Below are 54614 nucleotides of genomic sequence, written 5' to 3'. Positions count from 1 at the left end.
CGTCTTTGACCACTGGCTCGTGAACGGCACGAGAATCGACGAGGGAAGACTGAACTTAACAATCGCTGGCAACACGACGGTTAGTGCAGTATTCAGGCGGCTCAGCTACAGGCTTACGGCCGTGTCCAACGCTAGCTGGGGCCTCCTAGCAGTGAACGATAGCTCCGTCCAACTGCCCTTCGAGGCAGAGGTTCCCTGCGGCGCAACAGTCAGGCTGGCACTGCTCCCCGGATCCAATGAGACCCACAGCTTCACGCCTATTGGCTTCCTCTTCAACGGGACCCCTGCGGGGACGGAGACAGAGATCCACGTCCAGGGCAACATGAGCATTGGAGCGGTGTATAAGGTCGAGACACACGTCCTCCTCATCGAGACTAACGCGCCAGGCGTCAAGGTCCTCGTGGACGGCCAAGAAGTCACGCTGCCTGCCCAGATCCAGAGGGCTAGGCCCTTCACTGTGACCATCCAGGCGCTCCCGTTCATCAAGGTAAACGACACGTTTGCGTGGGGAAGCCCAGAGTTCCAGGCGCAGGACTACATAAGGGGCGTGCTCTCCTGGGTCACATTCGCCACGGGCCAAACGGCTATACACGTCGAGGAGGCAGAGAAGACTATCAGGGTCTACTACCACCCACTCTACAGCACCGGCGGCGAGGCCTACGTCACCCCGCTCTTCGGCAAGACCTACGTAGAGGGCAACACAATAATCGCCGAGCCCGACAAATACTATGTCTATGGCGTCGACATCGTCCTGCCACCCAACTGGACCAAGGCCAGGGTCACAATCGAGGCCAGCAATGGGTTATATGCCGCGCTAGCATACCCCTACAGCCAAGAGACTTATTATGTATACAATGTCTCTGTTGCGAGGGTCAGCGTCCAGCGCGGGGTATGCAGTACCCTCACCGTGGTGTTCGAGGTCGTCAGGAACCCGCCCTCTGTTCGCGTCCTCTCCTACTACTGTAACGGTGGCGTGGCCGACCCCAGCCAATACTACACGCAGGGCCCATGGAACTATGGCGAGGGAAACAAGCAGTACCTAGGTCGTCTCCTCGTGGTGCATGGCGGTGGCTCCAATGTCCGTATCAAGGTGGAGGTCAATGGCTAGGCGAGTTAATTATTCATACATGTTCTCCCAACCATGGCTGATGAGGCAAGGCAGGCTCCTAGCAGTCTTCCTTCTGCTATTCCTGTTACTGGTAGTCCAGCGTGTAGTTGTAGCCTGGCCGGCTGAGGCCATCGCCTATCAATATGTTGGTTCTTCAGATAATGGCAATCCCGTTCCACTGAGTAAAAGCGGAGGTGGCGGCGTGGATCTTGATGGTGGCTACGGCGCAGTGATCGAGGCCGAGGTTGCCTCGGCTACCGGCGCGTCGTGGTAGATGGCACAGGGCAACATAGCGCGCGTCAAAAATAGGTGGAAAGAATACTTCTACCTCGGCTTCTATACATGCGGCGTACTAAAACTAGCAGAAAAGCGCGCGCCACTTTTTTCAAAACAGGCTGGTAATCATAGTAGGACTTGTAGACACTTTGCCCTCGCACAAAAAATATAAAACCCAGAACAAAACATAATGAAGCGAGTATTAGAGACTTAAACCTCGGGTCGCCGGGGTAGCTCAGCCTGGGAGAGCATCCGGCTGAAGAACCTCGCACAGACACCGGAGGGTCCCGGGTTCAAGTCCCGGCCCCGGCACCATTCTTGGAAAGGTGCTTCCAAAGGTTATACGATCTAGTAGAGGATTGGATTCTAGCCGAGAATGCATGTTTTACCGTGTAGCTATGCTTGCTTTTTCGGCTAGGATCTTTCTGAGCACTTGTTGTATTATTTTGCATGCTTCTTGGAGTTCTGGGTATGCCAGGGAGTAGTAGATGTTTGTTCCTTTTCTCTCTGCCTTTACTACTCCTTTTTCTTTGAGGAAGAGTAGGTGTCTCGAGACGAGGGGCTGGGGCTCGCCTAGCGTGTTCACGATGTCTGTGACGTTTTTGGGACCGGTTGAGAGGATGCTGAGTATTTTGAGTCTGAGGGGATGTGCTAGGGATTTGCAGAGTTCTGCCTGTGCTTCAACGAGTTTCTCGTCTATTTCACACATGATTTTTCACATATAGCATAAATATACTCATATATATCAATTTTTTACATAAATCCACAAATAGGCCGCTGGCGACAGGTGGAGACTAAGGTATAAATACCTCTTATGAGGGAGAAGCTGGGTAATATGTTGAGGGCGAGGATTCTTAGGAGTCTGGGGCTTTACATTGTCAACAAGGACCCAGAGGTTTTCTGGCTAGATGTAGATGTTGCCGGTTTGCAGAAGTTGAGGCACCCTGAGAAATACAAGGGCTATTTTCTTACCTTGAAGAGGTGGCTGTCAGAGTATAATCTCGTAGATCCCGACGAGGCTTTAGAGGAAGCTGTGTTTGTATATTCGCGTAGAGAGGGCGAGGGTAAGACTATCGTTTTGATGTTTTATTCTATGCGTAGGGGCAAAGTGTACAAGGTCGTGTTGGCCCCCTTGAAGCCAGGCGTCCTGAAGACCTTGGACGGTTTACTTGAGAGGGCGGGCTGGAGGAGAAAGTTCTTGTTGGACATGAAGCCCGCCCGGCATCTTTCCTTGACAACGTGAGGGCGAGTTTTTGGAAAACGCGTGCTTTCTTGTTGCTTCATTGTTTATGAGATAATTTTGCCTGACAATGTGTGGTGCGGGGGCCGGGATTCGAACCCGGGCAGGCCAACGCCAGCGGATCTTGAGTCCGCCCCCTTTAACCTGGCTCGGGCACCCCCGCCTCTAGAAATCTAAATAGTCCGTGGGCTATAAGATTTTCGTCTCTATGTTTTGCTAGAGTTTGCGTGCTAGGACCACGTAGCCTGTGTGTACGACGCCTAGTGTTTCTGGGCGTAGCTCTTCTGGTATTGGCTTGTATTTTCTGAGCTGTATTTCTGTGGGTTCTATTTGTTTGAAGCCTGTTTTTCTCAGGGATACTACTGTTTTTTCGAGCTGTGGCATGGTGGGTATGAAGACTGCTATTGTTCCTCCGTGTGTCAACGCGTTTTTTGCATGTTCTGTCACGGTCCAGGGGTCGGGCATGTCTAGGATGACCGCGTCGACTTCTTCCTCGTCTATGCCGTTTCTTATGTCTTTGTTTTTTGCTTCTACGTGCTGGAGCACCCCGAGGTTCTCTAGGTTTTTAAGGGCCTTCTCGTAGAAGTCTTTCCTGATCTCGTAGGTGTAGACTCTTCCGCTGGGTTTTACGTACCATGCGAGTATAGCTGTCATGTATCCTGTCCCGGTGCCTGCTTCTACGACTCGGGAGCCTGGGCCTATTCCTGCGGCTATGAGGATGTAGGCGGCGTCCTTTGGATAGATGACCTGGGTGTGCTTGGGGATTGTTTCGAGCCTGTCGACGAAGTTTGCTCTTGAGATTGTTAATTTTTCTCCGACGTTTGTTTCTACTTCGTCGCCGTACTTGAGGCCTATAAGGCTGGAGAGGTTAATGCTACCGTATGTCGTGTGGAACATTTTTCCCTCTTCCACCTTGACGACGTATCTATGCTTATCGCTGTGGTAGAGTATTATCCAGTCTCCCTGCTTAACGACGCTGGACACAGTCTTGTTCCCGGTTTCTGCCCTTTTATTTTTTCTTTTCTGGGGACGTTTCTTTCCACGCAATCTTTAAATAAATAGAGTTAGGGTTGTGTTAGGATACATATGGTAGATGCACGGCTCGTACCAGCTAGGCTATTAATAGAAGAGGTGGCCAAATACCTAAAAGAAAACGTCAGCGAGATTAAGCCCCCAGAGTGGAGCCTCTACGCAAAGACCGGGCCTACCCGCGAGAGGCCCCCTGACGATCCAGATTGGTGGTACAAGAGGTGTGCTGCTCTTCTGAGGAAAGTCTACCTCAATGGTCCAGTTGGCCTTGAAAGGCTTCGAACGGCGTATGGCGGGAGGACAAAAAACACTGTCAAGAGGAAACATTTCAAGAAGAGTGGAGGCTCCTCGATAAGGAAGGCTTTACAGCAACTTGAAAGCGCTGGATTGATAGCGAAGACTCCGAAAGGTCGCGTGGTCACCCCGAAGGGTAGGTCTCTGCTAGACAAGATCGCTCTAGAGACATTTAAAAAACTGGTTCAAGAGAGACCTGAGCTCGAAAAGTACTTGGCGAAGCCGCAGGCGAGCCCTGCTCCTCAATCGCAGTAGGTAAGCTAGGCTTTTCAGAAACTTTAAAGTATATCTTGTCCCAAATGTTACATGGTGTTAGGCATGAGTTATGAAGATGAGGTTGACGAGTTAGAGGAGATTAAGAGAAGGAAACTGGCGGAGTACCAGCGTCGCCTTGAGGCTGAAAAGGAGGCGGCTGCCAGGAAGGCCGAAGAAGAAGCCTTGAGGCAGGAACTTTTACGCAGAATATTGACGCCTGAGGCCAGGGCCAGGCTGACAAACCTTAAGCTTGTAAAGCCTGAACTTGTCGAGACACTTGAGGTTCAACTTATACAATTGGCGCAGACGGGCAGGGTAAAGCTTCCCATAGATGACGAGACGCTGAAAGAGATACTTGCACAGCTTTCAAGCACTAGGAGGGATATCCGGGTAAAATTCAGCTTTTAGCTACACCTAAAATTTATAAATCCATTTTCCTAAATGTTGGCAGTAAGTGGTGGAAATGGCGCACTTTAAACCTCTAGGTAAAAAGCTCCGCCTAGCGGCCGCGACGCGTAGCAACCAGCAGATACCCATATGGATCATTGGCAAGACTCTGGGGAAGGTTCGCAGAAAGCCTAGAAGAAACTGGCGTAGAAGCAGGATGCAGCTATAGGGGTGGTAGCTCATGTCCAGCAAGTTGCCTGAGGGGGAGCATACACGTAGCTATGTGATAAATCTTAGAAGTGTTTATAGCGCTCCCAGGAAAAAGAGAAGTAAGGTCGCGATAAGGAAGATTAGGGAGTTCGTTGCCAGGCACCTTAGATACTCTGGAGCAATAAAAATTGACCCTAGGCTTAACGAGCTCCTATGGTCTAGGAGCATCGAGAAGCCGCCTAGAAAAGTCAAACTAGATGTGAAGTTTACTGTTGAAGATGGGGAAATCTCAGAGGTCACCGTTCTACCGCAGGGAATTGGAGAAGAAGAGGCCGAATAATGAATGGTTAATGTAGAAGCTCTTTCTCTTTTTGGCACCCCAAATATAGGTGTATATATTTTCGTCAATGATAATTTTTCCCTGATACCATCGGACGCGCCTGAGAAGCTTGACCACAAGATTCGCGAAAACCTGCAAGTAGACGTCTACAGGCTAACGATTGCTGGAACCAGGCTCCTCGGAATACTCGTAGCGGGAAACAACAATGGGATTCTCTTGCCAAGGATCATTACGGATACCGAACTTGAGTTGCTAAGGAAGAACGTGGACCTTAATCTAGCTGTCCTGGAGGACGTCAGGGAGACTGGTATTGGAAACCTTGTCTTGGTCAACAACAATGGGTGTGTCGTGAGCAAGGTTCTCCCCAAACAGGCACTAGGAACCATACAGGATGTGCTAGGAGTAGAATGCATACAGATGAATATTGGGGATGTGCCCTTTGTGGGAAGCCTGGCTGTTGCTACTAATCGGGCTGTTGCTGTTCCGCCGCTGGCTACAGATGAAGAAATATCTACTATTGAGAATGTTCTAAAGGTAAAGGCCGGCATATTGACGATAAATAGGGGAAAGATGTTTCTGAAAACCGGTCTAGTAGCAAACGTAAAAGGCGCACTGGTGGGTGAAGACACTACTGGACACGAACTGATGCAACTGCAGAGGATCCTCTTCGCCTAAAATTGTTCTCCTTTTCGGAGTACATACTTATAGAACGGGTCTTTTTCGGCTTCTTCTAGTTTTCCAGCCTTAATCGACACAGCTAATTTGTTTCCAAAAATCTTTTTCATTGTTCCCAGCGACAGTTCTCTTGGGTTTATTGGTAAGGGGACACCTACAAGGGAGCGGGCCTTAGCGCCTATGACTAGACAGTCTACCTTTTCCCATTGTTTCAATGATGAGCCCTCTAGGAAGACTGTTATCGGATAGCTCCCAAGGGGCCTTGCTACAGATGGGTTTCCAACCCTTTCGACATAACAGTTTCTAATTATGGTTTTGCTTGGGTAGACCCTTCGGATCATTTCTTGGTCAAAATGTTCGCGAACCCACTTTTTGAATGCCTTTATGTATTTCTTGTTTTTCTCAGCTATCCTTGTTCCTATACTCCACATTGGGGTACCAGGTAAAGGCAACACTTCTCTTATGTTTACTCTTCTAACGAGGAGGTTTTCTTCTAGGATTCTGAGAAGAAATTCCTTGTTTAGCCTAAATGTTTTTGCGGTCTCGCCTGGAAGCCCCAGGACAAAGTTTATGCCTGGCAATAGTTCTGGCGAGCCGTTCCATCCCCTATTCTTCCCGACCTCATTTACAAGTCTTACTGCCTCGATTACCCCATCGGCATCGTTGCCAAGGTTGTTTGCCTTTGCTACGTCTGGATCTGCACTCTCTAGGCCAAAAGCAGCGACATCCCCTGGGGTATGATATTTTACGATTTTTCTTAGGGCTTCCTTGGCCTTTTCCTTGTGCAGGTATATTGTTGCAGGATTAACATTGTCTATGTGAAGCATCTCTGCGTCAGGCGCGGCAAGCCTTACATGTCTCATGAGCTCTTCTATCTTCTCGGGGTCTGGCTCAGGAAACTCGACTTCGTTTACTCCTCGGCCCTTGTATACAAGGAAATCTGCTTGCCGGCCCAGCCTGAACCCCTTTACGCCGAGCTCATACAGGGCCCTGACTTCTAGCGCTATATCGCGCGGCTCTCGGAACACGACCCTGCCGAACCTCGGCTCAATACAAAAGCTACATCCACCCGTTACCCATCGTGGACAAGACCTATATGTCTCAATCTCTGCTGTAAGATTGTATCCCAGGTTCGGGTGCTGTAGAACGATTCTCGCCCCCCTCACCGCGAACTGGTTCACTAGGGTATAGTCCCTAGAAATAGCGTATTTGTCTACCTTTTCTAGGCTTTTTTCCCTCATGTAGTCATATATGACTAGCCAGGGGTCTCCGGGGGCTACAAGGTCATATGCGTCGAGGAACTCTTCACGTGGGACAGCCCTTTCTCCCCCAGACTTGCCGAAACCAAAACGGACAAGCGGTCCAAGAAGTATCTTTTTGGGTCTTGATACCTGTCGTGGTATACGGAGAATTTCCTCTAATGTTATAGGGGTGCCACCTAGGTATTTTCCAGGCACAGTGATGCCGCCGAAGACGACTAGCAGGTCGCTCTTCTCTACTGTGCTGAAGAATTTTTCCTTTAGGCGTCGGGCCTCGTCAATAGTGAAATAGTGGATTGTCGCAGTTTTCTCGACGCTCCAGATTGCACCAGCGATGTAGCGAGGATATATGTCTATATATGGTGGTACACCCAGCCCCGCAGGCTCATCGTTATAGCCGTCGAGAAGCACAACTTTAGTCATTCATCTCCCGTCGAAGTTATCTTCTTTTATTGTAGCCTGCCCCGCCAACCCAGCCAATCTTTTTAATTTCTATCCCATCTCTGAAATAAACCCCGCGACCTTCTTCTACTTTCCCAATAACAGTAAATCCAAGCTTGGCGACAGTTGACTCTTCTTCGGCGGGTATGGTAAAAATGAAGTTGTATTCTTCGCCTGAATTGTAGAGAACCTCGTCCAGTATTCTCTCCTTTGGGATGCATTCCTCGGCGAGCGGGTGTAGAGGTATATGATCAATTATCAGTTTGACGCCTGAGGCTTCGGACAGGTAGTGTAGCGACAAAGCCAAGCCGTCACTGTTATCTATGGCGGCATGCACATTTTCTTTTAGGGCTAGCCACTCTGCCGGCTTAGGCAATTGCCCCCAACCGTATTCCTCTAGCATTTCCCTTGTGATGCTACAATTAACACTGTTTTGTCTATAGTAATAGTATAGTATTGCTGAGAGCCCCACTCTGCCCGAAACTGCCAGCAAGTCGCCCGGCTTTGCACCCCACCTGTTAGCAATTTTTCCCTTGGCGAAGCCAAAGACTACTATATCGGCTCTGAGGCTTCCAGTCTCCGCTATGTCTGTGTCTCCTCCAAGGATACGTAAATCATACCTCTTAGCCACGTCGATTATTCCATTGTAGAATTCCCTGCAGGACTCAATAGACATTGTGGCTGGAGCCCTAATAGCTGTGAGGATCCCTCTGGGAACAGCTCCTTTCACCAAAACATCGCTTAGAGAACCAGTGGCAGCGCGTCTACCAGCTATCCGTAGAGGTACAAAGGGGTAAAGGTGAATAGTGTTCTCAAAAGAATCCACATTGATAACTATTTTTATCTCGTTGTGCTCAAAAAAGGCGGCATCGTTCTTTTGGATCCCCAGTTGACTTGTAACCCAGTCTATGATGATATCCTCGCGTAAAACATTCATTGCTGTTTTTCCCATTTCTTAAAGGTCTCGTACAGGATAAAAGCAACTGTCAAAAGGAAAAGGGTGTAGATCAGCCACATCATATATGTTTGATAGGCTGTTAATCCGTCTCCAGGCGGTTGCTCCCAGTTAAGTATGTATGCAAGGGTTTTATATGAAAAGTAAGAGACCACGATAATCGCTATTATTGTGAGTAGGCCAAGCAGAGCCTTGGGCACGGAATATTTTTCTTGCCTGCTCATTGGGCATCTCCACATCGAAGCAACCAGACAAGTTATTAAGCTTTATCAGATTGTTTCTAGTGAAACACTAAAAATGTATAGAGACCATCAGAAAAGAGAAGCAGAGATACTTGAGGTAAAGAACTATATTCCATACAAGAGAACACGCAGTGGACAAATCCAGCTAGCATTAGCAGTAAAAGAGACCTTCGAAGACAAAAAAATTCTCTTAGCCAGGTATCCGACTGGAATCGGTAAAACAGTCTCTGTGATTGCTGGCGCGCTGGCGGCAGGTGCTCCCAAGATAATCTACCTCGCCCGGTCCAGGTCACAGTTTCAGGCCCCGGTTCGAGAAGTTAAAAGGCTGGAAGCTGTAGGCATCAATGTTCCCACAGTGGTATTAATGAATAAACAGAAGTACTGTCTCTTGAAGGGTGCTTCTAGGCTGGCTTATCAAGAGTTTCTCCATTTCTGCTGGTATAAGAGGAAGACGGGGGCATGCCCCTATTCTACAGACATAAAAACAAAGATGGAGTTGCCGGAAATTTTGACTCCTAAGACTTCCCGCGAGCTGGGACTTGGATCCGGTGTTTGCCCCTTCGAGGTTACTTGGAGTAATTTGAAAAACGCTAGACTCATTGTTGCTTCCTATCCGTATATTTTCAGCAGTGATCTGAGGAAGCGTTTAGAGGAGGCTCTCGGGGGTAGCCTCGGAAACTCTATACTGATAATTGACGAGGCCCATAATCTTCCAGGCTTTATAGTTGATGCCGAGAGCTATCACCTCTCGGAGAATGATCTGAAGAGGACTCTCTCGCTTGTTCGAAACTCTAAAGCGTCAGCAGAAATAATTAGTGAGCTTGCCCATGCTCTGAATTATTTGAGACGGTACAGGCACAAGGTGGGACCAACTTTTAGCATTTCAATAGACGAAGTCTTGCAAAATATGCCTTCCCCAGAGTCCCTCTCAAGATACCTTTTTGGCTCCGACCAACCGGCTGAGACCTCAACATTTATTTGGCGTGTCTACACCTTCCTGCAGGCCCTGAGAGGCGCTTCACATGAATACATAGCTTCTGTTACAGCTGGCGATGAAGGTGTCTCTTTGAGGTTGACTCTTGTAAACCCGCGTAGGGTTGGTTCTCAGGTCTTCTCTTCAGTGAGAAGCGCAGTACTGATGTCAGGTACACTGCCCCCACGTGAATATCTCCAGGTAATGCTCGACATACCTAGCGACCGTATACTAGAGACCAGCTACCCAAACATTTGGGGGAGCAATGTCGAGGTAGTCATTGTGGAAGGACTCACGTCTAGATACACAGCTAGAACCGAGGAACTATACAGGAGGTATGCGAAGGCCATCGATCTGATTTTTAGCTATCCAGGCGTCAAAAAAACGGTTGCTGTCTTTCCCTCATATTCTTTCATGCTGAATATTGTCCCCTATATCCAGTCCAGGCCCCTCGTCTTCGAGCGCCGGGACACTTCCCTAAAATCCATGATCGAAAAGGTGCTTGAAAACGAGAAGATCCTAGTCTGCGTAGTTGCAAGGGGAAAGTTTGTCGAAGGAGTCGAATACACCGTCCGCGGAAAATCCCTTATCGACACAATAATTATAGCTGGTCTACCCGTACCCGAGCCAACACTTGAAAATGAAAAAATGTATGAACTGCTTTCGGAAAAGCTTGGAAGCAGAGACCTGGCGTGGAAATATGTGTACCTTTATCCAGCATATATGCAGGTTGTCCAGAGCATTGGTAGAGGAATAAGGAGCGAGAAAGACAGAGTCAAGGTCTACGTTTTGGATGAACGCATGAAGGGAGAGGGAGAAGCATACCTATCAAGCTTTGACTTTATGGTTAAAATGGGAAAGCTCCCACTGTAGCTATACAAACTCTACGTTTGCGTGCCTCTTCTTCATGTCTTCTTCTCCGACGCCAAGGATATTCATCAATGCATAGATTACACCGTCGAAGAATATCATCACGCTGTCTTCGAAGAGTGTTCCCAGTGGCGCCAGGGGCTCGTACATTCCTAGAACCTGCCTAGCGAAGTAGTCTGTCTCCGTCGCGACCTTTGTTCTTCCGGGAATAACGACCACGTGGTCGCTTATTTTGCCTAGGGGCGACTCGGCAAAAGATGTTACAGCTACAACTTGTGCCTTTGCTCTTTTGGCGGCAGAGGCCACAGATAGAACGATCTGTGTGCTACCGGATCCGCTCACAGCTACTAGGACGTCTCCCTCAGAGATTGACGGCGTGATTGTCTCGCCGACGACGTAGACATTGAAGCCTAGATGCATAAGCCTCATCGCGAATGCCTTGCCTACAAGGCCGCTTCTACCTGCACCCACCACGAGGATTTTACGTTTATTTGCAAGCGCTGATGTAAGGATTTTCAGAAACCTTGTCACGGACTCTTTGTCTATCTCGTTTGAAACTTTCTCGACATACGACGCTATACTAACCATGGCCTTTACTACGTCTTCTGACACGTTTCAATAGGCTACCACAACAATAATAATGTTTCTGTAATACTTGAATGCGTTAATCCCCTGTAGCTACTTGCAAAAAAATGATGCTCAGTGGCGGGCCCGCCGGGATTTGAACCCGGGACCTGCGACTCCGGAGGCCGCCGCGCTTCCTGACTGCGCTACGGGCCCATTGATTATCAATAGGACACTAAACAAAAATATTTATTTGTTGTAAGCGTGGGCTGATAAAATACGCTGACACCAGCGCCATGTTTAAGGTTTTCTCCCGTGGTTCAATAAAAAATTTTTTAAACCAGAACACTTGATTACATCATGGTGTTGAATATGTCCGAAAAGAGTGGTGAAATCAAGTTAGACCACATTGACAGAAAGATACTAGAAATATTACAGGACAACGCGAAAACTCCCTATGCACAGATTGCTAGCCAGCTAGGAATAAGCGAGGCAACGGTACACCTCCGCATAAAGAAGCTTTCATCTATAGGCGTAATCAAGAGGTTCCAAGCCATTGTTGACCCAGAAAAAGTTGGCAGAAAGGTTACGGCCATCATAGGCGTGGTGGCGTCTCCACAGAAGTACTCTCAAGTCTTAAAAGAACTCGAAAAAATGCCAGAAATCGTCGAGATATACGATGTCGCCGGAGAATACTCTACGCTTCTCAAGGTCAGGGCAAAAAGCAAGGAAGACCTGGCACGCATCCTGGACGACATTGGCAAGATCGATGGAGTCGAAAGCACCAAGACAATGTATGTTTTAAGAGTTATAAAGGAAGACCCGAGAGTCCAAGTAGATTAGACAGCCTTCGCCGGAAATCTGGAGACGATTAAAACAATCTTTTTAAGTTTTTGAGTTTATCTAACCTCTGGGGGCCGTAGTCCAGCCTGGAAGGATGCCTGGCACCAATGGATGCAGGAATCGGGATCTCGAGACGAGAGCCCAGGTGGTCCGGGGTTCAAATCCCCGCGGCCCCACCAACTTATTTTCCAAAAAACCTGAGAGAAAGAAAGATTTTTATTTGGGGCAATAAGGAGCATCTAGGTGTCTTGATGCCAACTTGGCGATACTCAGTGGAGCTTGACCCCGAGAAAACTGTTAAGGCGTCTTTGCGAGACGTGAGCATGTCCTATAAATTCACTGTGGAGACTCTTCGCTTGATTAAGGGGAAAAGTATTGGAGAAGCAAAAAAGATCCTAGAGGAAATAATCAACATGAAGAGGGCTGTTCCGCTTAGGCGCTATAAAAAGAAGGTAGGCCATAAGTCGACTGTTTCTGGTCCCGGGCGCTATCCAGTGAAAGTTGCTAAGAACCTGTTGAAGTTGCTGGATAACTTGGAAAACAATGCGGAGTTTAAGGGGCTAAATGTTGAAAATGTACGCATTGTTCATGCGGCTGCACATAAGGGAATGAAGATACGGAATTATCTCCCAAGGGCTTTTGGGCGTGCAACGCCTTATTATGATCAGCTTGTTCATGTAGAAGTTATAGGTGAAGAAGTAAGCTAGGTGGTCAAATGTCCAGCCTTGCACGTAAATATGTAAATCAAGGCCTCCAATACATGATGCTTAACGAGTACCTGCAACGTCAGCTTGCACGTGCAAACTATGTGCATGCACAGTTCTTTAAGACCCCGATAGGCACCAAAGTCATTGTATATGCTGGTATTCCTGGACTCGTTATCGGAAGAAAAGGAGCCAACATAAAGGCACTCTCTGACGTTCTAGAAAAAGAATATGGACTGGAGAACCCACAGATAGACGTCGTCGAGGTTCCCAATCAGGATCTCAATGCGAAAATAATGGCATACCGCGTTGCACGTGCACTTGTAAGAGGAGTCAGGTTCCGTAGAGCGGCGATGATAGCCCTAAACAGGATAATGGCGGCGGGTGCAAGGGGCGCCGAAATAATTATCAGCGGGAAGCTTACCAGCGAGCGACACCGCACGGAAAGATTCACTAGGGGATATGTTCCAAAGAGCGGAGAGCCTGGCGAGGAACTCGTAGATGAAGCTGTGGTCCACGTCCTCTTGAAGCTTGGAATGTATGGTGTAAAAGTCAGGATCATGAAGCCTGCAAGGATGCCTGACATGATACTTGTACGTTCACAGGTACCTCAGGGTGGTGAGGCATGAGTAGTATAGAGGATATCCGTAAAATGACAAGGGAAGAACGCGAGAAAAGACTGCAGGAGCTTAGAGCTGAGCTTGCACGTCTAAAGGCGCAGGCCCATAGAGGTTCTCTTGAGAATCCTTCATCCATAAGGAAGATTAAACGCGAGATTGCACGCATATTGACTGTGATGAACGAGGAAAAGCTGGGGATAAGTAAGAGCCAGGTAGCCGCTACCGCCGAGAAGCAATGAAAATAACTCCTAGAAACATTTTGAGACATGAATTGATTGGTCTCGAAGCAGAAGTTGTTGATTCTACTAATCCTTTCCAGATTGGGATCAGAGGATTTATACTAGATGAGACCTACAAGACACTTGTTATCGGCTATCCAGGTAGGCGAAAGCGCCGAGTTTTCAAGAGCCAAGTTAAGTTGCGTGTCTGGCTTCCAGATGGGCAAGTCGTGAAGATAGATGGTAGATACTTGTTGGGGCGGCCAGAGGAAAGATTAAAGAAGAAGCTATATGAGTGGTGATGTGTTCTCTATAAAAACGTTTTTATATAGCTGGTCATCCTTTTATCTCCGCGTCTGGTGATATCCTGATGGCAAAGAAGAAGGGCGTTGGAATCCCTGGAGTCCAGCCTCCTCAAAACAAGTGCGATGACCCACTGTGTCCATGGCATGGCCAGCTTCCAGTGAGGGGACAGGTTCTCAGGCTAAGAGTCGAGAAGATGAGAATGCAGAATGTAGCTGTAGCTGTTCACGAATACCTGCACTACAACGAGAAGTATAAGAGGTATGAGGTTAGAAGGAAAAAGAAACATGTACGTGTGCCGCCCTGCATCTCCGTTAAGCCTGGAGACGAAGTAATAGTCGCCGAGACCAGGCCCCTAGCAAAATCGGTTTCATTTGTCGTGATTGGTAAAGCTTAGAGGTGGTATAGGTGGCGAAAAGAGGACCGAAAGCTGTCGGTGTCTCGTATAGGCTCGGACTTACACCTGGAGTATTCATGGAAAGCCTCGTCAAGGTTGCAGACAACTCTGGAGCTACGCTCGCAAAGGTGATTGGTGTCCCACACTACAAGGCCGTTTGGCGCAGGATTCCGGGAGCTGCGGTCGGCGACATAATTGTCGTGTCGATCAGGGCCGGTAAACCAGAGCTGAGAAAACAGGTTATGAGGGCAATCGTTATACGCCAGAGAAGACCATACAGGAGGCCCGACGGAACCTGGGTCGCCTTCGAAGACAACGCCGTCGTAATTATTACTCCCGAGGGAGAACCCAAAGGAACAGAAATCCGTGGACCCCTCGCCAAGGAGGCCGCCGAGCGCTGGCCAAAACTCAGCGCAATGGCCTCGATAATTGTCTAGCTAGGCGCCCCTTTTTGCTCGAAGTCAAAGTCGAATTTTTACTAAAGGAGCTGGCAAGAAAACTATTTCTAGACAAGAATGTTTCTCTAGAAGACCTTGCTAGAACCACAGGTCTATCTGTGGAATTCATAAAGACAACCTTGGAAGGTCTAGGTGTAAGGACTGAGAACAACATTGTCACAGAGGAGCTACCATGGCTTATAATCAAGTCCTGGATGTCGAACTATGATATAGCTTCCCTCGCCCTGAGTTCTGGATGGAGCACTTTCGAGGAACTATGTTCACGTATAGCCGAGCTGAATGGCTTCCAGGTACATAGGAACTACCGTTTCTCACTTGGGGGTAAGAGACACGAGATAGATGTTCTCGCATACAGAGAAAACATGCTACTAGCTATAGACTGTAAGCTATGGAAAAGAGCGCCCAGATCTGCCCTTAAAAGGGCTGCACAGGCACAACTCGCCCGCACCTCTTCACTAGCAAAAATCCTGTCCTCTGGAACGCCCTTCCCGTGGAGACTCGCCAACCCAACATATATTTTTCCGCTGGTGACCAACCTCTACGATACTGGAGCAATAATTGAAGAAGGAGTACTGATTGTCGGCCTCCGAGAATTCAAAAACATCCTCGATAATGCTAGCTACCTGGCACTCGTCGACATTGGATGCAAACCTCTAAGGATAGAGCCTCCAGGCCTATTATGAGGAGAAAAAATGGCGGGCCGGCCGGGATTCGAACCCGGGGCCTACGGGTTAAGAGCCTCGACCATTTTTATCGACCGCCGCTCTACCTAGCTGAGCTACCGGCCCTATCAAGCTAGCATTCCATAGTATCAACAGTGGTAATAAATTTTTTTCTTTCCATGTCTAAGAAAATGTTGTTGACGTATGGAGGAGACTGATTGGAGCTTGTTAAGAATGAAGTCTACAAGTGAGTGTAGGAACATGCTCTCCTATTCATGGGGATACTTGTTTTACGAGGATCCCCCTCTGTCTGTAGATAGGGCCATCGAGGCGATTAATGATTCACGTTTTGGCAAGAATATTATCTTGGTAGGAGACGTCGTTTCTGTCAACTTTTTTAGGAGGGGATGGGGCGACATATTCGTCGTGGATTCTAAGACTAGGAGAAACATTTCTATACGCCAGGAAGACGCGTATGGAACATTTTTGAAGTGTAAGAATCCGGCCGGAACTATTTCTAGGGAATGTTTTGAAGTTTTCAAGACTGCTTTCAAGCTGTTAGAAGAGAAAAAGACCCCCATTTTCGTTCAGGTTGATGGCGAAGAAGACCTACTTTCACTTGTAGCACTATACTTATGTCCTGCGGGAGCATCATGGATTATTTACGGACACTTTAAGGGCTTTATCTGCGCTATCCCCTGTACTCCATATTTTAAGAATGTCGCTAAGAGGCTCATCGAGGGGTGCTTCGAGAAGCGCTAAACTAACATATTCAACGTTTTTTCTCAGAGTCGATGAATACACTCCCACGGCCCTGGCAAACTCCTCGATCGTTATGTTTCCTATTTGTTGCTTAAGCAACAAGTAGGCAAGCGCGGATACTACATTGCGTCTCGACCGTCCAAGAAACTGTAGGCGAAGCATATTGACGTATTTCTCCAACAAGAGCCTGGTCTTCAACTCGCCCACACCATAAACACGAGCCAATCTACTGCTAATGTCTTCAATAACGCTTCCCCACGTCTCAGTTCTGTAATTTGACCTGTGCATCTCACTTAGAATCTTGAGAGCCCGCCCAACAGTTACACGTGAATTAGCTTCTCTAAATGCCTTCACCACTTTCAACAAAGAGATGGACCTATCATATTCACGTAGTTTGAGGTACACGAGAACTACTAAAAGAGCGATTCTGTCCCTTTTTATACGCTTAGACAAGAAGACAAATTCTCTAAGTATATCGTTCCGCAGCTGTTCATTGATGTTTAGTATCAAAGAAACACTGGCAAGCTTTCTTCGAGCTCTGATAAACAATGATTCCTCTCTAGTGTAAAAGCTACGATAAGGAAACTTTTTTACATGCTTTATATTGATTCCTTGCTTCTCTTCGATAGCTATGCTTTCAACAACGTAGCCACACTCTGAACAAACATATTCTCCTGTCAGCGGGTTCAAGACCACGATTCCATTGCATATCGGGCATCTCATATGAAGCTTGGTTGTTAAATGCCTTAAGAATACTGTAGACATCAATGGCTGGGGGGAGGGGGTAGGGGGTAACAAAAATGGTGCGGCCGCCGGGATTTGAACCCGGGTTCTGCGGCTTGGGAGGCCGCCATCCTACCAGACTAGACTACGGCCGCCTCAACTCTATGATAAATGGGACAAATTAAAAAATCTTTCCAGTGCTCATGCCTTCCACGCTTCATCATTTAAATCAATCTTCAGACTGGTGTTCCAAGTCATTGCTAAGCTATAAATGTAGAAAGATTTTTTAGTGTTTGTGGCGAAAAATATATTATGAGCGCGGAACACTCTGCCGCAGTAGCCTATGTTCTGATAAATTGTGACATAGGTAAGGAGAAGGAAGTTCTAGAAGAGTTAAAGAAAATACCTGGCGTTATAGAGGCACACCTACTCTACGGCGTCTACGACATCATAGTTAAGGCAACGGGCAAAAATAACACAGAAATCAGAGAAATGATACTTACAAAAATAAGGAGAATACCAGGAGTAAAGCGCACCTTAACAATGCCTGTCGTCGAGTAACAGCCAAAGACAGCTATTTGTCCTGAAGCGGAACCAGGATAATTTTTCCTTCGTGAAATAATATCCCAACCTTGTCCTCGATCCTAAATATCCCTTCACTCTTTTTGACATCTACCTCGTATACCTTGTAGTCCTTATCCATTACGTATACTTTTTCATTTTCAACCGCAACAATAATGCCCCTCTGAATCTCTGAGGCTCTTGCAACTGTAGACGTCTGCGAAATGAAACTCTTTAAAAGCACTACACTCTCCACAACATAACTGTCAAGGTCTAACAGGAAGACTCTCTTTGAGTCGATATCCTTTACCAGGTAGTAACGATCCCTATACTTTATAACGTCGCCCTTGGTAAAGCCGGGAAGCAACAGTCTAAAGGTGACCTGGAACTTTTCTTGCCCACTAGAATCAACGCCTACCTTTTTCCCAGTCTCCAACGTATCAAAGTACATCTTATGCGATAAGTTATTTACAAACTCTTTAGCTGCACTTATAGTAGAAAAATAAAGGTCAAACCCGCCAGACTCTTCCTTAACTTGCCACGGAGACAAATCAGCCCCTTTACCTTTCATCGACGCTGTTTGCTCGAGAAGACCCAATAGTATGTTTTTTTCTCTCTGTGTTAATTCCCTGTTGCTTGCTCTAACTTGGACTATCGCCCTCTTGGCTTTTGAGACTCTTCCCAGACATGCATCACAAATAGTGTATTCCATTTTTACAGGAATTTCGTATTCCTCTTGGTAGAATTGCTGTATCTCTGGGTGCACTTTGCCAGTGACTGTGAGCTGCATAGAGCCTTGTCTCGGGTAAATCTTTATGTCAATGTCTCTTATTTCACCCCTAAGCTTCACGATGTGTTTCAGATCCTTCCTTATTTGGTCTAGTAGTTCTTCCTCTGTATCACTCCATGAACCTTTATAACCTAGCCTGCCACACTTCTTGCAAATCTTTAGAGTCAACTCAGCCTTTTTTTGCTCCACCATCGGGTGATGCTTGACGTAGCAGTCTGGGCAAAGACCGTCAATAAGCCTCTCAGTCCTCCTGCCACATATAGGACACACAAAGACACGCTCTGACATTTCCCCCTCATCCCTCACAGTATCTCCGACTTAAAGACCTGCACATAGGGAATACCGGCAACAAACATTGCTGCTTGTCTCGCTAGTGGAAATATTTCCTCAACAATTTTTAAACTTACCTCACCTATAACGGTTACCGAGTCTGCCTCCGAGATGTATTTTTTCAGCAACGGGCTGTCAGCATCAATAAGACTGCCCCCGAAAAATTCCTCAGTAACTTTGAACTTCACCTTGCCGTGACGGAACTCTTTCCCCAGAAGCTCAACGTCGCAAATAGCAAGCATCCTGTATCCTCCACTCGAATGAAGCTTATAGTAGACCTTTACGCGTTCCTTCCCCAGTGGCTCCACTTTTTATTCCTGTAGTCTTTCTACGCAAACAAAACACTTAAACCTCACGCTTCATACAAAAGATGAATGATGAAGGTTGGTATTTAGGAGCCTAAAGCAATGAACTGTGACATCAAGACTGACAGCTTTTGTCTATTCTCTAAGGATAGTGTTCAGCTCGCCGCGGACAACAATCCCCTTCCCTTTAACAATGTCAAAGACAAATAACTGGGGCGGCACCGGTCTCCACCTCATTTTTCGAACATACAGTGTCCTGTAAAATGCGTTCTTAATCCTCTCAATACCAAGCACAAAGACTCCCGTAGCAAGGAACTCTTCTACACCATACCTACTAAGAGCGGTGCTACCAGTAGGTATCTCAGACACTATAAGCGTCGTAGCACCGATACGTTTCTCCAGGTTAATGATAAGGCTCTTGATGTATTCACGGGTCCATGCTACGTCGCCCTCATTGACAATTAGGGGTGCAACGGGATCTATAACTAGTCGCTGCGCGCCTATCAACCTAGCCTCTCTAAGTATGCCGTCAACGATTGACATAACGACTGTATCGACCGGCTTGTTCCTCATCTTCTCCACAAAGTCAGGCATCAATGTAAGTATTCTCAGCTTCCTAGCCTTGATGAATTGCTCAAAGTCCCATCCAAAATCGTAGACACCGTTCATAAAGTCGTCATACTCCTCGTCTACGAGGACATAAATGCCTGGCTCGTTAGACCGGAGACCCTCCATTAGAAAAGTCAAACTGAAAAGCGTCTTGCCGGTTCCTGTCTCGCCTGTAACCAAGTATGATCTTCCACGCAGGATACCCTTTATCCGTTCGTCTAAGCCCTCGATGCCTAGCTTGGCAAGCTGGTATCCCCACTTCCTTGTTTCGTATTCCCGCGTCTTCACCTGTGGGGTTTCTTCGCTTACCTCTTCGGGGACCGGAATCTCCTCTGGAACTGGCGAAGGCAACTTGGCCCTAGGATTTTTCTTGACACTACTCATAGCTACCCCAGCTCTATGGAACGTACACTCTAAAAAGTTTAGCGCGTAGGAATCCTTTTTATCCACGTTCTTTAAGGTGTCCACACGATAACAACTAAAATCTATAAGCTAATACAGGTTCATAGTACTATGGACAGAATACCTGGAGAGGAAAATGTTGTACATAAAGTCCCCAGAAAAAACACTCTAAGGATTGGCGTTTTGTACCCATCCTTTCCCCAAGTTGCATTAGACTCGCTTTCGTTCCAAATGCTTTACTACTGGCTAAACTCTCACGATGAAATCTACGCCGAACAAGTAATGCTTGATTTTGATGGAAATCCTATCCCCCACACACTAGAAACCGAGACATCTCTAAAAAAGCTGGACTATATAGTTGTTACCGTACACTACGAGCTAGACCTTGTCAATATCCTGCGCATTCTCTTAGATGCGGGAGTCGAGCCTTACAGTTCAAAGCGGGAAAAACCCATAATAATAGCGGGAGGTCCCCCCATAATAGCTAACCCACTCCCTGTTTCCCCTTTCATAGACGTTTTGGTAGTCGGAGAAATAGAATCAACGCTTCCAACACTTATCAACCAGATATACACCTATGGAACAGAAAAGGAGAGACTTCTAGAATCTCTAGAGCCTTCAAAGGGCTTCTTTGTACCCTCTTTTTATACAGGAGAGAAAGTAGTTCTTAACTATGCACACAGCTTGCCCAGAGAATTCCACCCCTCAATACAGCTTCAACTCTCAGATACACGTGCAAAGTGGAAAAACAGGACAGCCGTCGAAGCTTCGAGGGGGTGTTTCAGGCTATGCGCTTTTTGCCTTGAGGGACACATTTTCTATGGCGTGCGGGAACGCCCGCTAGACCAAATAAGAGACATCGTCACGGAGGGGCACGCATATAACCACTCGAGGCACGTTAAACTTGTAAGCCTCTCATTCTTTGACCACAAAGGGGCAGACTCTATTCTCGAATGGCTGATTTCTCATGGCTACAGCTTCTCCATTCCATCTATTCGAGCAGAGACACTCAACGAGAAGAGGCTAGAATACATCAAACAGGGGGGACAAAAAACATTAACCATAGCCCCCGAGACAGGGTCGCTCAAGCTCTCAGCATTAATAAGGAAAAGGCTAAGCATTGAACACGCAACAGACATCTCGCTTACAGCCAAAAAGCTCGGTTTCACGGGCCTCAAAGTCTACTTAATGATAGGCCTCCCTGGCGAAACCGAGGACGACATAGACCAGACAGCACAATACATCCAGAAACTTGCGGAAACCACGGGATTCAAGGGCGAAAGACAACTAAAAATAACTATTAGCCCCTTTGTCCCCAAGCCCCACACATTCCTGCAATATGCACCATTTATTGGCATACAAGAGGCAAGAAGAAGAATAAATCTACTTAGGAAAAAACTTGGAGGACTTGCAGATATAAGGACTTATGACCCGAGACTAGCCCAAATACAGACAATCATTTCTCGCGGAGACCTAGACCTTTCAAGAACACTTATCGAGTGGGCTCTCAACGATGGAGGGCTCGGCGGATGGAGAAAAGCTGTGAGGCTGACAAGGCTCAATGTAAACCGATACCTGGAGCCAGTTTACAAGGACCCCCCATGGAGTTTTATTGAGTTCCCAAATTTGCCACGCAGTTTGAAATTCTTTTCCAGTACTCGCGGATAACGTATACACGGGTAGGCGCATAGCCTTCAGATACTATGCTTCTAAGTAAAGTTTTACGGCTCGAAATGAGAGGGACCATGTTCCCATCGTCTATGATGTATAGTTGACTGGGGTCTTTGAGTGGAGAAACTTTTCCCTCGTAAACAAGTATGTATTGCTCTGGGACGCCACACTTGCTGGATAAATATTCTTCTAAGTCATGTTTCACTAGATGCTCAAATATTTCACTGGACGGCTCATCGTTTCCAGGTAGATACTCCAATATAAGCTTTGGAGGAATTCTCTCAATAAACTGCCTAGACAAATATCCTACTTTCTCATTGTTGCTCCTCATAGAATCTTTGAGCATCGAAAGCAAAGAAACATCGTCAAATAGGCACCAGGATAATTTATCTCTCAGTATTTCCTTCGGTGGTTCAACTAGACCTTCTTCTAGCATTAACTTGTAGATTCTCTGTAGGAGAGCCTCAAATCCACTTACAGTCTTATGATAATAAACTGTTTTAAATAACTGGAACCTTGAAATCAGCAGACTTTCCAGTGCCGTCTCGGAGCCCCTAGCAAATGCCACTATCCACTTTGCCCCACTCTTAACAAGCCTGACCGAGCGGATAACACGTCCCACGTCTATTTTCCCATAAGCTACACCTGTATGTAACGCGTCACGCAACATGTAGTCGATCCTGTCCGAGTCAACCTCTGAACAAACAAGGGGGCTTAACTTGTCCTTTCCCCTCAAAATTTCTACAACTCTATCGGCGAAATCCCCAAGTTTCTCTTTCAAAAAATTCTCGATAAGAAAAACTGTGACCTCCTCGTGGTTAACTGACAAAGTATGAGAAAACGGCATATGTCCAATGTCATGTAGCAACGCAGCCAGCCTCAGTGCCTGAAGATCAGCCTCGTCTACTACACCTGCGTTGAGCGCCATAAGGGACGCCACATGCATGGTGCCGATTGAATGAGAAAACCTCGTGTGTGTTGCTCCGGGAAAAACTAGATCGGCGGGACCAAGTTGTTTTATTCTTCTCAGTCTCTGAAAAATACAGTCGCTAATAGCGAGTAGCTCTATCGGTGTAACGTCTATAAAGCCGTGAACCTCGTCGTATATCTCCTTCTCGAATGTTAGAGGTGGAACCCGTCGTGTCATTGCCTAGCAATCTATTTATCGGAGTTCTGAATAATATTTTTGGTGACACCATAATGAGTTACGAGTTTGACGACTGGTTCAAGAGAATAAGGAAAATGATGGAAGAATTTGACAAAATGTTCGAAGAAATGCTACGCGAGCCGATGTACTTCAGCGGAGAGGGAAAAAGCGGAAAAGTCATTGGACCCTACTACTACGGCTTCAGCGTAGAGATAGGGCCTGACGGCGTCCCAAAGGTAAGAGAATGGGGAAACATTAGACCCGGACACGTGAGGCCAGTAATCAGAGACACTATTGAGCCATTCACAGACGTGTTCGACGAGGGAGACCACTATAGGATAATTGTAGATGTGCCCGGAGTTGAAAAGGACAAAATAAACATCGAGGCCACCGAGCGGTCCCTCACCATAACTGCGAGCAATGACCGGAAATACTACAAGGAAGTATCGTTTGCTGAACCTGTGAACCCCGACACGGCAAAGGCACAGTACAGGAACGGAGTCCTAACAATCACGATCGAAAAGAAAGAGAAAACCAAGAAAGAAAAAGGAGTAAAGATAAAGGTCGAGTAGCTACAGAGCTATTTTCAGCTCTTCCCCGATTTTTGGAACATATGTTTCTTTTCCAAGCTTCCTACTGAGTTCTGCAAGTTTCAACGCTGACTCTTCTTCGCCGTGTACAAGCACCACTTTGGCGTCTTTCTTCGCCAAGCTCAGAGTTTTAACTAACTCGTCGTGCCCACAGTGAGCACTAAAGTCAAACCACTCTATTCTAGCCTTCACGGGGCCCCGCTTGGTTGGAGACGCATATATCCCAGTCTCGATAACTTGGCGGGCAGGTGTCTCGGGTATTACGTAACTTACGAATATGACCGCATTCCGACTGTTTTCCATTATCTTCTCCATGTAGAATTCACTGGGACCCCCCTGCAACATTCCAGCTGGCGAGATGACGATGCCAGGCCCGGAGAGAATCTTTTTGCGGTGATCCCAGTCCCTAACTTTGATGGATTTCTCGACGGCTTTCTGGAATAGCTTCGGCTCCCTTAAGAGGTCGAGGTTTTCCATTATTAAGTCGTTTGCTGCACGTGCCATGCCGTCTACATATATGGGCACATCTATGTCGTATTTTGCTAGGACACAGAGTATCTCCTGTGCACGCCCAATAGCGAAAACCGGTACAAATGCGATGCCGCCGTTACCTACAACCTCAAGCACCGTATTGATGAATGCCTTTTCAGCCTCTTCCCTCGGAGGATGGTTATACTCTGCATACGTAGACTCCATGATTATTAGGTCTGCTTTGGATATGTCGTTCGGATTGGCGCCTCTAAGGAGACACGTGTCATGTAACGAGTAATCACCCGTATAGAGAATATTCAGCGACGGGGACTCTATCTGTATCATTGAGCTTCCAGGAATATGTCCAGCATCAATCATCTTGATACTTATATCATTTACCTCGAAGTATTCTCCATAGTTTAGAGAAACGAGATTATCAAGCATTTTTTCGACCTCAACTATCTCGTATGGAATGTAGTATTTAGACAACTTCATAAAGTCCCGTATGAGGAGGTCGGACAATGTTGCCGTGAGAGGCGTAGAGATGAATGGAATGCTTCTTGATACATATAGGAGCGGCACGGCGCCACTGTGATCCAGATGTGCATGTGAAACTGCTACAGCGTCTAGCCTTTTTGGCGGGACTGGTAGCGGGAACTGGGGTTCTTCTCCCTCTATGCTTACCCCGTAATCAAGCAACAACTGTTTTTCTTCTATTCCTAGAAGTATAGCTGACCTACCAACTTCTCTGGCCCCACCGAGGAACTTCAAATTTACATCAGCCATTTTTTAGCCCTAGACTTTCAGCCACTAATCTTTATTTTTATGTTTAACTTTAAGCCAAGAAACACGCGGAGCAAAACATTTTTTGCTACATTTTCAATGATACCAAATATGGCTTCGTTTGATAGCATTGCCTATAGCCTGTTCGGATGGGCTGGCGAAACAATAGTAAAAATGTTCCCCAACCTGAAAACGGACATAGCTACCGCTGACATGAAAATATATCCACAAGCATATGCGGCTAAAGTTGTACTCTTCTCGCTACTAGCACTAGTCATAGGGTTCGTCTTCGACGTCCCAATAGCCCTCATTCTTTCGAGGGCTGGCGTGAATCTAGGAGGCCTCGTTGCAACGAGCATTTCTATTCCCCTGCTTCTGGCTGGAAGCGTTTTCGGACTCGGACTTATCTATCCCAAAATAAAGCTGTCCAATAGAACCAGCAGGTTTGACCTAGAGGTTCCATACCTGTCTGTCTACATCACCGTCATGGCTACGGGTGGAATCTCTCCATACACGAGCTTTGAGAGGCTCGCAAAGGCGCCTCAAGTCCTCTTTGCAGAAATAAAGAAAGAGGCAATGAACTTCTTCCTCAAAGTCAAGGGCATGGGTCTAGACCCTTTGACAGCGATAGAGGAAAGCGCGAAAAATGTCCCACACAACGGCTACAAACAGCTGATGCTAGGCTATGCTGCGACACTCAGGTCTGGTGGAGACGTTGTCCACTATCTTCAGCGCCAAACCGAGGTCATGCTTAGAGAGCGTGTCTCACAGATGAAGGCGGTTGGCGAAAGGATTGGCGCATTAATGGAGTCCTACATGGCTATTGTACTGCTAACCTCGATGACAATGTATGTTCTCTACGTTGTAAACATGGCACTTGCACAGGCTGGGATGGGACTAGCCGGCGGAGAAATGCAGTTCATAATGTTTTCTTATATATTGATGCCTATGCTCTCGGGAGTTTTCCTTTATCTAGCCGACCTCATGCAACCCAAATATCCCATCTACGACACGACCCCCTATCTAGTCTACTTTGCGGTCGGCCTTCCTATCACCGGCTTCCTATTCGTAGCCATGGTTCTACCCTTCGCAGTCCCACCACCTCTCTCCACAATGCTTGGAAACATTTTCTCACCATTCGTGGCTATCGTCCTGGGAATCTCGAAGGCTCTTGGACTCAGCAAGGGATACGAGAGCGGCGTAGGCATGACTTTGGCACTTTCCCTGGGACTCCTACCAGCAATGATTGTAGAGTCGCGATCCTCAATAAAGTTCGGCGGGATACAGTACGGAATGACAAGGTTTCTCAGAGACCTAGTAGAAGTAAGGAAGACCGGTATGGCTCCAGAAAGATGCATCATAAACTTGAAGGACAGAGACTATGGTAAATTTACACCATATCTCCAGGAAATGGCTAAACAGGTGGGCTGGGGAGTGTCATTACACAAAATATTTGAGAGGTTCTCAAGGGGCATGAAGAACTGGTTTGCACTTATTTCCATGTTCTTGCTTGTCGAAAGCATAGAGGTGGGCGGAGGGACACCGCAGACCCTTGAGGCACTTGCAAGCTATGCCGAGACTCTTGAACAGGTAGAGAAAGAGAAGAGGGCGGCCCTGCGTCCCCTAATGCTTATGCCGTACGTAGGTGCACTCATAATCACAGTGGTTGTCCTCATACTCGTAGAGTTCATGGGCTCAATGCTCAAGTTTGCCGGTACAGCTATCTCGACATCACAGCTTATCGGAATGTTCCTCCCGCCAGTAATCATAAACAGCTACCTCATGGGCCTAGTCGCCGGAAAGATCAGCGCTGAACGTGTGGGCGCAGGCTTTAAGCATGCATTCCTGCTTCTCTTGGCAAACCTGGTCGCGATGATGATTGCGCCACAGATAACAGCAGGAATGATGCCGAAGCTGTAAATGGGGTGTTTTTTGTGGCTATACTCGTCACTGGAACACCTGGTGTCGGGAAGACTACCGTCTCACTGGAGCTTGCAAGGAAGACAGGCAAAAACTACGTGGATATAGCTGACATTGTAAAAAGGGAAAAATTTTACAAGGGCTACGACGATGTGACTGACTCACTAATAGTTGACACGGCGAAGCTAAAGAAATACCTCCGAAATCTGTTGACATGCAACGAGGTAATCGACACACATGTCGTCGAGGCTGTGCCACAGGAAAAAGTAACACATGTCTTTGTCCTGAGGCTGGACCCAGTCAAGCTGATGAAGCGACTAGAGCAACGTGGATATAGGGCTTCCAAGATAAGGCAAAACGTTGAGGCCGAGATATTGGACAGTATACTTATAGATTCTGTCAAGCTTTTTGGGACAGAAAAAGTTTTCGAGATCAATACTACGGGTAAAGATGTTTCTGAAATTGTTCAAATAATATATAGTATTCTCCAAGGTAATGTTGATGAATTTAAACCTGGAAACGTGAATTGGTTGCAAAAATATTATTTTCTTCTTGAACAACAATAGGGGTCAATTTTAAATAGTAATAACCCCCACAGATTATGCATAGAGATGGCGGGGAAAAATAGAGGGGTGGGAAGAGGCGGCGTAGGGCGCCACCTCATCGTAGAGATGTTCGAGTGCGATGGCAAGCTACTTGACAGTATCGAAGTAGTCAAAACTGCTCTTCTCGACGCAGCAGTAGCCTCAAACAGCACCGTCGTTGGATTCGACTTCTACAGGTTTAAGCCACACGGTGTAAGCGGCTACGTGCTCGTAGCAGAATCCCATATCTCTATCCATACGTGGCCAGAATATGGATACGCCGCGGTCGACGTTTTTACTTGCGGCGAGCACACAGACCCATGGAAGGGACTAGAGATACTCAAAGAAAGGCTAAAAGCGAAAAAAATGACTATACTTTCAATTGACAGAGGGGTCGGCATAGAGCAATATGCAGGCTACTGGACACCGCAACCAGAGCAAAAAGTGCTGGCGAAGACTCCTTGAGCCCCTCAACGCACCAATAAGTATGCCGCATTGAAGAGCGAGTGTAAAATATGAACAACTTTTTCTGATTCTTCTTCTGAAATACGCCCAGGCACACAAATCTCGATCACTGGCTGACTTCCTGTCAAACACTCCGCTTTGCTTTGCTCATTCCCTAATCCCACACCGGATACTCCTAGTTGTTGAAGAAGTAGCTCCGCCAGGGTTCTGTGCTCCTGTGCGGCATCTCCTAGAAGCTTTATTCCCCAATTCTCACAGCATCGGAGAACAACTGTAACCACTGGGTTGAGCGTGGATATTTCCTGGAAGAGTTCCTGTAAAAATGGGAAACAAAGCGGGTCTTTAATGCCGTCCTCGCTGTAAAGAAAAACATCCACATTTTCGCCAGAGACTGTCATGACTACCTGGTTATATAGTGGAAAACTTGTGGAAAGGTTTCTAAGCAGATCCTCTAGTTCCCCTCTAGACAGCTCAACACTCGAAAACACAACTAGGAGATTACCATAGAGGTAGACCTCTTTCTGGCCGGCTGAATATATCTTTTGGCTTCTTTCCCGCAACTTCTCAATGCCCTCGGCAAGTGAAGAAAAATCTTCACCCAAAACCTTGGCTATCACGTGTTCAGCCCCTAGCACATTGCTGGGAACCCCAGATGGAACAAGCAGTATATGCGTGTCCCCGTCAAACCTGACAAGGGCATCACTAATTATAGTGGTCGTTGACAAACATTGCCAGTCAACTCCGCCAACAAGAAAGATCACTGGCTTGTCTCTGTCTCCATACTCGAAAACCAAGGCTTTTTCTCCAAGCCAGTCCCAGTACTCCCTGAAAGTGTGGGCCTTCCTAGCTAGGACATCATACAAATGGCTGAGATTGCTCATAATCCACCACTGCAATTCTTCTAGCGTGGTCTTTATATTTTAGCGTATATCCAGGGCAAGAAAAAACCGCGCAATAAAACAAAAAATTTAAACCCCTCAAGATAATTTTCTTTTAGCCTTAAGCCCGGTGGTGTAGCGGCCAAGCATGGCGGGCTCTGGCCCCGCAGATCCGGGGTTCGAATCCCCGCCGGGCTACCAGCCTCTTTCTATATTCTACCCGAAAAACGATACATCTACGAGATTCTGTTTAGATAGTGGGAGAAAAGCCAGAAGATGGTGGTGCGGGGGCCGGGATTCGAACCCGGGCAGGCCAACGCCAGCGGAGCCTCAGTCCGCCCCCTTTGTCCTAGCTCGGGCACCCCCGCCAGTAAAAAACTAAACAACCCAGAAACCTATAAGATTTTCGCATGCCCACAGTTTTGGGCAAAAGGTAATATTATGGCTGTGTTGTTAGATAATGGGTAAGATATGTCTGAGAAAAATGTGTCTGGTAGGCTTCCAGTCCCGTTTGACCAGTCCAAGATAGGCCTCCTTATAGGCAAGGACGGGACAAACAAGGCGAGGCTAGAGGAAGCATTCAATGTCAAAATTGAGGTTAAGCCAGAAGAGGGCATAGTCTACGTGGAGCCACGTGAAGGCGCAACACTATACAACGTCTACGTGGCAGAAAAGGCCTTAAAGGCTCTTTCCATAGGCTTCAGTATTGACGACGTGTTGCTCTTGAAGGACGACGTCTATGACCTAGAAATCATAGACCTAGGAGAAGTGACAAAAAACCGAGAAGACTTGATGCGCATAAAAGCCCGGGTGATAGGTACCGGGGGACGCTTCAAGAAGGCCCTAGAGGACATGACTGGCGCAAAGATCGCTGTAGGCGAGAAGCAGATCGGAATAATTGGTGACTTTGAGCAAAACAAGCTCATCAAGGATGCTTTGACCAGGCTAATTGCTGGCCAGAGCCATCAAGCAGTGATGAAGTTTTTGGAGCGATACAGCTTTGAACTTAAGAGGAGGAGGATGGAGCTTTGGGAACGTATACAAGGGATGTGACTTGAGTTTTAAAGACTCGTCCGTTAGGGAAGTCCTAGAAGACGTTTTTGATCAGAAAACAGTTCTGGCTGTTGTTTATCTAATGAATAAGGGAATTCTCTCCAAGCTCTACGGCACCGTCTCAACAGGTAAAGAGGCCAGGGTCTACTGGGGGAAGGGCAGAAACGGTGAAGACCTCGCTGTCAAGATATACCTGATTGTGACTGCTGAATTTAGGCGTGGTAGACTGAAATACATAGTTGGAGACCCTAGGTTCCAGGGTGCAAGCCTCAGGGGTAGGGAACTTATTTATCAATGGGCTAGGAAGGAGTATAGAAACCTAAAGAGAGCAGTGAGCTTCGGCATCCCTTCTCCAAAGCCAATAGCCGTACATGAAAATATTCTTGTCATGGAGTTTATAGGCGAGGACGGGGTTCCCGCGCCACTCTTGAAGGATACAACACTGCAGGACCCCGAGAAAAGCTTCCGCGAACTTAAAGAGATAATAGAAAAAATGGTTCTAGAGGCTGAAATCATACACGCTGACCTGAGCGAATACAATATACTTGTCAAAGAAAACGATGAGCTAGTCATCATAGATTGGGGGTCGGCTGTACTTACGTCGCATCCAAATGCACGTGAATTTCTCCTCAACGACATAAGAAATGTCTACAGGTTTTTTAAAGAAGAGCTCGGCGTAGAGACAGGCCCCCCAGAAGACTTCTATAACTACCTGGCTACACGCATTAAATGATTTCCAGCAAGTGTTTAATTTTGTCCCTGCTTATCAGGGCGCCGCCAGCCGCCGGGTGCCCGCCGCCCTCGAAACCAATTTTCCTAGAAAGCTCCTGGAGCGTCCTCCCCACATCGATGTCTTCCGTTAACCTGCGGAATGAAACCTTGTACTTGTCCTCCGAGAATGGGACTGCCACGCCGAGCATCTTCTTTGATTTTACTCTCTGCGACACAGCATAGGAAAGAATACTAGCCAGGGGGCCAGAATACTTTGGCGTAGCCTCTTCAAGCACCACGAGCACAGTGTCCCTTCCTTGTAGAGATATCTCGTCGAACTTCTCGTGGGCTAGCGAAATAAGCTTCGCTAGCTCTTTCCTATAATTCTTCGCTATGTCCATGGCCCTTATCAAGTGGGTCCCCCTGTCCCCCAGGTTTATGGCTAGGGCTGTGCCATACGCGTCGAGCCTTCCGAGTGCATTCAGCAACGAAGAATACTCGCGCAGATCCCACAGCGGGCTTTCAGGCTTCTCAGTCAAAAGGTAGTAGTTGTAGCCACGGATCCTCTCCACAATCTCCTGTGCCTCTTTTGGCGAAACATCATGATCCCACACCAAGTATTTGACAAGCCCTGTTACAAGTATTGATACCTCTTCGCCACTCAATGAGCCCACAGTTCTAAGGTTGTCACCGTTTTTCGGCTCTATACCGATGCTACGCAAGAAATTGTAGCAAGCGGTCTCGTTTCCTGTTAGACCCGGGATAAAGGGATCCATCGTGCTTGCAAGTGCCTGTACAAGTGGTCGACTTGATCCGCCGAAGAGTCTTAGGCCTATTCGAGCTTCGATTTTTCCCTCTTTAACAGCCTCGTCCAAGACCTCTCTATTTATGCCCTTGAAAGAGCGTTTTTCACCGTTGTCTAGCCTATCGCCGAGAGCCCCCACAATGGCAAGGTGAACTAGGCTTTTTACTTCCTTGTAGTCTCTGAGAAAATAATAGGTAAGAGTAGAGGAGCTAGTTTCCTCTGACCCGTTTATGCCGGCTAGATAGGGATTTATCTCGACTATTTTGTCGGTGTCCTCGGGGGCGGAAGGTATATGGTGGTCTATGACGAGTACCTTGTGTTTGTCCCCGATTCTTTCCCTGATTAGGTTCTTGTATCCGCTACCAAGGTCGAGAAAAACAACGTAGGAATAGTTCTCAAACGGTAGCTGGGCAAGCGTCTCTGGATAGACCTGTTCAACAAATGTCGCGTGGAAAGGTACATCATTTTTCTTCAAAAAATATGCCATTAGTGAAAAAGAGCTTAGCCCGTCCGCGTCGTAATGTGAAATGATGAGCACTTGGTCATTCTCGCGTCTTACCTCTTCAACGAATGAACGGAAACGACTCTTCAGGCTTTCAAGCGATGCTTGCACACTCAACAATAACCCCGTTACAAAATAACGCGGAATTTTTTAGGTTTAGGTGTAGAGCGCTACCTTGGACGGGTCGTATTTCCAGTCTGGGGGGAGTATGCCCTCCCTCTTATAGTACTTTGCAAGTCTGTGTATCTTGCTTTCTATTAGCTGTAGCCCCCTCTTTGAGTGATAGTCTTTTGGATGCTCGTCAAGGTGCTTCCTTACCCTTACGGCTCTTTTCATGAGGTTGAGGAGATCTTCAGGGATTTCTGGCGCGAGTCCCCTTTCCCTAAGTATCTGCAGGACGCTTTTACCGGTAACAGCTTTGACAAGGGGAATGCCGTATTGGTCGCGGAGGATAGTGCCGATCATTGACGGCGGATAACCCTTCCTGTGGAGGGAGACGACTAGCTCCTCTACCTCTTCTGGCCTCATTTTTATCCATTCTGGTTTTTCGAGGCGTGCGGGTCTAAGGGAGCCAGACCGGCCCTTCTCTTTACTCTTCCTCATTGTAATCCCAACTCTATTAACAAAAACTGTTTAAAAGAGTTTCGGTTTTGCATGGGGAGACATGCAAGACAAATATTAAATGTTTTTCAACCACAAATTATCGATGATACTATACGAATTCGAGATAAAAGAGATACTAGAGAGCATTGGTTTACCGGTAGAAAAATCATGCCTTCTAAACGACCCCATCGAGGGGACAGAACGATGTCTAGAAGACTTGTCGCCGCCCTTTATTGTTAAAGCACAGGTACGAGGATGGGGCAGGGGCAAGGCTGGACTAGTAAAGACTGCGAACAGCATAGATGAAGCCTTGAAGATCTCGCGGGAATTTCTATCGAGGGATTTCCGCGGAGAAAAGATACGATACGTTATGGTTTCAGAGAAGAAGGCAGTACAGAGAGAAATGTATCTATCATTCATGGTTTCCTCGCTACCCCCTGGCTATCTCCTGCTTGCCTCCAAGTACGGGGGCGTAGACGTAGAGGACCTCGCCAGAAAGCCAGGAGGCCTCCTCAGGATCTTTATTGACCCCTTTGAGGACCTAAGGGACTACATGGTGAGGAGAGTAGCCAGCTATCTGGAGCTACCCTACAATCATGTTGCAGACATTATCTACTCGCTCTGGAAAGTATTCAGAGACTACAACTTCACGTTGCTTGAGATAAACCCATTAGCATTGACTGACCAGGGGATCCTGGCCTTGGACAGGAAAGGAATAATTGATGACGACTCGTTAGGCGACAAAAAGCTCGCAGGCATAGCCCAGAGGTACTATTCAGAACTCGATGCCCTTGGACGCACAGCTGTAGAGAGAGGGTTCGCGGCCGTCAAGCTGGATGGAAACATCGCCGTTATAGGGAACGGCGCTGGACTGACAATGGCCACGCTAGATGCTGTAAACGATGCTGGTGGGAAGCCAGGATTCTTCCTGGATCTAGGCGGAGGCGCAGAGATGGAGAGAGTAAAAGAGGCTGTGAAACTTGTCTTAGGACAGAGTCACATAGACAGGGTCCTCATAAATATCTTGGGAGGAATAACCAGATGCGACGAGGTAGCCCGGGGAGTTGTAGAGGCACTACGTGAGACAGACAACAGAAACGTGAAAATTGTTGTGAGGCTCTCAGGCTTCATGGAGGAAGAGGGCAGAAGAATCCTGTTGGACGCGGGGATCAAGCCTTATGATAATCTCGAAGATGCAGTCGTAGAGGTGGTGAAATAATGGCTATACTTGTAGATGAAAATACAAGAGTGCTCGTGCAGGGAATCACTGGGAAGCAGGGAATGCTTCACACATCGCAGATGTTAAAGTATGGGACACGCATCGTTGCAGGCGTCTCTCCTGGAAAGGGGGGCACAGTCGTTGAGGGGGTCCCAGTATACAATTCCGTGGAAGAGGCCCTTGAAAAACACCCAGACATCAATACATCCATTATATTTGTCCCGGCACGCTTCGCGCCAGACGCCGTCTATGAGGCTGTCGACTCGGGAATCAAGACAATCGTGGTCATAACGGAACATATACCTGTCCACGAGACAATACGCTTCGTCAGGTACGCCGCAACCAAGGGAGCTACGGTAATCGGTCCAAACACTCCTGGGGCAATCTCTCCAGGGAAGTCAAAGGTTGGGATAATGCCTGGAGACTATTTTAAACCTGGAAGGATAGGCCTGATCTCTAGGAGCGGCACGTTAACCTACGAGATCTCCTTGAAGCTTCTAAAGGCCGGCTTAGGAGTCTCGACAGCGGTGGGGATTGGCGGAGACCCTGTTACGGGGCTATCTTTCGAAGACGTCTACAAAATGTTCAAGGGCGATCCAGAGACAGACGCCGTTGTAATCGTGGGCGAGATAGGCGGGGGCAAAGAGGAAAAATTCGCACAATACTATGCAACTGATACTAGCAAGAAGCCCGTGGTAGCTTACATAGCAGGCAAAACAGCGCCGCCCGGCAAAAAGATGGGCCACGCTGGGGCAATAGTGTTTGGCTCCGAGGGAAGCTATCCAAGCAAGGTGGAGGCCCTATCAAGGAGCGGCGTAAAGGTTGCCGGCAGCCTCGGCGAAATAGTACAGCTGGTCAGAGAAGCCATGCAGAGGACACATTAGCCAAAGGTTATCCTTGTATACTTCTCTCTTTCTCCGCTTAGAACCCTGAAGATCCTATCTGGAGGATTACCGTTGAGAACATATGTGGCTATCCTGCCCCTCTCAATGATATTAAGCGCATAAAGGTCTATTAGACGGTACTCGCCCGCACGTTGCCCCGACACAAATTTTCTCTTTAGCTCCCCGACAGATATCTCCTCGAGAAAACTTGCCTCCGGATGCTTTTTGGGGTCCTCCGTGTATATACCGTCAACGTCCGTAGCTATAATGAGCTCCGCGCCCAGCGACTCGGCCGCCAGGGCGGCAGTAGTAGTAGTCGACTGGCCGGGCTGGAGCCCACCCATAAAGATAACCTTCATCCCGAGATTAACCAGCTCGTGTAGCCTTCTCAGCGTGTCTGGAACCAGCGGCAACGTTCCATAGAAAGCCGTATGCATGAGTGAAGCGTTGAGCCTGCTTACTTGTATACCTATCTCGTCAAGCAGACTCTCGTTGACGGCAAGCCTCCTGCCGACCTCAATGTATCTCCTTGCAACCTTGCCCCCACCGACCACCACAACGATTTTTCTGTCCGATGCCTCGCTGTACTTCTTCAACGATGCGAGAAAACTCTTCACGTATTCTTCGCGGAGCTCTCCCCCCTCAGCGAACAATAGAGACCCGCCAAGCTTTATAACTGCTGGACGCATATTGCTCTCCATCTACGACGAGCACCACACACTCTTAAGAATATTTCTTGTGACTCCCATGGAAGTGGTACAGGGGAAACATACATGGCAAACATACCTTTAAAAACCATTTACATGCTTAAAGAGTAGACACTTTAGGTGAGCGGAGACAATGAGAGAGGATGTAGAGAGATTCAAGCTGGAAAAGCTAGTCGAGGAGCTCAAAAAGAAGGAGGGAAGAGGGACAGAGCTCGTATCACTATACATACCAGCCGGCAGACCTATCAGCGAAGTCGTAAACACGCTCACCTACGAGTACGCCACGGCTTCAAACATAAAGGACCGGGTCACAAGGCACCACGTACTAGACGCATTGGCATCCATAATTAGCCGCCTAAAGATGTTTAAGGAGACGCCGCCAAACGGCTTGATAGTCTTCGCTGGCTACGTCGCTGGAGACGTGCCCGGCCGAGAAAAAATGGAGATTCACCTCATAGAGCCGCCTCAGAAGCTGAACGTCTGGCTCTACAGGTGCGACTCTAGATTCTACACAGAGATACTCGAAGACATGATAAGAGTGAAAGAGGCCTACGGGCTCATCCTCGTGGAGCGAGACGAGGCAGCAATAGCGATTCTCAGGGGCAAATCGCTAGAGGTGGTTGACGAGCTTACGGCTGGCATCCCGGGAAAGCACAGGAGCGGTGGACAGTCGGCCAGGAGGTATGAAAGAGTAATTGAGCAACTTGTACACGAGTTCTATAAGAGGCTAGGCGAACACGCCAACAAGATATTTCTACCGATAAAGGACGAACTAAAAGGCATAATCGTTGGCGGCCCCGGCTTCTCGAAAAAAGAATTCGTAGAAGGCGACTACCTCCACTACGAGCTACGCCAAAAAGTAATCGGAGTATTTGACGTTGGGTACGGCGGGGTCTCGGGCCTCTACGAGCTACTCGACAAGGCGCGGGACCTAATAAGGGACGTACAGTACATGAAGGAAAGAGAAACAGTAAACAAGTTCCTGTACCACTTGGCCCGAGACACAGGGCTAGCAATATACGGAGAAGAAGAGGTTCGACAGGCCCTACAGCTGAACGCTGTCGACACGCTCCTCGTATCAGAGGCAGTAAACAAAGTAAGGGTCCACGCTGTATGCAAGACATGCAAGCACGAGTTCCAGGCGACACTCAACAATGAGGAAGAGGCAAACAAGCTGACATGCCCCAAGTGTGGCGGCGAGGTCGAGATACTAGAGAACAAGATGATAATTGAGGAGCTGGCCGAGCTGGCAGAGAACAGTGGCGCAGAAGTTGTACTGGTCTCGACGGAGTCGGCAGAGGGGAAAGAATTCTACAAGACATTTGGGGGCATAGCTGCCATACTGAGATACAAGCTACAAAAGTAAGAAAATGAAAAAGAAAGAGCTCGAGCGGATCCTAAATCTTGTCCCCAGGCATCCTTCTCCAAAGATACATTTTGAACAGTACTCTACTCCTGCGACCCTAGCGGCTACGATGCTCTGGATAGCCGAGGAGCACTACCACGACATATCCGGCAAAAGGGTTGTCGACCTCGGGAGTGGCACTGGGAGGCTTGGGCTGGGCGCCGCTGTCCTGGGTGGACAGACACTTCTTCTAGACATAGACTACGAGGCGTTGCAGGTTGCACGTAGTCAAGCTGTACAGCTAGGAATCTACGATAGGGTGGATCTTGTTGCAACAGACGTTTTGCATCTCCCATTTAGGGAGAACATTGTATTCGACACGGTGATCCAGAACCCGCCCTTTGGGGTCCACAGGAAGGGGAGCGATGTAGCTTTCCTAGAGAAGGCCCTGGCCCTAACAGAGACCATTTACAGCCTTCACAAGGCAAACACTATCAGCTACATTAGGAGCTTCCTCAGGAAACACCACCCTTCCCTCGTCATCGATGTGCTCCTCGAAGAAGAAATATGCATACCCCCCGAATACGTGTTTCACAGGAAAAGGAGACACTGCTTCAAGGTCTCCCTTATCCGTGTATACAGGCCTAGACAGTAGCAGGCTCATAATAATATATATGGGTGCAAATTCACTTTTCAAAGTGGTGTATATGGAGACCCCAGACAAGAAGCAGATAGTCATACCTGGCGAGGAAATAGCGACGATCGAGGAGTATTCTCCGGGAAAAAACGTGTTCCAAGACGCCGGCGACGGGCTGATAAAGTCGAAAAAAGTCGGAAAGCTACGGCTCGACGTAAAGACCCACGTTGCAGAAGTCGAGAGCATGAAGACCCACAAAAATGTACTTACGAAAAACGAGGTTGTATACGCTGTGGTGGAGCGGTTCGAGGACCCAATCGCCGTCTTGAGGATCATATATTCAGAAAGCAAAAAGACCCCAATAGTCCCATCCGTGACTGGCATCCTGCATGTAGCAAATGCTAGCAACTCGAGGGTACGATACCTTTCAGACGTCTTCGGCTATGGAGACATAGTGAGGGCATACGTTGTAGAGGAGGGCGGCCCACCGTTCTACCTGTCGACCAGGGGGCGACAATTCGGAGTAATCGTGGCAAAGTGCCCTAAGTGTATGTCGTCCATGAGGAAACGCGGCATAGTGCTTTACTGCCCCCAGTGCGGCTACAAGACAAAGAACAAGAAGATAAGCCTGTACTATCTCTTAAAGTAGCAGGGCGCCTAGCGATGCGAGGCATTACCCTCACTCTGAACTTTGACACTCCCGAGGAGGCCATTTCCTTTTTGAAGCTAATAACATCTAGGATAAAATACTCCGGGCTTTACGGTGAGATAAAGGGCAAAAAATTGAAGCTATTCATCCCAGAGAGCCAGAGAACCGAAGAAGTCGTAAACGAGGTAAAAACCCTATACAGGGAACTGCACGGCGCAAAAAACGCCTTCCAGAAAAAGAGATTTAAGATTCAAACAGTCCTCTCACTGGCAAAGCTCGAAACAGCCATACCGGTACCCGTCCTCGTAGACATTATCAAGCTACAGGGCAAACACGCGAGGCTAGCTGGGGAAACGATAGAGACAAGCCTTGAGCTCAACGAGCTTGTAAAACTCGCAGAACAAGTCTCATCAGCTTACCACTCAGCGATACATATGCCACTAACATCCTCTGCTAGGAGGCTCCTAGTTGTCGCCTCCCTGACGCTTGGAAAAAATCCCGAAGAAACGGTTAGCTTACTGCTCTCAAGAAACCTTTTGAGGGAAGAAGACGGTACGCTGAGCCTTTCCATGGACTATGAGCGGAGCCTTGAAAAGCTGAGAGAACTAGTAAAACAGTCTACATGATGTATGAAAAGTTCCTGTCAGAGACCCTTTTCTTTAGCTTCTCGTTTATCTTTACCTCGAATTCTTTCACAAACAGTATCCTGAGCATACGCTCAGAATTTGAGATCCTCACTTCGGCTGAGTAGCCTAAAGACACGGTCTTCTGGCCGTCGAGAATCATATTTGCCGGGTGTGCCAGTATCCTTACGCCTATGGTTCCGCCGTGGATCACTAGCGGGCGGAGCGCGGGCGACAACGCGCCTGGAAAAAGCACCTCTAAAAGCTTCTGGCCGACATCGAGGATCACCGGCCCGCCATAGGACAGGGCGTGCCCAGTGCTACCGCTGGGCGTAGCCACAATTATCCCATCCGACCTGCCGTGGTAAAGGCCCAAGCCATCCAGCGAGAACTCGAACTCTATCAGCTTGCCCGGGAGAGCCCAGATACACAGCTCGTTGAGAAAGACCCCCTTCTCGTCTCCATAGGCGTACTCCCCCAGGGCAACATTCCTGGTGGAGTAATTCCCCTCGAGAACATTTTCCAGCACCTTTTCCGCGTCGCGTATACTGTGTGGAAGCAGGTAGCCAAGGCTGTCGGCCGCAAAGCCCAGGATAGGCGGCAGGATACCGCCACTCTTCTGGACAATCCTGAGAAACGTCCCGTCCCCGCCGACAAGTATCCCTAGGTCGGCTTTTGTGGCCTCGTTCTCGCTTAGCTGTTCCACAGGTATCTCGTGGCCCAGGAACGGGTCAACGTATACCTCGACACCCCTCGCCGCGAGGAAATCGTATATCTTCTTTGCCCAGCCGGCCGCCACCGGGTCGCCTGCCCTCGCCTTCAGCCAAACACTACGTATAGACATCTATAAGCTCCTAGAACTTATTAACACTCGATATTAAAAAATTTTAGATGTGCCTTGCTGCCAGCTCTTATCCTCGCCGCATCCTCTTGAGGTACTCGCTTAGGGGCTCCCTTATTACTATGCCTTTGCCAGAGACAATGTCAAAGATGTATTTGCTGGGCTTCACTGGCGCCCACCTAGCCTTCCTGATGTACATAACCCTCTCGACGTTTCCATATATCTCCTCGATACCCAGCACGATGATCCCAGAAGCCAGGAACTCCTCTACGCCGAACCTGCTCAGCTTCGTGCTACCAGTAGGTATCTCGCTAGTCATGATGGTTGTCAGCTCCCCGGTCTTCTCTATTGCGAAGACCATTTCTCTCAGGAACTCCCTTGCATAGAGAACATCCTCTTCTTTCCCACCGTAAACAAGAGGCGCGATCGGGTCTATGACAAGCCTCTTCGCGTTTATCTTCTTTGCCGCTGCAAGTATCTGCTCGATGATGTACCTGGGCTCGATGTGCTTCCTCTCGTCCCTCATGTAGATCTTGCTGAAGTGGGTCCTCATGTCCACAAACATCAGCTTCCTAGAGGATATTAGATCCCTCAGATTCCACCCAAATATCTGGAGGCCGCGGAGCAACTGGTTCGTCGGCTCGTCTATAGCTATGTATAGCCCCGGCTCGCCGTTAAGTGCGCCATGCAACAGGAACTGGATAGAGAGGATTGTTTTTCCACAGCCAGCCTCTCCAGCGACCAGGTATGTCTTCCCCCTCAGGAAGCCTCCCGCAAGAATCTCGTCAAGCCCTGGTACACCCGTCGGTGCAAACAGTGCCTTACGGGTTACCAGCGCCTGCTGGTAATTATAGGTGTACGGGTCGTCCTGGTATGGCAACTCGTCGACTGCCTGGGGGACAGCAGGGACACTGGGCACAGCGGGGGCTGGAGGCACCTCCTCTGGTATAGCCTCTGCGACCCGAGTATCGTAGCTCTCCTGGACTGGGACGGGCTGTGAAACAACCTGTGTAGATGCGGCCGGCTGCACGGCCTGGACCTGCGTGGGCACCCTGCACAGCGGATTATATGGATCGGGGACTTGCGTCTTAAGCTTGAGGCAGTACTGTCTAGACTTTATGTATAATGGACACCCAATACACGAAGACCTAGCAGGTTTACCCATGTCCGCCAATTCGACCACTATTTCTGAATTTTAGAAATTGTTGCTTAAATATGTATCTTTTCAACGCCAGAGAAAAAATCAGACATCCTCAACCCTCTCAGCCGACAACACTGCCTCTAGAAGCCTGGCAAAAGTGTTAAAAGCGGCCCGCAGGCTAGAAACGTCCCCAGAAGTTATCTCTACAAGCATCTTTCCCTCCCCAGCAAGCCTAGCCACAGCCCTTGACCTGTATCTCGGAGCCGCCCCAGTCTCGGGCAAAAATGCACGGTAAATCCACTCCACGCGGTCAGGGTCGCCCTCGACCTCTAAGACAGCCCTGAAACGACCATTAGCGTCGTCCACACGCATATTAAAGCATTTCCTTTACTGGCAGAAAAGCTTTTATGTATTATTGCCTTTGTCCCTAGCCCGGTAATAGCGGACAGACTTGACCAGCATCCTTGGACCAATATAGGCGCCGTTCTCGTAGAACTTTAACACGAACAAGAAGTCCCTCCCCTTCACGGGCTCCACCAGGAGAGCCCTTCCCGACAGGCCTCCAAGCTCGTCCACCCCAACGACCCCCACATACGTCAAGTCAAACATAGAGGCAATGTCCAGCCCATACTCGGACTCCTCCCCAAGCGAGTACACATACACATCCGACGAGGCCCTCGGGATACGCTTGTCCCCCGAAAACACGACCCCGCGGAGATACAGAGTAGCCGGGATCCTCCTAGCCACTTCTCCCCCAACATCCCAGGCCGCAATCCTCCCAGGGTTGCCCCCAAGCCCCCTATACACGACCACAAGCCTCCTAGCACCCATATACCTAGCCAAAGCCAGCATCTCCCCAAGGCTCCTACCACCCCTATTAACCCTCCTCGCCCCCGGAAGACACATGGCAAGCTCACGCGCAAGCCTCCTCACATGCACAGTATCATGCCTACAAGTAGACACCACTACCCGCCACGCCATCCAGTATAACAAGACACAGCAAACTAAATACCTTTACCCCGACAAACCCGGCCACGAGAAAAATATAAATAACAACAACCAACAAAAAACAAGAAAACCCTTGGGCCCGTAGCGCAGTTAGGAAGCGCGGCGGCCTTCTAGGCCGAAAAACCGCGAACAACACAAAACACGAAGAAAGCCGCAGGTCCCGGGTTCAAATCCCGGCGGGCCCGCCATCAAAACATTATAACACACAATAAACACAAGACACACAGCCAGAACCCCTGCAAGACCAAGACAATGACGTGGGAACCCCGCGGGAATTCCAAAGGAACCAGCAATCAAAAAACTCACTTACTATTCATTTCCGACTGGTTCTCTTTGCCTCCAGCCTCTTCGCCTCGAAATACACATAGACCCCAACAAGGTAGGCCTCCGTCAACGGGTCAAGAGACACCCATAGCTCCCAAAAATACTCCTTACCCTTCTCCGTAACCAGGTACCCCTCCCTCCTCTTCTCAAGATATCCCTCCTTCACAACGTCAATCCCGAGACCAACGGGCCTATACTGCGAGGAGTCACCATCAATCAGCCCCAACAAGAGCCCCCACAATTTTCAACCCATCTTCTTCTAGAACCCTCCCAAAGAACTACGTCGCCACACCCACTCATTTGTTTTTTGTCCCACCACACATAGCACAAACAAGATCCAGAGAAAGACAACTCAAGAACAAAACCACATAAGCCAAGAAACAAAAAACAGAAAAACCATAAAAACAAAGCCATCACATAGCATAACATCGTTATCATTTATAATAACAATGTTATCACAAGTATTTTAAACAGAGAAAAACAAAAATAACAAAGTTATACACAAACATAACAAAATTATTACTTGCCAATTCACAGCACTCAAAAACAGCCCTGCGTCTTCACCTTTCAATTCTTTCTTAGTTGCATCTTTTCGTCATGGCCGACATTTATGTCGCAACGTATAACATCCTTCAATTCTTTCTGAGTTGCATCCGAAAAGTTTTACCCATGCGTGGCTTAAATTTTTTACGCTTTTTCCTGCAAGAAATCTGCAAAACAGCCCTAGCACTCAAAATCACACATTAGAAACTTCTGAAACTTCCCAAACGGGAAGCTTCCCGAAACACCCCGTTTGAAGTCGGGACTTTTTCCCGTAAACCTAAATTTAAAATAAGCTTCCCGACGAGAAACTTCATAAATAACTTTTAGTTTGCACGTAGGGAAATAGTTGACAAAAACTTATCCATGTTAACTTGGCAAGGTGACAGCGTCGATACAAGGACAATTATGGGCCGCTAGGGCATGCTTGTCTGTTTTTCTCTGTTTTCTAGGCATGTGTAGATCTCTGCTAGTGCTTCTAGTGTTTGTCTGGGTGTTTTGCCTGCTTTTTGCCTGAAGGCTTCGAATTCTTGGCGCGGCACGGCTCCGCCCTCGAGTATCCTGGGGACGACGTGTCTGTGTGGGAAGAGCTCGACGTATAGCTTCATGAGCTCTAGGGGGTCGGCGCCGTGGCGCCTAGCAGTGTCCTCGAACCTGAGGCACGGGTTAACGTTTGCGCTGCGGCTCCTGAACTCTGCGGGTATGTAGAGGCTCGCTATGACGGGCTGTAGCCCCCTCCTGACTACTAGTGCCTGGCCGTATGCGAGCTTTCCGAGGAGGCCGGCGTCCCTCCAGCCCGTGACTGTGGCCAGTGTCTCGAGGTTGTCTGGGTCGTTGGTCGCGAAGACCATGAGTGTGCCTGCGTCCGCGAGCTTCCTGGCTACTCTGGCGAGGCTGTGGCCAACGGCCCATATCGAGACGTTGTACTTCCTGAGCTCGTCCGCTATCCTGTTTGCGACCTCTGTGTCTCCCAGCCTGTCTGCCTCGTCTAGGACGATTATCCCGCTCCAGCCTCCCCTCACGGCGGAGAAGTATGCCAGGTAGAGCGCCGATAGGCTGAAGATGTTCTTCGCCTCTTCTGGCAGCGGGCTGAGGTCGACCACTGTCCTCCCCCTGGGCAGGACGCCGTGGCCGAGGAGGGCTGGGTGTATCATGGGCCTAAGCCTCCTAATGAGGGCGCCCGCAGCAGCCCGCTCGTCCTCCTGCCTGGAAGAGGACAGCAGCTTCTCTACGTGGCTGTAGGCGTCCAAGAGTGTCCCGCTCTTCTGGAGAGCCGTGTAAAGCGTGTAGGCGACTATTGGCGACGCCTTCTCCCTCCACGCCGCCTCTATAACGCCCAATATGACATTGTACGCGACGTCTACGCCCATAGCGAGGGGGTTAATGAACAGGTCTACCCCAGCCTCGAGGACCCTGTAGCCGTGCCTCTCGAGGAGCCTGTGCTCACCCGTGACGTCCAACACGAGCACGTTCCAGCCCTCGAGCCTGCTAAGCAGGTAGTCCAGGAAGCTGCTCTTCCCAGTCCCTGGAGCCCCGATAATCGTGAGGCTGTTGTCAGAGCCCTCCCGAAGCCTCAGGCTGTAGCCGTGGAAAACAGGGATCTCCACTGCCCCGCCAGCCTCGCCAGTATAGCCGCCAGAAACCAGGCCACGAGTAGCAATATCCACGTCCAGCGGCGTAAACACGTACAGCGGGTCAAGCCACGAAACCCTGGCAAGCAGGGGCGCCTTCAGCCTCGAAAACTTCTCGGCCAGCCCCCTGCTACCCTTCCCAAAGACCACCGCGTAGCCCCTATACACAGAGCCATACAGCAGGGCACTAGAAACATACGGCTCAAAAGCACTCGGCAACCCGTACCTATACGCCCTCTGAAGCCCCTCATAGAACTTAGTAGCGTCACGCCTATACAGCACGAGGCCCACGTGGCCCCTAAGCGGCACAACAACAGGCACACGAACCCTCAAAAAACGAGCCTCCGGAAACAAGGGCTCAACACGCCAAACCCTCCACCCAGCACCAACAGCAACCTCCTCAAAGACCCCCGCATCCCTCTCCCCCACCCCTATCAGCAAGCCCCTACCAAAATTAGCCACACCAAGCCTCCTAACCCCAGAAGCAAAAACAGGCCCAAGCCACATCTCCCCAGCAACAGCATCAACACCAAACCACACCGCCATACCAAAAACACATACAACAAAAATAAAACAAGAAAAACCCACAAATTCAAACAAAAGCTACCTTAAAAACAAACAAAACACAGGACAACGTATTTTTTATCAAATGTGTAGCGACACTCTTTTCTCTTCCCAAAATCGCAAAACCATATCAATGGCAAATCACAAAAATATGCCTCTTTTTATTAAAATTGCTATGTGATAGCGGTTTTTTACGAAGTTATAGAAATAAAAACCTGGCAATATACAAACAAACATAATGAGAGTCCCTGCAGGAGGATTGGATGCTAGACCTCTTCAGACAAGCTACGAGAAACTAATGAGTAAAACCTTCTCATTGGCTACTGAGTGGCTGGAAAAGCATGCAACGAAGAGTGATGTTGTTGTCCTGTTTCCATGTGGCTCCTCGAGGGCTGAGCTTCTCAGACGCTTATTAGTAAACACACAATACTTTTCCAAAGCCTACGTCTACAAGGGCTTCAAAGAGAAACTCGAGTATCCAGGTCAGGAAGTCGAGGAATATGAAAGCATAGATGAGCTAGCCGACAAGCTGAAGAACAAAGCTGAGAAACCCTTAGCAGTTGTCCCTGAGAGCTCCTTTGACGCACTCCTACTGAAAGACAGGCTGAAGCAGGTGTCGCCGAATATCAGAGTAAAGCTCCTCTATCTACCCGCCCTGTACAGCAGGGCTACCAAGGAGCTCAACTGGCCCAGCAAAGATGTGGAGAAGCTCGCCAGAGTAGAGCTCACTTGGCTCGAAAAAGCCTACAAGTTGAGGCCGAGTGATAAAGGCTACTCCTCGACCCTCCTCAGAGACTGGAAAAAGGAGGAGCTTGAAGAGCTGAAAAAGGCAAAAGAGGCTATTCTAGCGCTGAGCCTAGGCAAGCTTGGACTTAAAGATTACTTGCCCGAGATTGCGGGCGAGATGATACCTGATTTCCTACCAGCACCTCTTGGAACACTAGTAGCACTAGCCATGGATCAACTACTTGGGCTACTTGTAAACTTAAACCTCCGCGAAGTCGCTCAAAAACTCAATGAAAAAGTTGGCGAGGTGCCACCTGAGGACGCCGAGGAGTTTGCCTTAAGGCTTTTAGAGGGATGGACAAGGCCAAAGGCAAGGAATATTGTGGCCATGGGCCTAGCAAAACTTGTTATAACAGCCCGGAAGGCAACATCCTACCTACACAGAGAAGAGTTAGAGACAGTAGTAGACCAGGTGGCGCTGGAATGGGGCATGGATGACACCACGTTCAAAGTCTTCGTAAAGAACCTCGCGAAGCTTGCAAGCGGAGAGGTAGTGACGAGGGAAGAACTGAGAAAGGAGCTAAAGAAGCTAGGGAGCAAAGAATTTGAAGAACTGTTGAAGCAACTAATTGAGAAGCGCCTAAGCGAGATTGAAAAAGAGCTAAACGGTTTGAGAGGAAAGGTTGAGGCCCTTAAAATCGGTGTAAAGCTGTTCTATGCACACGAGCTTGAGGCAGGCTTGCTCTACCCCAACTTCAAAGTGGAGAGGGGTAGGCCCGTAGTCGTGAGCCAAGAGGAGATGGGGAGGGTTGAAGCGGAGCTTGTGACTGCGGGCTCCTTTGAAAAACTGGCTGGAGAAGTCGTAAGGAGATTAGAGGGGGGCTTTGTAGTCCTTGAGGGGCCGAAGGGTATTGGCAAGTCTACGCTTGCGACTTACACAGCCTGGCTAGCGCTATTGAGGGGACATGCCGACGCAATCCTCTACGTATACAAGCTCGACGTAGGGGAGGCTTTGAGGCTCGAGAACTTGATGAAGAATACTGGGAAGAGGTTCCTCGTGCTCTACGACCCCTCACCACTCCACGCCTACTACAAGCCAGGTGCTTTCGCGGGAGAAACGCGGGAGACTACAAATACAGAGAGTATCAAGAATACTCTGCAAGAGCTCCTTGAGCTAGCTAGGAGTGAGACTCGTGTGCCTGTACTCGCTGTGCTATCCAGCGACCTCTACAACCAACTCTACGAGGAGCTGAGCCCCCAGCTTAGGGAGTCACTTAAGACCCATACTTTGCACATAGACCTTAGGGATCATAGCTTCCTAGAAGAGATAATTAAGGCATATTCGGGTTGCCATAGAGACTTCAAGGAGCTAGCAAAGACCATCGCAAGGTTCGAGGGGGGCTACACACTAATAGCGAAGTATGCAGGCCTAACGCTACGCAACAAGGGATGCAGGATCGGAGAAGTGTGGAAATTAGTTGAAGAAGCTAAGGGAAAGCCGAAGCTTTTCCTCGCTTATTATCTGTGGAGTATACTCCTCAAAGGCAACGAGAACCTGGCGAGAAGGGTTGCTGTGCCTTTATTGCTACACGCGGCTTTTGGTCCTATCCCCGAGGGCATAACCTACTTGACGGCAGCTTCGAGAGAACGGCCCTGGCGCTTCCTCGAGCCCAGTGAGATCGAAGAAAAAAGATTCACACTCCAGGATTTGAGGGACGAGGAGTTGGAGCCTGTAGCCAAGTGGCTCAGCGTTAAGCACGAGGATTTAATGGAGGAGATGCTGAGTGAGCTTTGTGGCTTCGAAGGCAGGGAAGCGAGGATATTGTACGCGCAACACTTGCCAAAACTGGCTGGCTACCAGCAAGTCTTAGGCAACGAGAAAGGTGTGCTAGAGTGGGCTTTAAACAAGGTTATCGATGAAAAACGCGAAGCAGGTACCATTAAGCTGGATGAAGCGCTCCTGCACTTCACCGGTGAGAGACTTGCAACAGCACTCAAATCCTACACAGCTAGCTGCTGGCACAGGCTAGCACTAATAGCTGGCTTCGCTCTTGCGGTCCATCTCTCAGTTCCGCGTACGCCAAGCGTACGCACTAAGGTTCTACCCATTGAGGCTTTTGAGCCCTGCGAAGCGGAAAGCTACCTTCTTGTAGGCGGCGAAATCCCGCCGCTAGTCGTTAGAGTTGTACTTCAAAGGCCGAGCGTGCTCGCGCATCCTCTTGCCCACTGGCACGGGGAGGCGGCAAAGGAGCTCGAGAAGCTTTGGGAGGCCTGGCGTAGCAGAGGTAAGGCGTACATATACGAGTTGCTCTATGGACTTGGCCTAGCCCTCGCGGTCGCTGGTGCAGCTGACATAGGCAAAAAAGTTGAGACCTGGGAGGCTGAGATCGCGCTTCATACCGCAGTCACTGATGTTCAACGAGTCTTCGATGTAGAGTGCACTAAAGCTATTCTAGATTTTTTTAGGAGACTTGAAGAGCTAGCACCTCACTGCTACGTTCACCTAGTGTCTGCAACTTCCGAACTTCTTGAGCTCGAGAAGGAGACTGCTCATAAGATAGCTGAGTCTCTCGAAGAAGCAGTCGAAAGAGAGGAGCTCAAGGTAAGGGGATGGCCACTGGTAGAAGCTGTTAGAGCATACTCTAACCTCCTCACAAAGCATAGAGAACACTTCTTGGGAGAGGAGGAGCGACTACAGGAGATGATGTGTAAGCTCCTTGAGTGGTTGGAGGGTCAGCTCCGGGATATAGCCGAGGTTTATGCGCTTCGACCAGTGCTTATGGAGGGCTTGAAGCCATGCGGTGGCGCAGACCCGGCGGGCAGGGCTGAGGAACTCCTCAAGAGACTTGAAGAAATTGAGAAAGAGAAGCCAAATGGGCAGGTTGCAGAGTGGGCAACAATACGGGTATTCAAGCTGGATGAGTTCAATCTACTGGTGAAGAGGCACATAGGATTGCTTACTTTCACGCTGGCATGGTACAAGTTGAAGAATGATGATTTGGAAGTTGCTAGGAAGTTTTTCAGAAGATCCGCTGAAATCGAGAGAGAGCTTGAGCGTCGGGGGTATTGCGTAGCAAGTTGCTCGCTGTCTAGTCGCTCACTGGTTGCGCGCTGTTATATACTTAGTGCCAGGAACTTAGAAGAGCTTAGGAAGAGAGCTAGAGCCTTCAAAGAATTATGGAAGGAGGCGAAGAATAACGAGAGGCCGGAAATGGCATATCTCGTGAAGGAGTCTGCAACTCTAGCATGGTATCTCGTCTCCCTAGCGCTAGAGAAACGCGTAAGTGAGAGCTCTGAGCTACTGGAGAGAGAGGGATGGCTCCTCCAGTTCCATCCTTACTTTGGCGTCGCCGTCAAGCTATTCCTCGAGCTACTGGGAGTGGAAGTGGGGAAGCTTGAAGCACGGGAGATTGTAACTGCACTAAGTAACGATATTAATGGTGAACTACGGCAGAGATTTTTTGAGGCTCTTTCCGGTGCCATACATGGAGATAAAGAAGATACCTTTTTACAAGGTTTTCGAGAGTGGCTGGGGAAGGAGGTGGATAAGCAGTCTTTGAGTAATGACTCTGAGGGGCGCGAGACTGTTAAGCGTTTTTACCGTGAACTACTTGACTTTGTAAATAGGCGTGGTGCGAACGCCGTGGTGCAGCTCTTGGCGCCTCTAACCCCACGCGCAAGCTTCACTCTAATGCTCTGGTCACTAGTCAATGGCGACGAGGAGCTTGCGAGAGCGTATGCGAAGTTAACATGGATACTCAACGAGAGTAAGCTTCTCCGCAGGCTTCTCCGCGAGGCGGCTGAGGCACGGAGCGAGGAGGAACTCAAGCTCGCTCTCATGAAGCTCTTCTATCTTCACTTCTAGCCCTAATACTTACACTTCTGCCTAAGGTTTTATTCAGATCTGCTTCTCGATTAGAGCGACCCTGCAGTGGATGCTACGCTTCTGACATTAGCCTTTGATGACGCACATATGCTATTGAAACCTTCTTATAATCACCGTGTGGCCGGCTACTACTATTCACGTGCTATTCCTACAAGTTTAGAATATCTATAATCGCTGTGTTTCCTCACAAGCAACTTTGTGCAAAAAGGCAGACAAGCTAGTAACCATTTGGTGAACATTGATATCCCCAGAACAGTGGAGGATTCGACGGGAACAGGGCAGATTGCAACAATGAATGAAATGGAAAGCACAGCAACACAGCGCTCAGACAAACTCACAACAGTATACTCATTCACGTCAACATATTTATGAGTATAGACTAGCATTGCGTTCAAGTTCTGTGTAGCGCAGACTTATATGGTGAAATTTTTAAAATTTTTTGTCGAAACCGTAATATGGGGATAAAAATTAGCATTGTAACACCGAATACTGCCTCGATCCAGGCTCCTCCTGCAAAGTTCCATAAAAACCCTGTGTTTACTGCTACAAAGCTGTTTCGTCAATTATCTAAGTCTGACTCAAAAATTTTAACAAGCGCCTGGGAATTATTTAAGTATTACTATAATAACAAATGCGATAAAGATTACAGCCTAATCTGCGATCAAATTAAAACAAAAGCCGGACGATTCTCAAAGAAAATCCTTGGTAAGCCAATAGAGTATCTCACAGATGAAGACATTGAAGCCGCTGTCATTCTTTTCACAATATTGTCCAATGGCTCGCCCGAGAAAAAACACCTGGAAAAATTTCTCGCAACAGCCTTTAACAACTATATTGAAGAATCAAAACGCGTCGCCGATATTAGTTCCTCTCCAATACTTAGCAAATGCATATGTCTTTCCTATGTTGTTATTGATCAGCTAGAGGAAAAAGCGCTTCTATCGGATTTGAAATATAGATGCGAAGATAGCAACATGGCTAGATATTTCACCTTTTGCACCTACTCCTATTTCGCAGAAGCTCTAAAAATCTACATGAATCGAGACAAAGATCAGGCCGAAAGAGAACTCAAGAGAATAGAAAACTGGATAGAAAGATACATTAAGCAACGTTCTCCTAGCGTTCATCTTTCAGCTTTAAACATGCTAACATACGGTCTTATTGCAGAGGTCGCGCAAAAATGGAGAGAAGAGATAAAAATAAAGCTCTTTGAAAAATTGCTTACCGACCTTGATGCCTCAAAGCCTAGATTTTTGACTAAAAGTACCTGGATAATAGTTGAACTAGCACTCTTGGCAAATCATCTTAAATCTGTCCATTTTGTTTCAGGTGATAACATTATTATCTCCCGAAATCAAGCAAAAGAGATGCTCAATGTCTTAAGCTCCTTGGAATCATTTCTCGAAAGAAAATATGAGATAATCTCATCTGCATCGTCTCTAGCTTTAAGTATTATCGGATTTATCATGAAGTTATATGAAACATTTACAGCACCTAGCCTCCAAAATATTGTAGCCGTTCTTCTATTTTTCATAATTTTAGTCTTAATGGGTAGGTTGACATTTGATCTAATAGGCGATAGGAAAAAAACTAAAGAACTTCAGCAGCATCTCAAAAATTTAAAAGAATTTTTCAAATCATCAGAGCATATAGGAAGCAATGAGAGCGAGGACAATGTCGAGTAACCATGCTTCATCTGGCGAAAAATTGTCTCGACCAGGAATTTTGTTTTATATCTTTTTAACAGATGAGAAAGCTCTAGAAAAATTGAGAGTTAATGCAATTCCATTATCCGTGCAGAAGCCTGAGAAAGGTTATCCTCTAATCTTCAGAGATTTGCTCCCATCGTTGAGACTAATAGGTATCGATGCGTTTCCGCATAATAACTTGTTGTATTTTATGTTTGGCAACAACCAAAAATCAATAATAAATGATTTAAGAATCACTCTTGATAGGTTCTACACTAACAGCAAGGATGCTTTAACTTATACATGGAGGACGCCCTCTTTAGAGGAACTAATCTCATACGATAATCCAAGCCACTTTGTCATTACTAGGTCTCTCCTCTATTCTTATTTTAAAAGAACATGGCGAAACAAAAGCAGGATAATACTATTAAGAAGAAGCATGGTTAGAGAAGGACTGAGAGTCTATCTTACCTGCGAAGACGTCGCTAGTTCAAGCGAGTATAATTACAGAATCTGCACTGGGCTAAGAATCCTTTTTGAGGTCACACCAAAACACAGAGGCTACTTGTGGTTCGACATTATAACACAAGCATTTGAAGAAAATGAAATTGATAGGGAAACTAAACCCCTTTCTCACAGAGAGATGAAAACACTGAGCAAAAGGTTATCAATAAATCTTTACGATAAGTACTTGCAAGAAACAAGAATGAATCCAAGAGACCGCGCAGAAAAAATAAATGATTTATTGAAAAATTACCTAAACGTTGATAATGTAATCTCGATTAATGATTACATTTATAATCCTCTTGGTGAGAGGTTTGAGGAAATAACCCTTAAATTCAAAAAGTTACATGATATATCTTAGTTCAGGTGTATGACTCAAAGTATATATAAGGTCATTCCTGGTTTTTTCGTCAACCTTAGATATGATCGTGGCAACTCTCTGTGCGTATTTAATTACATAGGGTAACTTTGGCCAATAAGTGTAGGCCTCCCAGTCTAACTTGTTCAACAGAAGAATCAACCTGCCAATATATATGGATAGGCTTTGGGGATCAGAGTCGGCAATGCGGCTGGCATATATTTCTACTTCAATTGGTCTAGGTGTAGCCTTGTAAAGCGGAATCTCCTCCTCATTCCAACTGCTCCTTACAAAAGCTCTCCCAGTTGTCACTAGGACTGCTTTTAGGATTCCAGTATCTTTGAAAGAATTCAAGTAATCTTTATCCAACAGATAGGTTCCCCTGTATGGACCCCAATCTTTTGTTAGAGTATTATATATTCTCTTTGGAAAACCGTAGTTTTTAACGTGAACAAGAAACCAGTCGTTTTCTCGTAGGACTTCACTTATCCCTGTCAGCTCTTCTTGAACAACAATCGGTGTTTGGAAAATAACGAACCTCCTGATAGTTGGAATCCGTTTTTTGCAAGAATCGTCTATTCTTTCAAGCAGTTCTTCAACAGTTTTTCTTGGTATGTATATTCCTTTAGACTTAAGAATGTCTTTGTCTAGTTCGTTTAAATTATAAGTGCTTGTTGTTAAAAAACTTTTAATTTCCTTACCTAAAAACGCAATTGCAAATGCTACACCGACAATGTATCCTTTGTCCATTCTAGCGGTAGCAAGACCTATTACAGCTGTGTTTTGAAGAAGGGGATCCCCTGGTATCCAGGGGATCCCCCCTGCCTTAGCATATAGCTGGACAATGTTATTGTAGATATATGCCTTATAGGCATTGCAATTGTAGAGGTTTTCTCCCTTTTTGCTTTTGCATTCCTCCAGCATACTTCGGATCTTATTTATATTAATAAAGTGTGTAGCGACTCGATGAATTATGGAACTAGCTTTTGCTTTAGCAAATAAATTTTCACAAGACCCCTCATTTGAGTAACCGATTACACCACCCACAATGACTTTATCGTCTTGCCCAGCCATCTCTAATGCATTAAGTATCTTTTCGCAAAGTTTCGAGTAAGAGTCTTCATGATTCGGTTCAATATTCAACGTAAAGTTGAATCCTTTATTCCATTTTGTATATTTATAAATTCTCTCGAGAAGGTTTTCAACGATCTTGTCGTCTCTAAAAAAGAAAAATTTTAAGGTAGCCCAATAATGTTTATCGCTGGTATAAAATCTTTTTATAGCTGTAAATTCTCGGGGAAAAAGAAAAGAAGAATATGAAGAACCAAAATTGATTTTTGGCTCTCTTAGTTGCAACAAAAGGAAATTTCCCAGCTCATCTATAACTTTAAAGTCTCCCGTAGATACATACCTTTTCTCCCAATATTGCCCTGGCTCTTTTTTAGTGCCACCAACAAAGTCCATTAATAAAACACCTACACTAAGAAATTGCCTATATGACTTTAATAATTATTGTCTTGGCAAGAGTGCTTGCAACACTTGCTTACTCGCCATCTGAGCCACATCATCCTTCTATGAATCTAAACACGCCGTGCCAAAACAGCTAGCCATGATCAACGAGACCTTAAAAGACAAGGAACATGATAAGAAAGCATATGAATATTCTAAGGAAAGCTTATTAATCTTTAAATGCATTAGTTGCTTATGGCAGACAAAGTAGTTTTCACTAATTCTCCGCAATTGTTATTGAGTAGTAAGCTGGAAAGCTCCCAAGCTATACTGGAAGCTATACAAGAAGCTTCTTCAATCGCAACAGAGTTTACTAGAAGAGCATGCAGAGAACTGGGTTTAAACCCTAGCGTTGATGTCTTCCTTTCCCTTATCCGTTTCCGTGAGACGGATTTCGAGAGAAGCATAAATGATGGAGATAGGAAGATTAAGACTGAGATCTGTGGATACTACTATCCTGAAGAACACCTCATTGTTCTCTCGCTTCCCTGCATTGTTAACAGAGGAGCCAGCAATGTAGATGCCCAGAAATTAGCGGAAATACTTGCTCATGAGCTTATCCATCACTGCCAGTTCACCTCAGGGTATCTTTGCGATATCCACTTAGATGCGGAGCTTGCAACCCTGATACATCAAGTCTTACCATATCATGTAAGACCAGAAGAAGTAGAAGCTTTTGAGAAACAGGCAGATCTTGCCCAGAAGCTCCAATCCATAAAGGGCTTTGACAAGCTTACCGAGCTCGTTAAGCAACTTTACTTACCAGAAATAAAAACAATACTGGGCGGTGTCAAAGACTATAATAAGAGAGTGAAAAGCATCCTCGATACTCACTTAAAAACAGTTGTAGAAAGTCTCGTAAAGCTTACTGATGGTTTGACAGAAGAGAGAGAAAAAGTTATTGAAAATATTTCTTTGAAAATGTTCAAGTTAGCACAGACATTCTTCAGGACAACATATGTTAAAACATTTTTATTACCGGTTGTCGATGAAAATACCTTCACGACTTTCTTCGTAACAGATAAAAGTTTCGCATTGAGAATTATGTCAGATAAAAAAACAGTTTCTAATGAGCTTCTTGCACAGATTGCAATTCTTGATTACTACTTTAGCAATAATCCACCCCTCTTTACCCTCTACCTTAAGCCCAATCGGAAACCTACAATGCATGAGCTGAATGAGAAGGATATCTTTTCAGATTCTTTCCAAGGATTACTGTCTCGGCAGAGCACACTAACCTACGATGAACTCATAGATGGACGCATTGTAGCAAACGGCTTTGAGTATGAGGTCGGCACGGTGCGTCAGAGTAACGTTTTACAGAAAATCTGTGAGGAAGCCTGCACTAAGGAGAACATGAGAATATCACCCACGCTTAGTTTCACAGATTTTGCAGTACTACTCATCCTCGTTGGGTGGAAGCCGGGCGTCACACTTATGATAAAACAGCTCGAAGGGACTCATTGCTTCACGATTAAAGCTGAGCACTCAGAAATCCTAGAACCTTTTGAACTAGTTATTTGCGATGACATGAAAATAGAAGACAAAACTGCCGAGATTAGCGACACAGCGAAGAATCTGGCGGAAAAACTTAACCATGAAAGCTCCCTTAAAGACCTAACTGCAAAACTCCTCAAAGCTTTAGAAACCACCAGCTAGCCAAGTACTAGAGAATGCTAATCGTATAGTAGTGAAGCAAGGTTAGTCCTAATGAACGCCACTGGCAACTTTTCTTACAGCCTCCTTTAACATGACTTTGTCAACTTTCTCATTAATGATCCTGAATGCCTCACGAACTTCAGAAATTTCAGTCATAAGCATCTGCAAAGACTCGTAAGCCTT

At 47.4% G+C, this 54614-nt stretch carries 60 protein-coding genes and 9 tRNA genes (1 of these 69 running past the window's edge); 41 read left to right on the top strand and 28 right to left on the bottom strand.

The genetic code is table 11. From position 1 onward, the window contains the following. From QXT17_RS04955 to QXT17_RS04940, 4 genes are all read left to right on the top strand, one after another. Window positions 1–1108 carry the 3' portion of a hypothetical protein gene (locus tag QXT17_RS04955; protein ID WP_342783831.1) on the top strand. The gene continues 248 nt to the left of window position 1, outside the view, so 1108 of the gene's 1356 nt are visible here — the last part of the coding sequence; its start codon lies beyond the left edge, outside the window; the stop codon is at window positions 1106–1108. Then, complete coding sequence (locus QXT17_RS04950) at window positions 1101–1382, top strand: hypothetical protein (protein ID WP_342783832.1); 282 nt, start codon at window positions 1101–1103, stop codon at window positions 1380–1382. Before QXT17_RS04955 ends, QXT17_RS04950 begins: the two co-directional genes overlap by 8 nt. Next, window positions 1383–1556 (top strand): hypothetical protein, encoded by a 174-nt coding sequence (locus tag QXT17_RS04945; RefSeq protein ID WP_342814499.1) that lies wholly within the window; start codon window positions 1383–1385, stop codon window positions 1554–1556. Window positions 1557–1608: 52 nt separating this feature from the next. Then, window positions 1609–1699: transfer RNA gene (locus QXT17_RS04940), tRNA-Phe, on the top strand. A gap of 70 nt (window positions 1700–1769) precedes the next feature. Here the strand turns inward: QXT17_RS04940 and QXT17_RS04935 are convergent. Beyond that, entirely contained in the window at window positions 1770–2093 is a 324-nt protein-coding gene (locus QXT17_RS04935; RefSeq protein ID WP_020962337.1) for a helix-turn-helix transcriptional regulator, read from the bottom strand. Between the two features lie 126 nt (window positions 2094–2219). On the opposite strand from QXT17_RS04935, the gene QXT17_RS04930 reads away from it, so the two are divergent. After that, on the top strand, window positions 2220–2627 hold the full coding sequence (locus QXT17_RS04930) for a hypothetical protein (RefSeq protein ID WP_342783833.1): 408 nt from the start codon (window positions 2220–2222) through the stop codon (window positions 2625–2627). 72 nt (window positions 2628–2699) lie between these two features. On the opposite strand, the gene QXT17_RS04925 is transcribed toward QXT17_RS04930, so the two are convergent. After that, a tRNA-Leu gene (locus QXT17_RS04925) sits at window positions 2700–2787 on the bottom strand. A 53-nt stretch (window positions 2788–2840) separates the two neighbouring features. After that, window positions 2841–3608, bottom strand: a complete 768-nt coding sequence (locus QXT17_RS04920) for a tRNA (adenine-N1)-methyltransferase (RefSeq protein ID WP_342783834.1) — start codon at window positions 3606–3608, stop codon at window positions 2841–2843. Window positions 3609–3710: 102 nt separating this feature from the next. Between QXT17_RS04920 and QXT17_RS04915 the strand changes: the two genes are divergently transcribed. The 5 genes from QXT17_RS04915 (at window position 3711) to QXT17_RS04895 (ending at window position 5814) form a co-directional block, all read left to right on the top strand. Beyond that, window positions 3711–4202, top strand: coding sequence for a 30S ribosomal protein S19e (locus QXT17_RS04915; protein ID WP_288005757.1), 492 nt, complete (start codon window positions 3711–3713; stop codon window positions 4200–4202). A 63-nt stretch (window positions 4203–4265) separates the two neighbouring features. Further along, window positions 4266–4610, top strand: a complete 345-nt coding sequence (locus QXT17_RS04910) for a DNA-binding protein (protein WP_288005754.1) — start codon at window positions 4266–4268, stop codon at window positions 4608–4610. A gap of 55 nt (window positions 4611–4665) precedes the next feature. Beyond that, the gene (locus tag QXT17_RS04905; protein ID WP_052885636.1) at window positions 4666–4818 is read left to right on the top strand and encodes a 50S ribosomal protein L39e; all 153 of its coding nucleotides are present in this window, start codon (window positions 4666–4668) and stop codon (window positions 4816–4818) included. A 12-nt stretch (window positions 4819–4830) separates the two neighbouring features. Then, window positions 4831–5139, top strand: coding sequence for a 50S ribosomal protein L31e (locus QXT17_RS04900; RefSeq protein ID WP_342783835.1), 309 nt, complete (start codon window positions 4831–4833; stop codon window positions 5137–5139). Between the two features lie 3 nt (window positions 5140–5142). Next, on the top strand, window positions 5143–5814 hold the full coding sequence (locus tag QXT17_RS04895; RefSeq protein WP_342783836.1) for a translation initiation factor IF-6: 672 nt from the start codon (window positions 5143–5145) through the stop codon (window positions 5812–5814). Here the strand turns inward: QXT17_RS04895 and QXT17_RS04890 are convergent. The 3 genes from QXT17_RS04890 to QXT17_RS04880 are packed head-to-tail and all read right to left on the bottom strand — an operon-like array spanning window position 5811 to window position 8693. Continuing rightward, window positions 5811–7496, bottom strand: coding sequence for a radical SAM protein (locus QXT17_RS04890; RefSeq protein WP_342783837.1), 1686 nt, complete (start codon window positions 7494–7496; stop codon window positions 5811–5813). The two genes, QXT17_RS04895 and QXT17_RS04890, sit on opposite strands and share 4 nt — an antisense overlap. Window positions 7497–7512: 16 nt before the next feature. Further along, window positions 7513–8466, bottom strand: a complete 954-nt coding sequence (locus QXT17_RS04885) for a thiamine-phosphate kinase (protein WP_342783838.1) — start codon at window positions 8464–8466, stop codon at window positions 7513–7515. Then, the gene (locus tag QXT17_RS04880; protein ID WP_020962347.1) at window positions 8448–8693 is read right to left on the bottom strand and encodes a hypothetical protein; all 246 of its coding nucleotides are present in this window, start codon (window positions 8691–8693) and stop codon (window positions 8448–8450) included. Before QXT17_RS04880 ends, QXT17_RS04885 begins: the two co-directional genes overlap by 19 nt. Before the next feature lie 73 nt (window positions 8694–8766). Here QXT17_RS04880 and QXT17_RS04875 point away from each other — a divergent pair, with 73 nt between their 5' ends. Next, window positions 8767–10557, top strand: a complete 1791-nt coding sequence (locus QXT17_RS04875; protein ID WP_020962348.1) for an ATP-dependent DNA helicase — start codon at window positions 8767–8769, stop codon at window positions 10555–10557. Here QXT17_RS04875 and hxlB read toward each other — a convergent pair whose 3' ends face one another. Further along, window positions 10558–11166, bottom strand: coding sequence for a 6-phospho-3-hexuloisomerase (gene hxlB / locus QXT17_RS04870; protein WP_020962349.1), 609 nt, complete (start codon window positions 11164–11166; stop codon window positions 10558–10560). A 91-nt stretch (window positions 11167–11257) separates the two neighbouring features. Further along, window positions 11258–11334 (bottom strand) — tRNA-Arg (locus QXT17_RS04865). 156 nt (window positions 11335–11490) lie between these two features. On the opposite strand from QXT17_RS04865, the gene QXT17_RS04860 reads away from it, so the two are divergent. The 9 genes from QXT17_RS04860 (at window position 11491) to QXT17_RS04820 (ending at window position 15344) form a co-directional block, all read left to right on the top strand. Beyond that, on the top strand, window positions 11491–11961 hold the full coding sequence (locus QXT17_RS04860; protein ID WP_020962350.1) for an Lrp/AsnC family transcriptional regulator: 471 nt from the start codon (window positions 11491–11493) through the stop codon (window positions 11959–11961). 70 nt (window positions 11962–12031) lie between these two features. After that, a tRNA-Pro gene (locus QXT17_RS04855) sits at window positions 12032–12140 on the top strand. Window positions 12141–12212: 72 nt separating this feature from the next. After that, the gene (locus QXT17_RS04850) at window positions 12213–12668 is read left to right on the top strand and encodes a 50S ribosomal protein L22 (protein WP_020962351.1); all 456 of its coding nucleotides are present in this window, start codon (window positions 12213–12215) and stop codon (window positions 12666–12668) included. An 8-nt stretch (window positions 12669–12676) separates the two neighbouring features. After that, the gene (locus tag QXT17_RS04845; protein ID WP_052885505.1) at window positions 12677–13294 is read left to right on the top strand and encodes a 30S ribosomal protein S3; all 618 of its coding nucleotides are present in this window, start codon (window positions 12677–12679) and stop codon (window positions 13292–13294) included. Next, the gene (gene rpmC, locus QXT17_RS04840) at window positions 13291–13524 is read left to right on the top strand and encodes a 50S ribosomal protein L29 (RefSeq protein ID WP_020962353.1); all 234 of its coding nucleotides are present in this window, start codon (window positions 13291–13293) and stop codon (window positions 13522–13524) included. Before QXT17_RS04845 ends, rpmC begins: the two co-directional genes overlap by 4 nt. Further along, window positions 13521–13805, top strand: a complete 285-nt coding sequence (locus tag QXT17_RS04835) for a ribonuclease P protein component 1 (RefSeq protein ID WP_020962354.1) — start codon at window positions 13521–13523, stop codon at window positions 13803–13805. Before rpmC ends, QXT17_RS04835 begins: the two co-directional genes overlap by 4 nt. Before the next feature lie 68 nt (window positions 13806–13873). Continuing rightward, on the top strand, window positions 13874–14203 hold the full coding sequence (locus QXT17_RS04830) for a 30S ribosomal protein S17 (RefSeq protein ID WP_020962355.1): 330 nt from the start codon (window positions 13874–13876) through the stop codon (window positions 14201–14203). An 11-nt stretch (window positions 14204–14214) separates the two neighbouring features. Continuing rightward, entirely contained in the window at window positions 14215–14640 is a 426-nt protein-coding gene (gene rpl14p / locus QXT17_RS04825) for a 50S ribosomal protein L14 (RefSeq protein ID WP_020962356.1), read from the top strand. Between the two features lie 14 nt (window positions 14641–14654). Continuing rightward, the gene (locus QXT17_RS04820) at window positions 14655–15344 is read left to right on the top strand and encodes a hypothetical protein (protein ID WP_020962357.1); all 690 of its coding nucleotides are present in this window, start codon (window positions 14655–14657) and stop codon (window positions 15342–15344) included. A 10-nt stretch (window positions 15345–15354) separates the two neighbouring features. Here the strand turns inward: QXT17_RS04820 and QXT17_RS04815 are convergent. Continuing rightward, window positions 15355–15449, bottom strand: a tRNA-Lys gene (locus QXT17_RS04815). 78 nt (window positions 15450–15527) lie between these two features. Between QXT17_RS04815 and QXT17_RS04810 the strand changes: the two genes are divergently transcribed. Next, window positions 15528–16085 (top strand): DUF359 domain-containing protein, encoded by a 558-nt coding sequence (locus QXT17_RS04810; RefSeq protein WP_148682016.1) that lies wholly within the window; start codon window positions 15528–15530, stop codon window positions 16083–16085. On the opposite strand, the gene QXT17_RS04805 is transcribed toward QXT17_RS04810, so the two are convergent. Both QXT17_RS04805 and QXT17_RS04800 read right to left on the bottom strand, forming a co-directional pair. Next, on the bottom strand, window positions 15975–16808 hold the full coding sequence (locus tag QXT17_RS04805; RefSeq protein WP_052887188.1) for a TFIIB-type zinc ribbon-containing protein: 834 nt from the start codon (window positions 16806–16808) through the stop codon (window positions 15975–15977). The genes QXT17_RS04810 and QXT17_RS04805 overlap by 111 nt on opposite strands. Before the next feature lie 78 nt (window positions 16809–16886). Then, a tRNA-Gly gene (locus QXT17_RS04800) sits at window positions 16887–16963 on the bottom strand. A gap of 157 nt (window positions 16964–17120) precedes the next feature. Here QXT17_RS04800 and QXT17_RS04795 point away from each other — a divergent pair. Then, entirely contained in the window at window positions 17121–17369 is a 249-nt protein-coding gene (locus QXT17_RS04795) for an Lrp/AsnC family transcriptional regulator (RefSeq protein ID WP_020962360.1), read from the top strand. Between the two features lie 13 nt (window positions 17370–17382). Here the strand turns inward: QXT17_RS04795 and QXT17_RS04790 are convergent, their stop codons facing one another. The 3 genes from QXT17_RS04790 to QXT17_RS04780 form a co-directional block, all read right to left on the bottom strand. Beyond that, window positions 17383–18447 (bottom strand): 60S ribosomal export protein NMD3, encoded by a 1065-nt coding sequence (locus QXT17_RS04790; RefSeq protein ID WP_148682018.1) that lies wholly within the window; start codon window positions 18445–18447, stop codon window positions 17383–17385. Between the two features lie 14 nt (window positions 18448–18461). Next, complete coding sequence (locus QXT17_RS04785) at window positions 18462–18797, bottom strand: DUF424 domain-containing protein (RefSeq protein ID WP_020962362.1); 336 nt, start codon at window positions 18795–18797, stop codon at window positions 18462–18464. A gap of 132 nt (window positions 18798–18929) precedes the next feature. Beyond that, a complete protein-coding gene (locus QXT17_RS04780; RefSeq protein ID WP_342783886.1) occupies window positions 18930–19787 on the bottom strand; it encodes an ATPase domain-containing protein in 858 nt (285 codons plus the stop codon). Window positions 19788–19916: 129 nt separating this feature from the next. Between QXT17_RS04780 and QXT17_RS04775 the strand changes: the two genes are divergently transcribed. Next, window positions 19917–21473, top strand: coding sequence for a radical SAM protein (locus QXT17_RS04775; RefSeq protein WP_342783885.1), 1557 nt, complete (start codon window positions 19917–19919; stop codon window positions 21471–21473). Here the strand turns inward: QXT17_RS04775 and QXT17_RS04770 are convergent. Further along, window positions 21415–22623: an HD domain-containing protein gene (locus QXT17_RS04770; protein WP_342783884.1), complete on the bottom strand. Its 1209-nt coding sequence runs from the start codon at window positions 22621–22623 to the stop codon at window positions 21415–21417. The two genes, QXT17_RS04775 and QXT17_RS04770, sit on opposite strands and share 59 nt — an antisense overlap. Before the next feature lie 53 nt (window positions 22624–22676). On the opposite strand from QXT17_RS04770, the gene hsp20 reads away from it, so the two are divergent. Further along, window positions 22677–23195, top strand: coding sequence for an archaeal heat shock protein Hsp20 (gene hsp20, locus QXT17_RS04765; protein WP_020962366.1), 519 nt, complete (start codon window positions 22677–22679; stop codon window positions 23193–23195). On the opposite strand, the gene QXT17_RS04760 is transcribed toward hsp20, so the two are convergent. Further along, window positions 23196–24470: an MBL fold metallo-hydrolase gene (locus tag QXT17_RS04760; protein WP_020962367.1), complete on the bottom strand. Its 1275-nt coding sequence runs from the start codon at window positions 24468–24470 to the stop codon at window positions 23196–23198. A 108-nt stretch (window positions 24471–24578) separates the two neighbouring features. On the opposite strand from QXT17_RS04760, the gene QXT17_RS04755 reads away from it, so the two are divergent. The 3 genes from QXT17_RS04755 to speD are packed head-to-tail and all read left to right on the top strand — an operon-like array spanning window position 24579 to window position 27436. After that, window positions 24579–26387, top strand: a complete 1809-nt coding sequence (locus tag QXT17_RS04755; RefSeq protein ID WP_052887196.1) for a type II secretion system F family protein — start codon at window positions 24579–24581, stop codon at window positions 26385–26387. Between the two features lie 14 nt (window positions 26388–26401). Next, entirely contained in the window at window positions 26402–26953 is a 552-nt protein-coding gene (locus QXT17_RS04750) for an adenylate kinase family protein (protein ID WP_052887197.1), read from the top strand. A 45-nt stretch (window positions 26954–26998) separates the two neighbouring features. After that, entirely contained in the window at window positions 26999–27436 is a 438-nt protein-coding gene (gene speD / locus QXT17_RS04745; protein WP_020962371.1) for an adenosylmethionine decarboxylase, read from the top strand. Window positions 27437–27441: 5 nt separating this feature from the next. Here speD and QXT17_RS04740 read toward each other — a convergent pair whose 3' ends face one another. Further along, entirely contained in the window at window positions 27442–28317 is an 876-nt protein-coding gene (locus QXT17_RS04740; protein WP_342783344.1) for a hypothetical protein, read from the bottom strand. Window positions 28318–28438: 121 nt separating this feature from the next. Here QXT17_RS04740 and QXT17_RS04735 point away from each other — a divergent pair. Next, window positions 28439–28515: transfer RNA gene (locus QXT17_RS04735), tRNA-Gln, on the top strand. Between the two features lie 79 nt (window positions 28516–28594). Here QXT17_RS04735 and QXT17_RS04730 read toward each other — a convergent pair. Then, window positions 28595–28682, bottom strand: a tRNA-Leu gene (locus tag QXT17_RS04730). A 103-nt stretch (window positions 28683–28785) separates the two neighbouring features. Here QXT17_RS04730 and QXT17_RS04725 point away from each other — a divergent pair. Then, complete coding sequence (locus QXT17_RS04725) at window positions 28786–29367, top strand: KH domain-containing protein (RefSeq protein WP_342783343.1); 582 nt, start codon at window positions 28786–28788, stop codon at window positions 29365–29367. Between the two features lies 1 nt (window position 29368). Next, window positions 29369–30100, top strand: coding sequence for a serine protein kinase RIO (locus tag QXT17_RS04720; RefSeq protein WP_342783342.1), 732 nt, complete (start codon window positions 29369–29371; stop codon window positions 30098–30100). Here QXT17_RS04720 and QXT17_RS04715 read toward each other — a convergent pair. Then, window positions 30093–31496: a DHH family phosphoesterase gene (locus QXT17_RS04715; RefSeq protein WP_342783346.1), complete on the bottom strand. Its 1404-nt coding sequence runs from the start codon at window positions 31494–31496 to the stop codon at window positions 30093–30095. The genes QXT17_RS04720 and QXT17_RS04715 overlap by 8 nt on opposite strands. A gap of 45 nt (window positions 31497–31541) precedes the next feature. Next, window positions 31542–31988: a 30S ribosomal protein S15 gene (locus tag QXT17_RS04710; RefSeq protein WP_020962376.1), complete on the bottom strand. Its 447-nt coding sequence runs from the start codon at window positions 31986–31988 to the stop codon at window positions 31542–31544. A 103-nt stretch (window positions 31989–32091) separates the two neighbouring features. Between QXT17_RS04710 and QXT17_RS04705 the strand changes: the two genes are divergently transcribed. Both QXT17_RS04705 and sucD read left to right on the top strand, forming a co-directional pair. Next, window positions 32092–33207: a succinate--CoA ligase subunit beta gene (locus QXT17_RS04705; RefSeq protein WP_342783341.1), complete on the top strand. Its 1116-nt coding sequence runs from the start codon at window positions 32092–32094 to the stop codon at window positions 33205–33207. Further along, a complete protein-coding gene (gene sucD / locus QXT17_RS04700; protein WP_020962378.1) occupies window positions 33207–34091 on the top strand; it encodes a succinate--CoA ligase subunit alpha in 885 nt (294 codons plus the stop codon). The genes QXT17_RS04705 and sucD overlap by 1 nt, the downstream gene beginning before the upstream one ends. Here the strand turns inward: sucD and pyrH are convergent. Continuing rightward, window positions 34088–34792 (bottom strand): UMP kinase, encoded by a 705-nt coding sequence (gene pyrH / locus QXT17_RS04695; RefSeq protein ID WP_052887199.1) that lies wholly within the window; start codon window positions 34790–34792, stop codon window positions 34088–34090. The genes sucD and pyrH overlap by 4 nt on opposite strands. Before the next feature lie 139 nt (window positions 34793–34931). Between pyrH and prf1 the strand changes: the two genes are divergently transcribed. From prf1 to QXT17_RS04675, 4 genes are read left to right on the top strand one after another with little or no spacing between them, the layout of a single operon-like run. Beyond that, entirely contained in the window at window positions 34932–36164 is a 1233-nt protein-coding gene (prf1, locus tag QXT17_RS04690) for a peptide chain release factor aRF-1 (RefSeq protein WP_342783340.1), read from the top strand. A 4-nt stretch (window positions 36165–36168) separates the two neighbouring features. Then, on the top strand, window positions 36169–36798 hold the full coding sequence (locus QXT17_RS04685) for an METTL5 family protein (RefSeq protein ID WP_342783339.1): 630 nt from the start codon (window positions 36169–36171) through the stop codon (window positions 36796–36798). Window positions 36799–36850: 52 nt separating this feature from the next. Beyond that, a complete protein-coding gene (locus QXT17_RS04680) occupies window positions 36851–37429 on the top strand; it encodes an exosome complex RNA-binding protein Csl4 (RefSeq protein WP_342783338.1) in 579 nt (192 codons plus the stop codon). 14 nt (window positions 37430–37443) lie between these two features. Continuing rightward, complete coding sequence (locus tag QXT17_RS04675) at window positions 37444–38055, top strand: DUF2067 family protein (protein ID WP_020962383.1); 612 nt, start codon at window positions 37444–37446, stop codon at window positions 38053–38055. Here the strand turns inward: QXT17_RS04675 and QXT17_RS04670 are convergent. From QXT17_RS04670 to QXT17_RS04655, 4 genes are all read right to left on the bottom strand, one after another. Continuing rightward, entirely contained in the window at window positions 38048–38896 is an 849-nt protein-coding gene (locus QXT17_RS04670; protein ID WP_342783882.1) for an NAD(+)/NADH kinase, read from the bottom strand. The two genes, QXT17_RS04675 and QXT17_RS04670, sit on opposite strands and share 8 nt — an antisense overlap. A 67-nt stretch (window positions 38897–38963) precedes the next feature. After that, a complete protein-coding gene (locus tag QXT17_RS04665) occupies window positions 38964–40076 on the bottom strand; it encodes an ATPase domain-containing protein (RefSeq protein ID WP_342814500.1) in 1113 nt (370 codons plus the stop codon). Window positions 40077–40136: 60 nt separating this feature from the next. Beyond that, on the bottom strand, window positions 40137–40406 hold the full coding sequence (locus QXT17_RS04660; RefSeq protein WP_020962386.1) for a KEOPS complex subunit Pcc1: 270 nt from the start codon (window positions 40404–40406) through the stop codon (window positions 40137–40139). 33 nt (window positions 40407–40439) lie between these two features. Next, window positions 40440–41015, bottom strand: coding sequence for a hypothetical protein (locus QXT17_RS04655; protein WP_342814501.1), 576 nt, complete (start codon window positions 41013–41015; stop codon window positions 40440–40442). Between the two features lie 102 nt (window positions 41016–41117). Between QXT17_RS04655 and QXT17_RS04650 the strand changes: the two genes are divergently transcribed. Beyond that, a tRNA-Arg gene (locus tag QXT17_RS04650) sits at window positions 41118–41230 on the top strand. A gap of 125 nt (window positions 41231–41355) precedes the next feature. On the opposite strand, the gene QXT17_RS04645 is transcribed toward QXT17_RS04650, so the two are convergent. Continuing rightward, window positions 41356–41592 carry a hypothetical protein gene (locus tag QXT17_RS04645; RefSeq protein WP_342784679.1) on the bottom strand — a complete coding sequence of 79 codons (237 nt, stop codon included), beginning with the start codon at window positions 41590–41592 and terminating at the stop codon, window positions 41356–41358. 730 nt (window positions 41593–42322) lie between these two features. Continuing rightward, window positions 42323–44083 (bottom strand): helicase HerA domain-containing protein, encoded by a 1761-nt coding sequence (locus QXT17_RS04640; RefSeq protein ID WP_342785667.1) that lies wholly within the window; start codon window positions 44081–44083, stop codon window positions 42323–42325. Window positions 44084–44339: 256 nt separating this feature from the next. Between QXT17_RS04640 and QXT17_RS04635 the strand changes: the two genes are divergently transcribed. The 3 genes from QXT17_RS04635 (at window position 44340) to QXT17_RS04625 (ending at window position 51266) form a co-directional block, all read left to right on the top strand. Next, entirely contained in the window at window positions 44340–48692 is a 4353-nt protein-coding gene (locus QXT17_RS04635) for a hypothetical protein (RefSeq protein ID WP_342785665.1), read from the top strand. 476 nt (window positions 48693–49168) lie between these two features. Continuing rightward, window positions 49169–50398 (top strand): hypothetical protein, encoded by a 1230-nt coding sequence (locus QXT17_RS04630; RefSeq protein WP_342814502.1) that lies wholly within the window; start codon window positions 49169–49171, stop codon window positions 50396–50398. Further along, the gene (locus QXT17_RS04625; RefSeq protein ID WP_342815811.1) at window positions 50388–51266 is read left to right on the top strand and encodes a hypothetical protein; all 879 of its coding nucleotides are present in this window, start codon (window positions 50388–50390) and stop codon (window positions 51264–51266) included. The genes QXT17_RS04630 and QXT17_RS04625 overlap by 11 nt, the downstream gene beginning before the upstream one ends. Here the strand turns inward: QXT17_RS04625 and QXT17_RS04620 are convergent. Then, window positions 51249–52727, bottom strand: coding sequence for a hypothetical protein (locus tag QXT17_RS04620; RefSeq protein WP_342814504.1), 1479 nt, complete (start codon window positions 52725–52727; stop codon window positions 51249–51251). The two genes, QXT17_RS04625 and QXT17_RS04620, sit on opposite strands and share 18 nt — an antisense overlap. 240 nt (window positions 52728–52967) lie before the next feature. Here QXT17_RS04620 and QXT17_RS04615 point away from each other — a divergent pair, with 240 nt between their 5' ends. Continuing rightward, a complete protein-coding gene (locus QXT17_RS04615; protein WP_342814505.1) occupies window positions 52968–54431 on the top strand; it encodes a hypothetical protein in 1464 nt (487 codons plus the stop codon). The last annotated feature ends 183 nt before the right edge of the window (window positions 54432–54614 follow it).

Origin of the sequence: Thermofilum sp., assembly GCF_038871435.1 — an archaeon.
Lineage (GTDB): Archaea > Thermoproteota > Thermoprotei > Thermofilales > Thermofilaceae > Thermofilum > Thermofilum adornatum.
This window is presented reverse-complemented; position numbering and strand designations above follow the sequence as displayed.

Bases quoted from the DNA above. Each gene is read 5' to 3' on its own strand.
- QXT17_RS04790 (WP_148682018.1), bottom strand. From the start codon at position 18,447: ATGTCAGAGCGTGTCTTTGTGTGTCCTATATGTGGCAGGAGGACTGAG.
- QXT17_RS04655 (WP_342814501.1), bottom strand. From the start codon at position 41,015: ATGGCGTGGCGGGTAGTGGTGTCTACTTGTAGGCATGATACTGTGCAT.
- prf1 (WP_342783340.1), top strand. From the start codon at position 34,932: ATGAGAGAGGATGTAGAGAGATTCAAGCTGGAAAAGCTAGTCGAGGAG.
- QXT17_RS04725 (WP_342783343.1), top strand. From the start codon at position 28,786: ATGTCTGAGAAAAATGTGTCTGGTAGGCTTCCAGTCCCGTTTGACCAG.
- QXT17_RS04830 (WP_020962355.1), top strand. From the start codon at position 13,874: ATGGCAAAGAAGAAGGGCGTTGGAATCCCTGGAGTCCAGCCTCCTCAA.
- QXT17_RS04660 (WP_020962386.1), bottom strand. From the start codon at position 40,406: ATGCGTGTGGACGACGCTAATGGTCGTTTCAGGGCTGTCTTAGAGGTC.
- QXT17_RS04905 (WP_052885636.1), top strand. From the start codon at position 4,666: ATGGCGCACTTTAAACCTCTAGGTAAAAAGCTCCGCCTAGCGGCCGCG.
- QXT17_RS04910 (WP_288005754.1), top strand. From the start codon at position 4,266: ATGAGTTATGAAGATGAGGTTGACGAGTTAGAGGAGATTAAGAGAAGG.
- QXT17_RS04885 (WP_342783838.1), bottom strand. From the start codon at position 8,466: ATGGGAAAAACAGCAATGAATGTTTTACGCGAGGATATCATCATAGAC.
- QXT17_RS04685 (WP_342783339.1), top strand. From the start codon at position 36,169: ATGAAAAAGAAAGAGCTCGAGCGGATCCTAAATCTTGTCCCCAGGCAT.
- rpmC (WP_020962353.1), top strand. From the start codon at position 13,291: ATGAGTAGTATAGAGGATATCCGTAAAATGACAAGGGAAGAACGCGAG.
- QXT17_RS04915 (WP_288005757.1), top strand. From the start codon at position 3,711: ATGGTAGATGCACGGCTCGTACCAGCTAGGCTATTAATAGAAGAGGTG.
- QXT17_RS04620 (WP_342814504.1), bottom strand. From the start codon at position 52,727: ATGGACTTTGTTGGTGGCACTAAAAAAGAGCCAGGGCAATATTGGGAG.
- QXT17_RS04810 (WP_148682016.1), top strand. From the start codon at position 15,528: ATGGAGGAGACTGATTGGAGCTTGTTAAGAATGAAGTCTACAAGTGAG.
- QXT17_RS04670 (WP_342783882.1), bottom strand. From the start codon at position 38,896: ATGTCTATACGTAGTGTTTGGCTGAAGGCGAGGGCAGGCGACCCGGTG.
- QXT17_RS04635 (WP_342785665.1), top strand. From the start codon at position 44,340: ATGAGAGTCCCTGCAGGAGGATTGGATGCTAGACCTCTTCAGACAAGC.
- QXT17_RS04755 (WP_052887196.1), top strand. From the start codon at position 24,579: ATGGCTTCGTTTGATAGCATTGCCTATAGCCTGTTCGGATGGGCTGGC.
- QXT17_RS04895 (WP_342783836.1), top strand. From the start codon at position 5,143: ATGGTTAATGTAGAAGCTCTTTCTCTTTTTGGCACCCCAAATATAGGT.
- QXT17_RS04805 (WP_052887188.1), bottom strand. From the start codon at position 16,808: ATGAGATGCCCGATATGCAATGGAATCGTGGTCTTGAACCCGCTGACA.
- QXT17_RS04760 (WP_020962367.1), bottom strand. From the start codon at position 24,470: ATGGCTGATGTAAATTTGAAGTTCCTCGGTGGGGCCAGAGAAGTTGGT.
- QXT17_RS04850 (WP_020962351.1), top strand. From the start codon at position 12,213: ATGCCAACTTGGCGATACTCAGTGGAGCTTGACCCCGAGAAAACTGTT.
- QXT17_RS04795 (WP_020962360.1), top strand. From the start codon at position 17,121: ATGAGCGCGGAACACTCTGCCGCAGTAGCCTATGTTCTGATAAATTGT.
- QXT17_RS04615 (WP_342814505.1), top strand. From the start codon at position 52,968: ATGGCAGACAAAGTAGTTTTCACTAATTCTCCGCAATTGTTATTGAGT.
- QXT17_RS04890 (WP_342783837.1), bottom strand. From the start codon at position 7,496: ATGACTAAAGTTGTGCTTCTCGACGGCTATAACGATGAGCCTGCGGGG.
- QXT17_RS04860 (WP_020962350.1), top strand. From the start codon at position 11,491: ATGTCCGAAAAGAGTGGTGAAATCAAGTTAGACCACATTGACAGAAAG.
- QXT17_RS04625 (WP_342815811.1), top strand. From the start codon at position 50,388: ATGTCGAGTAACCATGCTTCATCTGGCGAAAAATTGTCTCGACCAGGA.
- QXT17_RS04770 (WP_342783884.1), bottom strand. From the start codon at position 22,623: ATGACACGACGGGTTCCACCTCTAACATTCGAGAAGGAGATATACGAC.
- QXT17_RS04705 (WP_342783341.1), top strand. From the start codon at position 32,092: ATGATACTATACGAATTCGAGATAAAAGAGATACTAGAGAGCATTGGT.
- QXT17_RS04945 (WP_342814499.1), top strand. From the start codon at position 1,383: ATGGCACAGGGCAACATAGCGCGCGTCAAAAATAGGTGGAAAGAATAC.
- QXT17_RS04930 (WP_342783833.1), top strand. From the start codon at position 2,220: ATGTTGAGGGCGAGGATTCTTAGGAGTCTGGGGCTTTACATTGTCAAC.
- QXT17_RS04740 (WP_342783344.1), bottom strand. From the start codon at position 28,317: ATGAGCAATCTCAGCCATTTGTATGATGTCCTAGCTAGGAAGGCCCAC.
- QXT17_RS04640 (WP_342785667.1), bottom strand. From the start codon at position 44,083: ATGGCGGTGTGGTTTGGTGTTGATGCTGTTGCTGGGGAGATGTGGCTT.
- hsp20 (WP_020962366.1), top strand. From the start codon at position 22,677: ATGAGTTACGAGTTTGACGACTGGTTCAAGAGAATAAGGAAAATGATG.
- QXT17_RS04835 (WP_020962354.1), top strand. From the start codon at position 13,521: ATGAAAATAACTCCTAGAAACATTTTGAGACATGAATTGATTGGTCTC.
- QXT17_RS04900 (WP_342783835.1), top strand. From the start codon at position 4,831: ATGTCCAGCAAGTTGCCTGAGGGGGAGCATACACGTAGCTATGTGATA.
- QXT17_RS04845 (WP_052885505.1), top strand. From the start codon at position 12,677: ATGTCCAGCCTTGCACGTAAATATGTAAATCAAGGCCTCCAATACATG.
- QXT17_RS04935 (WP_020962337.1), bottom strand. From the start codon at position 2,093: ATGTGTGAAATAGACGAGAAACTCGTTGAAGCACAGGCAGAACTCTGC.
- QXT17_RS04950 (WP_342783832.1), top strand. From the start codon at position 1,101: ATGGCTAGGCGAGTTAATTATTCATACATGTTCTCCCAACCATGGCTG.
- QXT17_RS04875 (WP_020962348.1), top strand. From the start codon at position 8,767: ATGTATAGAGACCATCAGAAAAGAGAAGCAGAGATACTTGAGGTAAAG.
- pyrH (WP_052887199.1), bottom strand. From the start codon at position 34,792: ATGGAGAGCAATATGCGTCCAGCAGTTATAAAGCTTGGCGGGTCTCTA.
- QXT17_RS04630 (WP_342814502.1), top strand. From the start codon at position 49,169: ATGGGGATAAAAATTAGCATTGTAACACCGAATACTGCCTCGATCCAG.
- QXT17_RS04680 (WP_342783338.1), top strand. From the start codon at position 36,851: ATGGAGACCCCAGACAAGAAGCAGATAGTCATACCTGGCGAGGAAATA.
- QXT17_RS04775 (WP_342783885.1), top strand. From the start codon at position 19,917: ATGGACAGAATACCTGGAGAGGAAAATGTTGTACATAAAGTCCCCAGA.
- QXT17_RS04780 (WP_342783886.1), bottom strand. From the start codon at position 19,787: ATGAGTAGTGTCAAGAAAAATCCTAGGGCCAAGTTGCCTTCGCCAGTT.
- QXT17_RS04880 (WP_020962347.1), bottom strand. From the start codon at position 8,693: ATGAGCAGGCAAGAAAAATATTCCGTGCCCAAGGCTCTGCTTGGCCTA.
- QXT17_RS04710 (WP_020962376.1), bottom strand. From the start codon at position 31,988: ATGAGGAAGAGTAAAGAGAAGGGCCGGTCTGGCTCCCTTAGACCCGCA.
- sucD (WP_020962378.1), top strand. From the start codon at position 33,207: ATGGCTATACTTGTAGATGAAAATACAAGAGTGCTCGTGCAGGGAATC.
- QXT17_RS04675 (WP_020962383.1), top strand. From the start codon at position 37,444: ATGCGAGGCATTACCCTCACTCTGAACTTTGACACTCCCGAGGAGGCC.
- speD (WP_020962371.1), top strand. From the start codon at position 26,999: ATGGCGGGGAAAAATAGAGGGGTGGGAAGAGGCGGCGTAGGGCGCCAC.